The sequence below is a fragment of the Pyxidicoccus xibeiensis genome (genome assembly GCF_024198175.1).
GTDB classification, from domain to species: Bacteria; Myxococcota; Myxococcia; order Myxococcales; family Myxococcaceae; genus Myxococcus; species Myxococcus xibeiensis.
In genome coordinates this window covers 1-52924 of record NZ_JAJVKV010000030.1, presented here as the reverse complement: position 1 = coordinate 52924, position 52924 = coordinate 1, and the positions used below count along the sequence as shown (strand labels likewise).

Genomic DNA, 52924 nt, shown 5'->3' with positions numbered 1-52924 from the left:
CGACGGCTCCGGCCACGCGGCCGACCGCGGCGCCTCCGCCGCCCCCGCCCGCCCGGCCGGCCGGCAGGCCGCTGCCTCCGCCTCCGCCGCCGACCCGCGTCGAGGGTCGTCCGGCGCCCGCGCCGGCTGAGCAGGCGGGCGCCGCCGAGCCGCCAACACCGCAGGTCATGGGGGCTGGTGCGAAGAAGAAGGTCGTGGTGAAGAAGAAGGCCCGCTAGAGCGCATCGCCCGCGCCAGCCTGGTGCGGGTGTGAGCAGACCAGGGGTGCCGCCATGGACGCCGAGCACAGGGTTGACGGACAGGAAGGGGCGCAGGGGAACGCGCCCGAGGGGGGCTCGTCGTCTTCCGAGCCAGCCCAGGGGCAGCCGCACTCGGGTGAGGGCGGCCACGGCGAGGGTGCGTCCGGTGAGCACCGCGCCGAGGGTGCCCCGTCTGGCGAGCACCCGCACGGCGACCCTGGCGGCGAGCACCGCGCCGAGGGTGAGCACCGTCAGGGTGAGCACGGGCACGGCGAGCACGGCGGTGAGCACCGCCAGGGTGAGCACGGCGGCGAGCACGGCCACGGCGGCGAGCACCGTGCCGAAGGTGAGCAGCACGGTGGCGAGCACCGTGCCGAAGGTGAGCAGCACGGTGGCGAGCACCGCGCCGAGGGTGCCGGCGCTCCGGCGAACGGCGGGGCGGAGCAGGGCGGTGGTGGGCCCTCTCGCGACGCCGCGTCCCAGGGTGAGTCCCAGCAGAGCGAAACCGAGCAGGGTGGAGCCCAGGTGTCCGAATCGACGGAGGACGGAGCCGAGCAGGAGGGCTCCGAGGATGAAGAGTTCCCGGAGGGGCTGTCTGCTCCGGAGGAGCGCCTGGCGGGCCGCGTCTCGCTGGCGCTGATGCCGCTGGAGAAGCTCCAGGACGACACCGCGTTCCGCCTGCGTCCCGAAGGCGACGTGTCCGGGCTGGCCACGGACATCGCGCGGCTGGGGCAGCTGTTCCCGGTGGACGTGCGTCCGGCCGGCGAGGACCGCTACCAGCTCGTCTGCGGCTTCCGTCGCGTGGCGGCGCTGCGCTTCCTCAAGCGGGACGCGGTGCAGGCGCGCGTGCACGCGCACCTGTCGGACGAGGACGCGCTCCTCATGTCCCTGGCGGACGCCATCCACGCCACGCCGGTGGAGCCGGAGGTGCTGGAGGCCAAGCGGGACCAGTTGGAGTCGGAGGGCCGGCTGAGCGCGGCCGTGCGCGACATGCTGGAGAAGGCGCTCGCCACCGAGGACTCGCTCGCGCCCGAGGGCGTGGAAGAGGAGATCGACGCGGACGAGCTGGCGCAGGACGTGTCTCAGCGGCTCGGGGCCATCAACCAGGACCTCGCGCTCCTGGCGGACGTGTTCGCGGCGCTGGACGACTCGCGCAAGGCGGAGCTCCTGATGCAGCTGCGGTATTCGTCGGAGCTGGTGGCGTACCTGGAGGGGCTGTAGACCATGGTGGATTTGCTCGCGCGCGACCGGAACCGGCTGCTGGAGCTGCTCACGGAGCGCTCCTTCGAGCGGCGGCGCGTGGTGCTCTCGTCCGGCAAGGAGTCGGACTTCTATATCGACTGCAAGCGCACGGCGCTGCTGGCCGAGGGCCACTTCCTCATCGGCCGCCTGTTCCTGCAGGCCATCCGCCGCGAGGCCCTCGAAGCGGTGGGCGTGGGCGGGCTGACGCTGGGCGCGGATCCGCTGGCCTCGGCGGTGAGCCTCACCGGCTACCTGTCGGGCCATCCGCTCGCGGCCTTCATCGTCCGCAAGGAGCCCAAGGGCCACGGCACCGGCCAGTGGATCGAAGGGCTCAGCGGGCTGGGGCAGGGCGCGGCGGTGGCCATCGTCGAGGACGTCGTCACCACGGGCGCCTCCACACTCAAGGCGATTGAGCGGGCGCAGGCGGAAGGCCTCAAGGTGCTGGGCGCCTTCGCGCTGGTGGACCGGCTGGAGGGCGGGCGCGAGGCCGTGGAGGCCGCTGGCCACCGGCTCTTCACGCTGTTCACCCGCAAGGACTTCATCCCGTGAAGAAGCCGCTCGTCACCGTGGCGCTGCTGGGCCTGCTGGCCGGCTGCGTCAACACGCCGCCCTCCGTCGGAGAGCAGGCCCCCACGCTTCCGGATGAGCAGGCGGAGCAGGCGTACCGCAACCTCCTGGAGAAGTACTCGGGCCGCGAGGAGATCTACGACGGCTTCGACACCCGCGTCTTCGCGGGCGCCACGCTGCAGACGCTGGAGTTCCGCGAGGCGCGCGTGCGGCGTCAGGCGGCCTTCCAGGTGCTGCCGGCCAACAAGGTGGAGCAGCTGCTGGCCGAGGAGCGTGCCGAGGCCGCGCAGGTTCACGAGTTCTTCCTCGGCGTCCACGTCAACGACTACAAGTACGCGGACTTCGACCTGAAGAAGACCATCTGGCGCATCGCCCTGGTGACGCCGTCGGGCGAGGTGACGCCCACGCGCATCCGCCGCATCGGCCGGGCGGACCTCGAGATGCGGGCCTACTACCCCTACACGGGCGTGTTCTGGGTGGGCTACGAGGTGCAGTTCCCCACCGCCCTCTCCACGGGCGAGCCCGTCATTCCCCCGGGCACGGCGCAGGTGGTGTTCCGCATGGCCTCGTCGCTGGGGAAGACGGACCTGACGATGTCCGCGCAGTAGCCGTCACGTCTGGCTGGGGCGCCGGAGCCACTTCTCCACGGGCGGCAGGGTGGGGCCGGCCAGCAGCCGCTCCACCAGCTCCGCGGGCGACTCACTCACCGCGAAGGGCGCGGCCTGCTCCGCCGGGACGAAGCCCTCTTCGGCCAGGTGGCGCGCCATGGCCAGCAGCGGCTGGTAGAAGCCGCGCGTGTCCAGCAGCCCCATGGGCTTGCGGTGCAGGCCCAGCTGCGCCCAGGTGACGATTTCGAAGAGCTCGTCCAGCGTGCCGTAGCCACCGGGCAGGGCGATGACGGCGTCGGAGCGCTCCGCCATCAGCGCCTTGCGCTCGTGCATGGAGTCCACCCAGAGCAGCTCCGTCAGCCCCGGGTGGGCCAGCTCCTTCGGGCCCATGAAGCCCGGCAGCACGCCCACCACCTTGCCGCCCGCGGCCAGCGCGCCGTCCGCCACCGCGCCCATCATGCCGACGCTGGCCCCGCCGTAGACGAGCGTCAGGCCGCGCCGGGCCAGCTCGGTGCCCAGGCTCCGCGCCGCGTCCAGGTACTCCGGCCGGGTGCCGGGCCGCGAGCCGCAGAACACGCAGAGGCTCCGCACTTCCATGTCACATGCCCCCGCGCCGCTCGGGGTGGGCCGCGAAGAGCACCACCACCAGGGTGAGGAAGAGGATGATGGGCAGGGCGCGCGCGTAGACCTGGCGGCCCATCCGGAGGGCCACGCCGCACGGCAGCCCGAAGAGGAACCCGCCCAGGTGGCCCGCCCAGCTCACGAAGGGCAGCAGGCTGAGGACGGCCACCTGCGCCAGCCAGATGAACAGCTCCCGCCGGCCCTCGCGCGTGGAGATGGGGAGCATGGCGCCCGCCCACCCCAGAATCATCCCCGACGCGCCCACCGTGGTGACGTCGAAGTTGAAGATGAGCGAGAACGCGGACGAGCCCAGCGCGCTGACGACGGTGAGCCCCAGGAAGCGCGCGCTGCCGATGCCCCGCTCCAGCGTGAAGCCCAGCGTCACCACCACCGACATGTTGAAGACGAGGTGGAGGATGCCTCCGTGCTCGAGCACGGCCGTCAGCATCCGCCAGTACTGGCCCGCTTGAACGAGGGGGCCGTACAGCGCCAGCGGGCCGACCTGCTCGCTCAGCAGCGTCCCGTCCGGGGCCACGAGCCCCTTCGGGATGAGCCTGAACTCCTCCGCCAGGAACATGCCCACCGCGCCCACGAGGACGGCGTAGCCCACCCACGGGCGGGGCAGGGCGGGGGCCTTCACGGGCGGGGGCGGCCCACCCGCCTCGCCACCCGGTTGCGTGGGGCCAGGGGAGTCGGGCGCATCCAGGATGCGGCGCGGGCGTGACGACATGGGCGGCTACAGCTCCCTCGAGAGGACGGTGTCCCGCAGCCAGTGGTGGTCGTCCCCGTGCGGGTAGTCCAGGGTGAAGTGCAGGCCGCGGCTCTCCTTGCGGCGGCTCGCGCAGTCGACGATGAGGTAGGCCACCTCGGCGATGTTGCGCAGCTCGATGACGTCGCGGGTCACCTTGAAGCGCCAGTAGTAGTCGCGAATCTCCTCGCGCAGGAGCTCCAGCCGGCGCCGCGCGCGCATCAGCCGCTTGTCCGTGCGGACGATGCCGACGTAGTTCCACATCAGCCGGCGAATCTCGTCCCAGTTGTGGGTGACGACGACGCTCTCGTCCGACTCCACCGCGTGGCCCGCGTCCCACGCGGGCGGGTCCTCGCGCCGGGCGGACTGGCCGGGCAGCTCGTCGGTGGCCGCCTTCACCGCACGGTGGCCGAAGACGAGCCCCTCCAGTAGCGAGTTGGACGCCAGCCGGTTGGCGCCATGCAGGCCGGTGCAGGCCACCTCGCCGATGGCGTACAGGCCCGGCACGCTGGTGCGCCCGTCCAGGTCCGTCACCACGCCGCCGCACATGTAGTGGGCCGCGGGCACCACGGGGATGGGCTGCACGGCCATGTCGATGTTGAAGGCCTTGCAGGTGGCGTAGATGTTGGGGAAGCGCTCGGTGAGGAAGGCGCGCCCCAGGTGCGTCATATCCAGGTAGACGCACTCGTCGCCGGTGCGCTTGAGCTCCGCGTCGATGGCGCGCGCCACCACGTCACGCGGGGCCAGCGCACCCAGCGGGTGGTAGCGCTCCATGAAGGTGGCGCCGCCCTTGAGCCGCAGCTTGCCGCCCTCGCCACGCAGCGCCTCGCTGATGAGGAAGCTCTTGGCCTCCGGGTGGTACAGGCAGGTGGGGTGGAACTGGTAGAACTCCATGTTCGCCACCTTGGCGCCCGCGCGGTACGCCATGGCCACGCCGTCGCCCGTGGCCACGTCCGGGTTGGACGTGTACAGGTACACCTTGCCCGCGCCGCCGGTGGCCAGCACCGTCACCTTCGCCAGGAAGCGCTCGATGTCGCCGGTGTCCAGCAGCGCGTACACGCCCAGGCACCGGCTGGAGGCGGGGTTGGGCATCCGCCGGTCCAGGATGAGGTCGATGGCGGCGGTGTGCGGGAAGAAGGTGATGTTGGGCGACGCGTCGCACGCGGCCAGCAGCGCGCGCTGCACCTCGCGGCCGGTGATGTCCCCCGAGTGGATGATGCGCCGGGCGGAGTGGCCTCCCTCCCGCGTCAGGTCGAACTCGCCGGAGACGTGCCGGTTGAAGTCCGCGCCCAGGTCCACCAGCTCGCGCACGCGCCCGGGGCCCTCCTTCACCGTGACTTCCACCGCGTCCCGGTGGCACAGCCCCGCACCCGCCACGAGGGTGTCCTCGATGTGGGCGTCGAACGAGTCCGTGGGGGCCAGCACGCTGGCGATACCGCCCTGGGCATAGGCGGTATTGCTCTCGCCGCGCTCGCGCTTCGCGAGGACGGCCACCGTGCCATGCCGGGCCGCCTGGAGGGCGAACGAGAGACCCGCCACGCCGCTCCCGAGGACGAGAAAGTCGAACCGATGGGGCATGGTGGACAGCCTTAATGGCGGTAAGTGCCGGAAACAAGGCGTTTTCTTGAGGACTTTCCGGCGCTTGTCTAAGGTTCGAGGGCCGATATGCGTGCCCTCCCCGCGCTCCTTGCCTCCATCCTGATGGCCCTGCCGCTGACGGCGGGTGCCGCCGAGTCCATCTATCGCTACGTGGAGAAGGACGGGACCATCGTCTACACGAACGTGCCGCCGGCCGGCACGAAGCGGGCGAAGCAGATGAAGGGCGGGTTCGCCAAGGCACCGGCGACGAGCGCGCCGGTGGTGGGGCGCAAGCGCACGCCGCCGGAGCTGGACCCGCACATCGTGGCCGCGGCGCACCGCTACCGGATTCCCACGGCGCTGGTGCGCGCCATCATGCACACGGAGAGCAACTTCAACCCGAATGCGCTCAGCCACAAGGGCGCCAGCGGGCTGATGCAGCTCATGCCGGCCACCGCGTCGGACATGTACGTGAAGGACATCTTCAACGAGCGCGACAACATCGAGGGCGGGGTGCGCTACCTGCGCGTGCTCGCCAACATGTTCGAAGGCGACATGGTGAAGATGGTCGCCGCGTACAATGCCGGCCCGGAGGCCGTGAAGCGCTACGGCGGCAAGGTGCCCCCCTACGAAGAGACGCAGGGGTACGTGCGCAAGGTGCTCCAGCTCTACTACCACTACAAGGAGCGCGAGCGGACCGTCGAGAGCGGACCCCGCGAGCCCACATCCCAGAATGACGACGCGCGCGAAGGGGCGGGGGGAGAAGAGCCCCGCTGACGACGAGTTCATCCAGCAGATCTCCCGCGGTGGCGAGCTGCTGGCCGCCAACAAGGTCATCGAGGCGAAGGAGTTCCTGGAGCGCGCCCACCAGCTCCAGCCCCGCAACGAGAAGGCTCAGAACCTCCTGGGGCTCTGCTACTTCAAGCTCGGCCTGTTCGACCGGGCGGCGGAGCTCTACGAGATGCTGGTGCGCGACAACCCGGTGGACCCGACACTGCGGGTCAACCTGGGGCTCGTGTACCTCAAGACGAACGCGCTCCAGCGCGCCGCGCGCGAGTTCGAGACGGCCACCGACCTGGCCCCCGAGCACCAGAAGGCGCAGAACTACCTGGGCCTGACGCTGGCCCAGATGGGCGAGTACGGCCGCGCGCGCGAGCACTTCGTCCTGGCCGGCAGTGACGCCATGGCGGAGAAGATGACCCGCGCCATCGCCGGCGAGGGCTACTCCCGGTCCGCGCCCACGCCCGCCGCGCCCACCCGGGCCCGGGGCGGCGCGGAGCTGGAGGCTGGCGAACCGATGGCCACGGCCACGACTCCGCCCCCCGTGCCGCCGCGTGCGCAGGGGCGGTTCGGCGCGGCCTCCGAGGGCGACTGGGGGGCGCAGTTCGGCCTGGAGGGCGAGAAGCCGGCGTCCCCCGCCGCGGCTCCGGCTCCCGCGCCAGAAGAGGAGGAGATCCGCCTCGCCGAGGACGAGGGTCCCAGCTCCCTGTCCTCCGCGGAGGAGCTGCCGGTGCTCACGGCCACGCCCGAGGACGCGGAGGAGCTGGCCATGGAGGCCCAGCACGAGCCTCCTCCGGACTCCACCTTCGAGGAGACGTCCGCGGCGCTCGCGGCCAGCACGCCGCTGACGCCGGTGCCGGTGTCGCGGCTGAAGCTGGAGAAGGTCGCGGCGAAGTCCGGCGGAGGGGTGTACCGGACGGCGACCCCGGCCCCGGCGGAGGCTCCGGCCGAGCCGCCCGCGGTGGCCGAGGCGGCGGCGCCGCAGGCGGGGCAGGCGGGCACGGCGTGGGCTCCGGATGCCTCCGTCCCACCGCTGTCCGAGCTGGCGCCCGCGGTGGCACTGGCGGGCGCGGACCCGGCGCACCCGTTCCTCCTGGGGCATGGCAGCTTCTCGGTGGCGGTGGCGGGCGAGCTGCTCACGCGGCTGGACGGGATGGTGGCCTTCAGCGGCCAGCTCGCGTTCCAGCCGGAGATGAAGCGCTTCCGGGGCCGCGCCACGGACAAGGCCTTTGGCGAGGGCCCGGCGCGGATGGTGCGCGCGAAGGGCCGGGGCATCCTCTATATCGAACCGTCCGAGCGCCGCACCTTCCTGGCGGTGGACCTGGGCGAGGACTCCGCGTACTTCCGCGACGAGTGCGTCTTCGCCTTCGAGGAGCCGGTGATGTTCGAGAACGGACGCGTGCCGTCGGACATCGCCCCGGACCTGGACCTGGTCCACCTGCGAGGGCAGGGGCGGGTGCTGTTGAGCCTTCCCGGGCCGCTGCGCTCGGTGCCAGTGCGCATGGAGGAGCCCGTCACCGTCCCCCTGACACACCTGGTGGGCTGGCAGGGCAACCTCACGCCCCGCGTCGTGCCCCTGCTCAAGTCACCCACCGGTGAAGTCCTCCGGACGGCAGTGGAGCTGGGCGGTGAAGGTTTTGCCCTCATCGCCCTCGGTGTCCGCTAGAAGGTGCCCTCCATGGCCACGGACCGAGCGACCCGGAAGAGGCTGAAGCGGGAGGAGCGGGAGCGCCGCCGAGCGGAGCGCAAGCCCAGCATCCTGGTGCAGGAGTTCTGGAACCTCCCCAACATGCTCACGCTGGGGCGCATCCTCCTCATCCCCCTCTTCGTCTGGCTGACCTACGACGCCGACCCCCTCAACTCGCTGTGGGCGGGGCTGGTGTTCGCCGTGGCCTCCATCACCGACGTGATTGACGGCTACCTGGCGCGCAAGTGGAACCTCATCACCGTGGTCGGCAAGTTCATGGACCCGCTCGCCGACAAGCTCATCGCCATGGCCGCCCTGGTGATGATGGTCCGGCTGGGCCGCATCGCCGCGTGGGTCGTCATCGTCCTGCTCGCGCGCGAGTTCATCGTCAGCGGCCTGCGCACCATCGCCGCCAGCGAGGGCATGGTCATCGCCGCCGGCCAGGAGGGGAAGTGGAAGACGTCCCTCCAGCTCGTGGGCATCATTTCACTCTGCGTCCACTACGTGCACCCACTGGAGGTGGGCACCTTCTCCGTGCCCGTGGACTACAACCTCGTGGGCAAGGTGTTGGTCTACCTGTCGGGCGCCTTTTCGGTGTGGAGCGCGGTGGTCTACTTCCGTGCGTTCCTCGCCATGCTCGCGAAGCGGGGTGGCGAGCCGAGCGGTGCGAAAAGTGTTTGACGGGTCCGGAAGGGCTCTGTATATCCAGCCTCACTTTCGGCGCGGCGCTGAAGCGGCGGCGGAAACGAAGCAGCGGTACCTGATGCGGGAATAGCTCAGCGGTAGAGCATCGCCTTGCCAAGGCGAGGGTCGAGGGTTCAAATCCCTTTTCCCGCTCCAGACGAAAGGCCTCCTGGGAAACCAGGGGGCCTTTTTCTTTTTCCGGCCTCGCATCTCCCTGCTCGCGTGCGGCCCGGTCCGCGCCCGTCCGGCGGCTGCGAGTCGCTCGGGTGCCGGGCCCGCGCTGACGCCTGCTTCCAGGGCGGGCGCTCCTCTTGAAACATCATGAAGTGCGGCTCGGCAGAGGGGGCAGGTTGCTCCGAGGGCGGACGGTCATCCGTGCGCACTCGGGGATGCTCTCCGCCGCACCGGGCTGCCTCACATCCGGCGCAAGCCCTGCTATATGAAGGGCCCCCTCATGATTCGCCTCGTCCGTGAGCTGTACCAGTATCGGGGCCTGCTGCTCAGCCTCGTCCAGCGCGAGCTGAAGGCGCGCTACCGTGGCTCGTTCCTCGGGTTCCTCTGGACGTTCCTGAACCCGACCCTGCACATGCTGGTGTACGCGCTGCTCTTCACCGTGGTGATGCGGCAGAACACGCCCAACTACGCCTTCTTCATGTTCGTGGGCCTGCTGCCCTGGATGTGGTTCTCCAGCTCCGTCAGCGGCGGGGCGAGCGCCATCAGCGACCGGAGAGACCTCATGACCAAGGTCCGCTTCCCGGCCCAGGTGCTCCCCACCACGGTGGTGGTGACGAACCTCTGCAACTACATGCTGTCGCTGCCGCTGATGCTGGGGCTGGGCCTCATCTACGGGCAGTGGCCCACCTGGCACATCATCGTCTTCCCGCTGCTGGTCCTCATCCAGCTCACCTTCACGCTGGCGCTGACGTACATCCTGGCCGCCATCAACGTGACGTTCAGGGACCTGCAGCACATCGTCAACAACCTGCTGACGATGTGGTTCTTCGCCACCCCGGTGCTGTACCAGCTCACCACCTTCCAGGATGAGAAGGTCCGCTCGCTCATCATGCTCTTCAATCCCATGGCGAGCCTCATCACGTCGTACCAGGCCATCTTCTATGAGCACCGCCTCCCGGACGCAGGGCCGCTGCTGGCGCTGGGCGCCTTCTCGGCGGCGCTGCTGTGGGGCGCCTCGATGATCTTCGAAGCCCGCCGCGAGGAATTCGCGGAGTCCATCTGAGCCGACGCCATGCAGGAACCCATGGACGCCATTGTCATGCAGGACGTCGTGAAGAGCTTCCGGAAGCGGACCATCCGGGGCGAGTACACGACGTTCAAGTCCGAGCTGCTCCGCTGGCTGCGAGGCAAGCGTCAGGCCCGTGAGGCCGGGCTCATCACCGCGCTGCGTGGCATCACCCTCACCATCCCCAAGGGCAAGACGGTCGGCATCATCGGGCGGAACGGCTCGGGCAAGAGCACGCTGCTCAAGCTCATCACCGGCATCTACACGCCCACCTCCGGCCTGTTGCAGATCAACGGCCGCATCTCCGCGCTGCTGGACCTGGGCGCGGGCTTCCACCCGGACTTCTCCGGGCGGGAGAACATCCTCATCAACGGCATCATCCTCGGAATGTCGCGCGCGGAAGTGCGGGCCCGGATGGATGAAATCATCGCCTTCAGCGAGCTGGGCGAGTTCATCGACGAGCCGGTGCGCACCTACTCCAGCGGCATGTACATGCGCCTGGCCTTCGCGGTGGCCACGCACGTGGACCCGGACATCCTCATCATCGACGAGATTCTCGCCGTGGGCGACGAGCACTTCAGCAAGAAGAGCCTCGCCAAGATGATGGAGTTCAAGAACTCGGGGAAGACCATCGTCCTCGTGACGCATGACCTGAACGCGGTGGACCGCTGGTGTGACCTGGCGGCATGGATTGACGGCGGGTACATCCGCCGGGTGGGCCGTCCCGCGGACGTGACGGCCGAGTACCGGCAGGCCACGGCCCTGGCCGAGTCCCAGTCCCAGGCCTTCACCCCGCCGGCCCTCACCGAGGGTGGTGGCGCGCTGCCGCAGGTGCCCGGCCCGGCGGCGGAGCTGCCTTCGTCCACCTCGCCCGTGCGGCTGACCGGGCTGCGCCTGGTGTCGTCCACCGGGGCGGATGCTCCGCTGTCGCCGGAGACTCCGGTCGAGGTCTGCGTGGACTTCTCCTCGGAGGGGCAGTGCGAGGACGTGGAGTTCGAGGTCTCGCTCCAGGCCGCGGATGGCCGGCCGCTGTACGAGACGAGCACGCGCATGGAGGAGGTGGAGGTGCCCCGGCAGCTCCCTTCCGAGGGCCGCGTGCGCTTCGTCATGGATCGGCTGGGGCTGCTGTCGGGTGAATACGTGCTGCAGGTGAAGGCGCACTCGCCGGGAGGCGGCACCGCCACGGCGCGCCTCACCTTCCAGGTGTTCTCCTCCGTCGCGGAGCGGGGCGTGTTCCGCCCGGCACACCGCTGGGTGGTGGAGGCCTCGCCGGTGTCGCAGCCGGTGGTGGCGTCGCTGGCGAGCGGCGTCGCGAGCGGCCGGTAGCGGCCCCCGAGCCACCGGCGGCTCGGACGTTGCGGGCCGCTCGGACGGCCCGTCCCGCACGCGAAACAGAGAGGCGGTAGCGCTGTGAAGACAGGGCTGGGGAAGCTCGCCGGGGACGGGGTGGTGCCGGATGCGGCGCCGGGCGCGGGAGACCTGGCGCGGATGGTGGCCGTGGTGCGCGTGCTGCTGGACGAGCGGCGCCCCTACCTGCCCGAGCGGTGCGAAGAGGTGTCCGCGCTGGAGGCAACGCTCCAGTTGCTGACGGAGCAGCTCCACCGGGCCCGGCCCGAGGGCTCGCTCGCGCTCACGCCCCTGAAAGAGGCCGCGCGGCTGGCGGTGCCGTATGACTTCGAGGTGCCGGAGTCGCACCGCAGCGCCCTCAAGGGGCGGGTGGTGACGGCCACCAAGCGCGCCTTCATCGAGGGACTTCAGCCCTTCCACGAGGAGTCGCTGCGCCCGCAGGCGGAGTTCAACGCGGCGGTGGTGCGGGTGCTGGAGCAGCTCTCCGTGCACCGGAGCCTGGGCCTGCGCGAGGACCTCTCCGGCCAGGTGCGCTCGCAGCTCGAGTCGAAGGTAGACCCCACGCGCTGGAAGGCGCTCCGCTCGCGGGGGCAGGGGGCGCTGGGCGCGGTGGTGGATGCGGCGAAGCGCTCCTATCTCTCCGCCGTGGGGCCGGTGCTGGAGGCGCTGCTGCGCGGCCAGGCGGAGTGGAACGCGGCCATGGTGGAGGCACTCGTGGCCGCCGCCGCGCCTCGTCCTCCCTCAGAGGCCGAGGCCGCGAAGTCGGTGGCGGGCCTTGTCGGGCGCAATGACCCGCTGCGGGCGGACGCGCTGCCCCGGGCCCTGCGGGCGGGCTCGCCCTTCTGGACGGAGCTGCTGCGCCGGCAGACGCGCTTCAACGAGCAGGCGGTGCTGGCGCTGGCCGGCATCCTGGGCACGCGCACGCCGCCGCCCCGGCCGCCGGAGCTGGGGGACTTCGAGGCGTGGTGCGCGCGGCGCGAGCCCGGGGACCTCTCCGCCGCTCGTGAGGCGGTGGCGCGGCTGGAGTCGAGGCCGCTCGTGTCACTCGTCACGGCGGTTCGCGACTCGCCCGAGGCGTTGCTGCGGGCGAGCCTCGCCTCCGTGGAGGCCCAGGTGTATCCCGCGTGGGAGTGGCTGCTGGAGCTGGACGCCAGCACCGCCCCGCCCGTGGCCGCCCTGCTGCGCGCAGCCGCCGCGCGCGACCCGCGCATCCGTCTGGAGAGTCCCGCCGCCGCGCGCGGTGAGTGGGTGGGCTTCCTGGCCGCCGGAGACACGCTGGCCTCGCATGCGGTGGCGGAGGTGGTGCTCGCGGCGGAGCCGTCGCTGGATGTCCTCTACAGCGACGAGGACCGGCTGGACGCACAGGGCCGCCGCACCGCGCCCTTCTTCAAGCCGGACTGGTCTCCGGACCTGCTGCGCTCGGTCGACTACGTCGGCGGCTTCCTGGTGGCGCGGCGCCGCGTGCTGGAGGCCACGGGGGGCCTGCGCGCGCGGGACTACGAGCTGGTGCTGCGGCTGAGCGAGGCCACGCGCGGCATCGGCCATGTGCCGAAGCTGCTGTACCACGGGCGTAGCACCCCGCTTGCGACCGATGGCGTGCGCGCCCTGCGCGAGCACCTGGCGCGCACCGGCGAGTCCGCCGAGGTGACGAGCCCCGCGCCCGGTGAGTACCGCGTGCGCTACCCGGTGAAGGGGACGCCGAAGGTCTCCATCATCGTCCCGTTCAAGGACCGGCCCGACCTGCTGGAGCTGCTGCTGCCCGGCCTGCTGGAGCGGACGACGTACCGGAACTTCGAGGTGCTGCTGGTCTCCAACAACAGCACGAAGCCGGAGACCTTCGCCCTGCTGGAGCGGCTGACGGACCCGCGGCTGGTGAAGCTGACGTGGGACTTCCCCTTCAACTACCCGGCCATCAACAACTGGGCGGCGAAGCAGGCCACGGGCGAGCTGCTGCTCTTCCTCAACAACGACATGGAGGTGGTGGACCCGGGCTGGCTGGAGGAGCTGGTGTCGCAGGCCCAGCGGCCCGAGGTGGGCGCCGTGGGCTGCAAGCTGCTCTTCCCCGAGGGCACCGTGCAGCACGCGGGCGTCGTGGTGGGTATCACCGGCATGGCGGGCCACCCGTTCTGGCGCCTGCCGGAAGGGCCCATCTCCACGCCCTTCGGTCACGCGGAGTGGACGCGCAACTGGCTGTCCGTCACCAGCGCGTGCGTCATCTTCCGCCGCGACGTCTTCGAGGCGCTGAAGGGCTTCGACGAGCGCTTCCAGGTGTGCGGCAGCGACATCGACATCGGCCTGCGGCTGCGCCAGCGCGGCCTGCGCGTGGTGTACACGCCGCACGCGCGCCTCATCCACCACGAGTCCGCCAGCCGCCGCGCCGACGCCGTCCCCGAGGCCGACTACTGGTGGTCCTACGTGGCCTACCGCCCCTGGCTGGGGGCGAAGGGCGACCCCTTCTACAACCCCAACCTCACCCTCCTGGGCACCGACTGCGCCCTGCGCCACCACGCCGAGGACGGGGAGACGCTGGCCGTGCGCACGCTGTCCCGCGACGTGCCCAGCGCGCAGGACCCGGTGATGGAGGCGCGCGCCCGGGCGCAGCGCCACCTCGTGGAGCACCTGGACGCGCTGGACTTCACGCCGGAGCAGGCGAGGGCGGCGCGCGAGTCGGCCCCGGCCGCGCTGGCGGCCCTGCGCTCGCGAGGGAAGGTGGAGACGGCCACGTGGCTGGTGCCCGCCTTCACCCACGTCTCCGAGGCGCTGCGCATCGTCTTCCACCTCGCGGACCTGCTGCACCGGCGCCACGGCGTGCGCAGCGACTTCGTCGTCCTCGACGGAGCCGGCGCCAGCGCCCGCGACTTCGAGTCACGCGCGGCCACGGTGTTCCCGGAAGCGACGGGTAGGTTTCGCGTGCTGTCCGGGCCCCAGGCGGTGGCGGAGCTGCCCGCGTGTGACCTGGCCATCGCCACGGACTGGACGTCCGCGTACGCGGTGGCGCGCCACCCGGGGGCCACGGTGCGCGCGTGGTTCGTCACGGACGACGCGCCGCTGTCCCTCGCGGCGGGCACCCGGCGGACCCTGGCGGAGCAGGCGTATGCGCTGGGCCTCCACGGCCTCTTCCTCACCCCGGGCTTGCGGGACGCGGTGAAGGCGCGGCACGGCATGGACGGGTTCGCCTTCGAGCCCGTGGTGGACGAGGCGCTCTTCCATGCGCGGCGGCCGGAGCGGAAGGGGCCGGTGCGCGTCTTCTTCCACGGGCGGCCGGACGACGAGCGCAGCGGCTTCGAGCTGGGCCTGGCGACGCTCACGCGGCTGAAGCGCGAGCTGGGGCCCGCGGTGGAAGTCCTCACCGCCGGCGCCGAGTGGAACCCCGAGTCGTACGGCGTGCGCGGCCTGGTGACGAACCTGGGCGTGCTGCCCGCGGAGCGCGCCGCCGCGCTGTACCGCGAGTGCGACGTGGCGCTGTGCCTCACGTTCCCTGGCAGCTCCGTCTTCCATCCGCTGGAGCTGATGGCCAGCGGGGTGGCGGTGGTGGCGCACGAGGACGCGGCGACCCGCTGGCTCTTCCGGGACGGGGAGAACTGCCTGGTGGCGGCGCCGACGCCAGGGGCCCTGGTTGCGCAGCTTCGTCGCGCGGTGGGCGACGCAGCCCTGCGCACACGCCTGGGCGCGGCTTCCGCCACGCATGCGCGGCGCACTCCCTGGGACGCGCAGGTGGATCGGATGATGCAAGGCCTGCTGGGCCGCGCCGCATCAACCTCCGGCGCGGCCTGAGACCAGTCGGGGACGGCTCTTGGAGTGCCAGCCCCTTGTGCAACGGAATGCACATGAAGTCGGGGACGGTCCTTGGCGTGTCAGCCCCTTGCGCAACGGAATACACATGAACGTAGGACATGGACTGCGATCGCTCTGGAGCGCCACGCTCGTGGCGTGCCTGGGCACCGGCTGTAGCGAGCAGAAGACACCGGAGGCCGCTCGGATAGAGGACTCCCGCGGGGAGACCTCCGCTCCGCTCCTGGGCACGCCGTCCCAGGTGAAGGACCTGAACCCCGGCTCGCAGCCCGACAACTTCCTGCACCCCGCGGGGTTCTTCATCGAGCTGGGCAACACGGTCCTCTTCGCGGCCACCGACAAGGTCCACGGCCGGGAGCTGTGGCGGACGGACGGCACCGCGGCGGGCACCTCGCTGGTGCTCGACCTGTTTCCGGGGCCGACAGGCTCGGACCCGTCCAACGCGGTAGTCATGAACGGGCGCGTGTACTTCCTCGCGGGCGCCACGGGGAACGGTGTCTATCAGGACGGCCTGTGGAGCACCGACGGCACGACCCAGGGGACGCGGCTGGTGAAGCCACTCCATGCCGACGGGACCTTCCTGACGCAGCGCAATGGCGCGCTGTTCCTCGGAACGACCGACCCGGCGCGCACCAGCGCGGGCTTCGCCCTGTGGCGCAGCGACGGCACTCCGGACGGCACGGTGCTGCTGCACTCGGAGCAGGTCGAGACAGGAGTCGTCGGTGGCCATTCCGCCGCGTGGGTCGGGGACACGCTCGTCTTCACCTCGGCGGGAGCCACCCAGGGCCTGTCCCTCTGGAAGACCGACGGCACCACGGAGGGCACCGTGTTGCTGAGCGACCCCGTGCCGGGCTTCGACTTCAACTTCGTGGGAGGACTCATCGAGTGTGGCGGGAAGGCCCTGTACACGGCGCAGCTCGGTGAGAACGTCCACGCGCTGTGAAGGACGGACGGCACCTCGGCAGGGACCTTCCAGCTGCGTGAACTCCGGGCGCTGACGCGGCCTGCCTGCCTGGACGGTAACGTCTACTTCGGGGCTTCGGACGCCGAGGCCGGGCAGGAGCTGTGGAGGAGCGACGGCACGGTGGCGGGCACCGCGCGCCTGGCCGACCTCTACCCGGGCACCGAGGGCTCCTGGCCCCATGGCTTCACGCTCCATGGCAACGCGCTCTACTTCGCGGCACATGACGCCCAGGCCGGCAACGAGCTGTGGAAGACGGATGGCACGGCACAGGGCACCACCCGCGTCGCGGATGTGGCCCCGGGGACGGCCTCGCCGTTCGACTCGCTGGAGCAGGTGGCGTTCATCTCCGCTCCCGGTGCGCTCTACTTCCTGGCCGATGACGGCACCCACGGAGTCGAGCTGTGGAAGACGGATGGCACGCCCCAGGGCACGGTGCGGCTGTCGAACAACACGTCCACCCGGCACGGCTTCCGCGAGCTGCTGGGCACCTGGTCACAGGGGGCGCTGCTCTTCTGGTCGACCGACGACGAGCTCTGGCGGAGCACGGGCACGGCCTCCGGGACGGGCCGGCTCGCCACGCTCGCGAAGTACCTCCGGAGCGGCGTCCCGCAGTGGCGTGGCGCGGGCGTGGACCTGGGCGGGGCGCTCTTCTTTACCGGGACGGACGGGGAGTTCGAGCGCCTGTGGCGGAGTGACGGCACCTCCGGCGGGACGACCGCCGTGGGCGGGGACACCACGGTCCTCTACACCCCCACGTCGTACACCCGGCTGGGCGAGCGGCTGCTCTTCGCGGCCTTTGACGCCGGGGCGCGGGCCCTGTGGAGCGTGGACGCGACGGGACAGGCGCTCCAGAGGCTGGCGTCCGTGGACTTCGTCGAAGAGCCGTATCGGACGCCCGTGGCGGCGGGTGGACGGGTCTTCTTCACGCAGTGGAACTTCGACGGCGACAGCCTGTCGATGACCGATGGGACGCCCGGGGGAACCCGGCTCGTCAAGGCCTTTCCCCCGCAGTTCCCCGAGGTGCATCCCCGGCTGCTGACCGCGGTGGGCTCGCGGGTCTTCTTCGCCCGCACCGCCGGCTGGAACCGCGACGAGCTGTGGATGAGCGATGGCACCGAGGCGGGCACGGTGCGGGTGAAGGAGCTGTATGACGCCACGCAGCCCGTCACCCTCCACCACATGGTGGCCGTGAACGGCCGGCTCTACTTCTGGCTCTCCCTGCCGGGGACGAGCCCGGCAAGGAAGGAGCTGTGGACGAGTGATGGAACGGAGGCGGGCACGCGCGCCGTGGGGCCGGTGGCCTCTCCGAGCTGGAAGGTGCCGAGCCTGTCGAACACGGCCGTGGTGGGTGGGACGCTCTTCTTCACCGTCGAGTCGGAGGACGGTCCGCCCGAGCTCTGGAAGTGCGAAGGCACGACGATGGTGAAGATCCGGACGTTCGGCGCGTCCGCGACGACGCCTCCGCCGCTCCGCCTCACGCCCTTCGGGAGCGGGCTGCTGTTCTGGGCGGATGACGGCGCGACGGGCTACCAGCCCTGGCGCACGGACGGCACCGAGGCGGGCACGGTGAAGGTGAAGGACGTCCGGGCCGATGGCGCCACGGCGATGGGGCTCACGGGCTTCCTCCGGCTGGGAGCGAAGGGGCCGTTCGTGTTCGCCGCGTCGGATGGGGCCTCGGGCCTGGAGCTGTGGAGGACGAACGGCACGGCGGAGGGCACGGTGCGTGTGGCGGATATCGCCCCGGGAGTGGCCTCGTCGTCGCCGGCCTGGCTGGTGAGCTCCGGGCAGCGCATCTTCTTCCCGGCCTGGCACCCCACGTCGGGCATGGAGCTGTGGGCCATGAGCTGGACGGAGGAGGACGCCGAGCCTCCGACGGTGACGTGCCCGGAGGCGCAGGTGGCGGAGGCGACGAGCGGTGCGGGCGCTGCCGTGACGTATCCGCCGGCCACGGCCACGGATGGGGACGGGAGCCCCACGGTGACGTACAGCCATGCGTCGGGCAGCGGCTTCGCGCTGGGGGCCACCGAGGTGCGCGCCACCGCGACGGACGGAGCGGGCAACGTGGCGACGTGTAGGTTCACCGTCACGGTGCGGGACACGGTGGCACCGGCCCTGGAGTGCCTGCCCGCGCAGTCCGCGGTGGCCGAGTCGGAGGCGGGCGTCGCGGTGACGTGGCCAGAGGTGCAGGCCACGGATGCGGTGTCCACGCCGACGGTGACGTATGCGCCCGAGCGCGGGAGCGTCTTCACCCCGGGCACCACCGAGGTGGAGGTGACGGCCACGGACGCGAGCGGCAACCGCCGGACCTGCACCTTCGAGGTGCGGGTGACGGTGGGCGCGGAGGGAGGCTCGGACGCGGGGACGCCGGACGGTGGCAGCACGGACGCCGGGACGAGCCCGCCGCCGCCGCCCGAGGAGTCGAGCGGCTGCGGCTGCACGCAGTCTGGCGGCGCCGCGACGTGGCTGCTCGGGCTCGCGCTGCTGGGGCTGCTGTCCACGCAGCGGGCAGGGCCGCGCGGTTCAGCGGCCCGCGCCGGTAGGCCGGTGGGAGGTGCTCACCCTCGCGTCAGCGGGTGGGCGGATGCCGGCAGGTCGTCGGCGTCAGGGGCGCTTCGCGAAGCCTGAGTACGACCTGCCCCAGACCGGCTGTCGTCTCATGCCCGAATGGGGCTCGCTCAGGGGGGCGGGGATGAGGGCGTAGTGCGAGCGGGTGGGGAGCCCTCGAGCCCGCGTCGCTGGAGCGGGTTCGCGACGCGTCGTTCCGACAGTCAGATGCCCGGAGGGGCCTTCTTCCGGCGCTGGCCCCGAGCAGGTTGCTCACGAGGCAGGGGCTCGGAGGGGGTGGCCGCGTCGGCGGGCCCCGAGGGGCCTGTCCCCGCCGCCGACTCGAGGCGGGCCAGCCGGTGCTCCAGCTCCTGCCGCCACGCGGCCTGGGTGCGCGCGTGCTCGCGCTGCACGTCGTGGATGGTGGCGAGCGCGTCGAGGATGGACTCGTTGAACTCGACCTGCTTCCTCAGCGCCTCGTTGATGAAGGGCTGGAACACGAGCCGGAAGGCGCGCTTGGCCAGCACCAGCGCCGGACCCGCGACGCCGCCGCGGTGGGACGTCGCCGGCTCGGCGTAGCGGCTGTCCATCTTCCCGCGCGCTTCCTGGAGCAGCGCCGGCCAGGGTGCGGGCGTCGGCGGGCGGGCGGCGGCCTCCAGTGCGCGGCGCAGCGTCTCGTTCGCTTCCTCCGACGGGCGGGGCAGCTTCCGCGTCTCACGCGCCACGGCATCCGCCGAGGGCGCGCGGGTGAGCAGGTCTTCAGGTCGCACGAGAGACTCCGGCAAGAGAGGAGGGCAGGGCGCTCAATAGCGCACGCACGGCCTGCTCGGGACGCGAGGGCTCCAGCTTCACCAGCCGTCTGTCCAGGTGCTGGCGCGCCGGCTCCAGGAGGGACGCGGGGAGCGAGGCCTCGTGAACTCCCCAGGCGCGTGGCTTCACGTGCTGCAGCACCGCCTGGGCGCTCACCGTCTCCGCTCCGAGCAGCACCACCGGCGCGGAGGACACACGTACCGCGGTCTCCAGCGAAGAAGCCCCCGGCAGTGGCTCGCTCCCACGCCCAGGCGGCTGGTCCGGCGTGAAGTGCCACACGGGCACTCCATCCATGGCCTCGGGGCCGAGCTCCAGCGATGGCTCCGCGCCACGAGGCCTCAGCGCGAGGATGCGCGCACCGGGCAGCCGCTCAGCGAGCTGCCGGGCCAGCCGTGACATGGGGGCCTCCGGCCGCACGGTGAAGCCGGGGCAGACCAGCTCTACCGAGGCGGCCGGAGTCGAAGGCGCCGGAGACGAAATCTGCCCGGAGAGCACGCCCTGGAATGCCACGCGCACCTGCTCGGCCACGGCCTCCTGCGAGAGGGAGTCCAGCCGCTCGCGCTGGGCGGCGACGACCTGGCCTCGCAGCGAGGAGCTCCGCTCCAGCACGGCGAGTAGCTCCGCCACGTCGCGCGGGTCATCCGACAGCGTGGCGAGCCCCGCGCCGCCCATCGTCTCCGGCACGGCCGCGGCGCCGTAGGCCACCACGGGCACGCCCCGGTACATGGCCTCCAGCAGCGGCACGCCGAAGCCCTCGTGCCGGCTCATGGACAGGTACGCGGATGCGGTGGCGAAGCACGCGGAGAGCTGCGCCGCGCTGACCCGGCCGACGAAGCGGACGCGCTCCGCGCCGAGCACGTCCTTAAGTCCATGCAGGTACGCGCCATACGCGCCGTCGCGGTGCAGGTACCCGGCGACCACGAGCCGGCTGCGCGGCTGGTACAGCCGCTGGTACGCGGTGAAGACGCGCAGCACGTCATCCACCTTCTTGCTCGGCACCGCGCGGCCCACGAAGAGCACGTTGGCGCAGCCGTCGCTCAGCTCCGCCTGGAGCACCGGGTCCGGCGCCGTGTCGAACGCACTCCAGTCGATGGCGAACGGCAGCACGGAGACGTTGGGATACCCCGCCGCTACCAGCTCCTCCGCGCTGAAGCGCGAGTAGGCGAACGCGCATTCCACGTGAGGCCGCAGGGCCAGCAGCTCGTCCCTCGCGGCGTCACACGCGGCGGCCACCTTGCGCTCGAAGCCCTCGAACAGCCGGGCGGGCGTCACGTTGTGGTAGACGAGCACCTTCCGCCCGGGGGCCCGTGCAATGAGTGGCACCAGGCGCGACTCGAAGCTGTGGTGCACCACGAGCACCGCGTCCCGGCTGGCCGAGCGCGTGTACTCGCGCACCGGCCGCACCTGGTCCTTGCAGGCGTCGTCCCACGCCTCGGCGTAGATGTCGGAGGCGTAGCCCCAGCGGCGCAGCAGGCCCTGGAGGTAGCGCACCTGGTTGCCCACCGCGTCGCCCCAGGCGAGCCGCGGGAGGAGCTGGTGGATTTCCCGGGGCCCGTCGCCCGGAGGGCTGCGTCGCTGTGCATTCACGCCCGGCTCCCTTACCGCCGCGAGGGGCGAGCACACAAGCCCGAGCCCCTCGGCGCCTTGACGGTGGGAGACCCCTCCGATACGCAGCGGACACCCTCCTTTCCGAGCACTCGAGGCCCACGGGACATGAACGTACTGGTGACAGGTGGCTGTGGCTTCATCGGCTCCAACCTCGTGAAGTACCTGCGGCGCGAGCGGCCGGACTGGACGGTGGTCAACCTCGACAAGCTCACGTACGCGGGCAACCTCGAGAACCTCTCCGAGCTGGAGGGTGACCCGAAGCACGTCTTCGTCCGGGGCGACATCGGCAACCGCGAGCTGATGGAGCACTTGATGACGGTGCACTCCATTGACGCGGTGATGCACCTGGCCGCCGAGAGCCACGTGGACCGCTCCATCCTCGGCCCCGAGGTCTTCATCACCACCAACGTGCTGGGCACCCAGCAGCTGCTGGAGGCGTCCCGTGCGCGCGGCATCAAGCGCTTCCTGATGGTCTCCACCGACGAGGTGTACGGCTCGCTGGGGCCCACGGGCGCCTTCACGGAGACCTCGCCGCTGCAGCCCTCCAGTCCGTACTCGGCCAGCAAGACGAGCTCTGACCTCATCGCCCTGGCGTACCACCACACGTTCAAGATGGACGTGGTGGTGACGCGTTGCTCGAACAACTACGGGCGCTACCAGTTCCCCGAGAAGCTGATTCCCCTGATGGTGGTCAATGCGCTGCACGACAAGCCGCTGCCCGTCTACGGCGACGGGGCCAACGTGCGCGACTGGCTCCATGTGGAGGACCACTGCCAGGCGCTGCTGCGCGCGCTGGAGAAGGGCAAGGCCGGCGAGGTCTACAACATCGGCGGTGGCGCGGAGCGGAAGAACATCGAGATCGTCAAGGCCATCCTCGGGCTGGTGGGCAAGCCGGAGTCCCTCATCCAGTACGTGAAGGACCGCCCCGGGCATGACCGGCGCTACGCCATCGACCCGACGAAGATGCGCACGGAGCTGGGCTGGACGCCCGCGCACACCTTCGAGCAGGGCCTCGCGGACACGGTGAAGTGGTACGTCGAGCACCGCGCCTGGTGGGAGCGGGTCACGAGCGGCGCGTATCGCCAGTACTTCGACACCCAGTACAAGACCCGGCTGCAGGGCAAGGCCTGAGCGCCCATGTCGGGCCGGGCGCGTCGTGTATTGGAAGGGCCTCCGAAGGCCCTCAGCGGCCGAACTGTCGCCGGCTGGCCTCGAGGATTTCGTCGGAGAGGGCGGGATTGGCATCGGCCACTGCCCGGGCCAGCACCACGGCACCGACCATCTCGCTCAACGTCCTGAGGGCCTGCTCGCGGGCGACGGCGGGCTCGGCCGCCTTCTTGCCGGACTTCAGCCTCGGCAGGTGGTTGACGAGGATGCCCAGCAGCGCCTCGATTCCGGCCGAATAGGACGCCTGGACCGACTCACCCTGTCTTCCGACATCTACTGCGAGCGCGGCCGTCGGGCAGCCGCCGCTCGGGTCGTCCCGGTGCGCGGGCGAGAGGTAGTGGTCCAGGTATCGCGCCACCGCCAAGCCGTCACGGCTCGGGTCCTGCTCTATCTCCGACACCAGCGTCGCCAGCGCCCTGTCGAACGCCGAGCCACACGCCTCGGCGGCCAGCGCTTCCTTGGAAGCGAAGTGGTTGTAGAAGCCCCCGTGCGTGAAGCCCGCCTCCTTCATGAGGTCCGCCACGCCCACTCCATCGATGCCGCGCTCGCGAAACAGCCGGGCCGCCGTGTCGAGGATGGTCTGCCGGTTCCGTGCTGCCTGCTCCTTCGAAAGTCGCATCGCGCTCCGCCTCCCCGCAGGTTCTCTTGACTTCAATAATGACGGTCGTCATTTAAAAACAATGTCGCCCATCATCATTATCCCAGAGCGACCTGCCGCTCGCCAGTCAGGCGGGCGGCCCGAGCCAGCACCCGGGGAGAAGGTCATGAAGAAGCTGAGTGGAAAGGTCGCGGTCATCACCGGTGGCACCAGCGGTATCGGCCTGGCGACGGCGAAGCGGTTCGTCGCGGAGGGTGCGCAGGTCTTCATCACCGGCAGGCGCCAGGCGGAGCTGGATGCAGCCGTGAAGGCGATTGGGGACAACGTCACCGGTGTCCAGGGAGACGTCGCCAACCTCGCGGACCTGGACCGGCTGTACGCGGTGGTCAAGCAGCAGAAGGGCCGCATCGACATCCTCTTCGCGAATGCCGGAGGGGGTGAGTTCGCGCCGCTGGGCGCCATCACCGAGGAGCACTTCGACAAGACGTTCGGCTCGAACGTGAAGGGCCTGCTCTTCACGGTGCAGAAGGCGCTGCCGCTCCTGGTCGACGGCGCGTCCGTCATCCTCAATGCCTCCACCGCGGCTTCGAAGGGAGCGCCAGCGTTCAGCGTCTACAGCGCGACGAAGGCCGCTGTCCGCTCGTTCGCGCGGACGTGGACGCTCGACCTCAGGGAGCGCCGCATCCGCGTCAACGCCCTGAGCCCCGGAGGCACGGAGACTCCCGGCATCAACGGCCTCGCGAGCAACGCGCAGGAGCTTCAGCAGTTCAAGTCCATCCTCACCGCCTCCATCCCGATGGGGCGCATGGCGGACCCGGATGAGGTGGCGAAGGCCGCCACCTTCCTCGCCTCGGACGACAGCAGCTTCGTGACCGGCATCGAGCTGTTCGTCGATGGCGGCATGGCGCAGATCTGATTGTCGCCTCCGCCCGGGTGTTGAGCGGTGCCGGTTGCAGCCCGTTCTTTCTGGATAAACCAGTAAACATGAGGGCTCATCCCTCCGTGTTCCGGCCGCGTCCTGGCGGCCAGAGAGGCGGACGGAGAGATGGGCCACATCAAGCGGTGGGAGCGGTCGTTGCTGGTTCAGGCCGTGCTGGTGCTCGCCTTCGCGGGCAGCGCGGGCGCGGTGACTCCGACGGGCGTGACGAAGGTCTCCCGCGTGACGGGCGCGACGCCCGCCGGAGAGCTGCTGCCGAACCCGAACCAGACGCACACGAACTATGAGGTGTACGGGACGGACCTCGGCATCGTCTGGGACAAGGGCGGCGGCGAGGTCTTCGTCTTGTTCGGCGACACCTTTGGCGTGGGGTGGTGCGGCAACGGCGGCTGCGGCGGTGGATGGCGCAGCAACGTGCTCGCACGCTCCTCCGACACCACCCTGTCGAACGGGCTCACCTTCTCCACGATGATCCAGGACTCCGCGCGCCACGCGAAGGAGGTCCTGCCGTCGAGGAAGATCAACAACGACGAAATCACCGTCATCCCCACGGCGGGCATCACCGTGGGCTCGCGGCACTACATCCACTACATGTCCGTCCACCACTGGGGCGACCCGGGCATGTGGTTCACGAACTACGCGGGCATCGCGTACTCGGACGACAACGGCCAGAACTGGGTGAAGCACCCGAGCGCGCGGTGGCAGAACAACGCCTCCTGGTCGCACCCCTTCCAGATGGGGGCCATGGTCCGCAACGGCGGCTTCGTCTACCTGTACGGCACGCCGAATGGCCGCTTCGGCAACGTGCACCTGGCTCGTGTGCCGGAGAACGCGCTCCTCGATATCAACGCGTACCGCTACTGGGACGGCAATGGCTGGTCCACGTCCCAGGCCGCAGCCCGCCCCGTGGCCATCGGCATCGCCGGAGAGCTGTCCGTCTCCTACAACGCCACGTTCGGCCGCTTCCTGATGACGTAGACGTCAGCCTCGTGCGCGGCGCCAACCTGGTCGCTCAGCCGGGCTTCGAGCAGCAGTCCTCCGCGACGGCGACCTCGCCCTGGTATGTCGACGGCACCGCGGGCATCGACCGTGGGCTCGGCTTCGCGCGGACGGGCGCGAACAACGCCTGGGTCCGGAACAGCAGCGGGTGGAACGCCATCAAGCAGGAGGTCGGCGTGACGCCCAACACGAGCTACACGCTGACGGGGTGGGTCAAGACGTCCGGAAACCACGACGATGGCTACTTCGGCGCGCGGCTGCTGAAGGGCGGCCCCATCCTGGGCGAGACACACTTCACCCAGCCACTGGGCAGCTACACGCAGCTCAGCGTCACCTTCAACTCCGGCGCCAACCACAGCGTGGAGCTGTTCGTGGGGATGTGGGCGAACAACGGTGACACGTGGATCCAGGTGGATGACCTGCGCCTCACCCGGAACTGAGCGACGTGGAGCGCGTCAGCGGGCTCCGCTCCTTCGCTGGCTGCGGCGGAGCGAGAGGTCCGCCAGCCCCGCGAGCAGGAAGATGGGGGCCAGCAGCACCGCGCTGAACCAGCTCAGCGCGTAGGCGACGCCGAAGCCCAGCCCGAAGAGGCCGCCGTCCCGGGTACCCGAGAGGATGCCCACGTACTGGCGGCCTCCGAGCAGGTGCAGCAGCAGGAAGAGCGCGGCCATCAGCAGCGCGGCTCGAATCAGGGGACCGGGTTTCATTGGAGCGCCTCCAGCGGGCGGACTTCCAGCGCCTTGCGCCAGAGGGGTCCTTCGACGAGTGAGTACAGCAGCACGGCATCCGCGAGCGTATTGCCCGCGGCGAAGCGGAGGCCTGTGTCGTCCCTGATGGGGAACGCGGCGAAGCGGAGGCTGGTGACGAGCCCGGACAGCAGCGGAGCGTCGTCGAAGGCCGCCGCGCCCACGAGCGCCAGTCCGCTGGAGCCCGCATTCGCATTCACCAGGGGAATGGTGGGGCCGGAGTCCACGTCCTGTGCGTTGCGAGCGCCTTCCGGCCACTCCGCCGCCCAGGCGAAGCCGAGCGCCTGGCCAATGAGCGCGCGGCGCGCCCGCTGGTACTGGTCCTTCGCGAAGTCCGTGTCGACCAGCTGGAGCAGATGGGCCGAGAGCCACAGGGACGAGCCCTCCGGGCCGTCGAGCGTGGCGCCATCGAAGGTGAAGCTGGAGACGAGCAGCCCGGTCTTCGCGTCGACCAGGTGCTGGCGCGCCGAGGCCACCCAGCGGCGGCTCAGGCTGGAGTGGTTCCTCCCGTCGACGGTGTCGGAGAGGCGGAGCGCCGCCAGCGCCAGGGTGTTGCAGAACGTCCACCCCTCGTCGGGGTAGCTCTCGGCGGCGAGCATGGGCGCGCGCTCGAGCTGGCCGGCGACGGTGTCGATGCGCTCACGCAGCAGGGGCGCGAGGTCCGCGCGTGGCTCCACCAGCTGGCGCGCGGCGAGCATGAGCGCGATTTCTCCGTCGACGAAGAGGCTGCGCCCCCGGGCGTCTCGGAACGGCGCGTGGTGGACGTAGGGCAGGAGGAACGTGTCGCTCCTGCCGCGCTCGTCGCGGAGCGTGCGGTCGAGCACGGCGTCGATGACGGCCAGGTGCTCCGCCTTGCGGTCCGGCTCCTCCAGCGCGAGGTTCGCGAAGGCGAGCACCGAGAAGGTGCGGACCATCAGGTCCCACTCGGGGTTGTTCTGCCGGAGCAGCTCCCGCTCGGGGCTGTCGTCCCTCAGGGCGAGCGCGCGCTGCCGGGCGGCGAGGGCGGGCACCAGCTCGCGGGAGTCTTCCGGCCGGAAGCAGAGCTGGAGCGCCGGGAGCCAGACCGCCGTGGCGATGAGCAGCAGCAGGAGGGTGCGTCGCATGCCGCGAATATCGGACGTCGCGTGCCCGACAAGGATGGGAAGGCAGCGACCGGTCGCGGACCGCCGATGAGCGGTCGCCCGCCGCGGCTCGACGTCACCGGGCGGGGACCTGTCACCTCGGGCTCACGTCACGCCGGGCCTCAGCGCGCGCACTCAGCCAGCACGGTGTACTCGGTCCGGTTCGTCTGCTTCCCGTAACGCATCAGGACGCCGCACGTGCACTCGTGCCGGCCCACCTCGAGGCCATTCGGGTCGTAGAAGCGCCACACCCACGAAGGGCTCACGCTGTTGCAGCTCGGAGGCCAGACCTGCGCGGAGGTGTCGAATCCGTCAGGAGGCGGAGGGACCTGCTCCACGGCCTCTTCACCACCGCAGCCGCCCAGCACGAGGGCGGCGACACAGGCAACGACGGCACGCTTCAAGAACATGCTCGGCTCCTTGCTGACCCGTGGATCGAGTCAGGCTCCTGGAGCGTGACATCCCAGGCTGATAGCCGTCACATGAAATCCAGTTACATTCCCAACCGGCGAATCAGCTCCGGCGGCACGGGATAGACGCGCTCGGGAGGACACAGCCGTGCCGCCGCGTCCGCCTTCCCCTCGTCCAGCAGGCGGCGGATCTTCTGGACGCGTGGCGTGAGGTCCTCGATGGAGACGGTCCACGACTCCACGTAGCGGGAGATGACCGCGCGGCCCAGGCCCACCTGGATGCTGTCATGCGGGAGCCCGGCGCCGCGCAGGGAGCGCTCCGGGTCCCACTGCACGTGGACCTGCGCGGCGTCGAACTCTCGTCGCCACTGCTCGGGCGAGCCGTGGGCTCCGGGCTCGAAGGAGGTGAGGACCGCGAGGCTCAGCGCCTCATGCCAGCCCTCGCGCCGGATGCGCACCGCGAGCGTCCGCTCCTGCCCGCTCTTGCGGCCCCAGTTGGAGCGGTGCATCAGCCACAGGAAGCTCGGCTTGATCCACGTCATCCGGCCCACCGAGAAGGGCGGGCCGAACTTCTGCTGCTTCACGGCCACGTCCGCGATGGCGTCCGGATAGGCCTGGTACATGACGATGGAGGCGCGGTCGTAATCGGCGCGAACCTCCCGGGAGCCGGGCATGGACGTGCCCTCCGGGGCGTGGGGCCCTAGTCAATCGTCTCGGGCAGGCTCTCCCGCTCGCAGCGCGTGATGCCATGCCGGGCATCGCTGAGCTTCGGGTAGTCCTTGAGCAGTGCCCGATACACCCGGAGCGCCGCCTCGCAGTCCCCGTCCTCCCGGAGGCGGTGGGCCTTGCCCAGTCGCTTCGAGGCGTCTTCCAGCTTCTGTCCCAGGGACGCCAGCTCGGGCTCCACGGACTCCAGCCCGAGGGAGCGGGCCTGCTCCAGCCGTTGCAGGGCGCTGTCCAGCTTGCCGTCGTTGAAGTCGTTGCCGATGTCGATGACCTGGCCCTTCGCCAGGACCTGGAGCTGCTTCGTCGCCACGTCCTGCGCGGCGGCGGGCGCCACCGCCTGGACCTCCGGGGCGGGGGTAGGGGCCTCCACCGGCGTCGGGGCCTCAGGCGCCTTCGCCTGGACCTCGGGCTGGGCAGGGGCCGCGGGCGCCACGACGGCCGGCGCGCTCGGCGCCGGAGGCATCACGGCCTGTCCGTTCCCTCCGCCCGTGCTCCGGATGGCCACCACGCCCGCGCCACCCAGCAGCAGCGCGCCCGCGATGCCCAGGGCCATGACCATGCCCGTGGAGCGCTTGGGCGGCGCGTAGGGCGACACCGCGTGCGCCGTCTTGTCGAAGCCGTCCGGGCCCACGCGAAGCGCGGCGCCCTGCATGGCTCCCACGCCCCCCGTGCCCTGCGGCGGCGCGGGCTGCGTCAGGGGGATGGGCGTCATCCGGCCCGTGCCATGCTGGCCCGCGGTGTCCTGCCGTGGGACGGCCTCGCCGCGCACCAGCGTCGCCTCGGAGCCGTCGCCGAAGAGCAGGGTGTTCGGGGTGCTCTCCTCGGCGATGGCGCCCTTCACCGTCGGGTTGACGCCGCTGATGGCGCGCTTGCCCGTGAGCGTGGGCAGCGCGTTGTTCAGGTCCGTGGCGAACGCCTCCATGGTGGCGTAGCGCTCCACGCGCTTCTTCGCGGTGGCCTTCTGGATGACCGCGTCGATGCCGGGCAGGTCCAGGTCCGCCACCACGTCCTTCAGGTGCGGCATGGGGTGGTGCACCTGCTTCTGCATGATCTCCCCGACGCTCGCGCCGTCGAAGGGCTGGTGCCCGGTGAGCAGCTCGAACAGCACCACGCCCACCGCGTAGATGTCCGCGCGCGCGTCCACGTCCAGGCCCATGGCCTGCTCGGGAGACATGTACCGCGGCGTGCCCGCCACCGCGCCCTGCAGGGTGAGCCGGGTGGCCCCGTCGGTGATGCGGGCGATGCCGAAGTCCAGCACCTTCACGTGCCAGCCACGCATGCCCTGCCGGACCATGACGTTCTCCGGCTTGAGGTCGCGGTGGATGACCTGGCGCGCGTGCGCGTACGCGAGCACGTCCGCCACCTGGAGGATGATGTCCGCCGCCTCGTGCACCGGCAGCCGGCCCGTGGCGGCCAGCACGCGCTTGAGGTCGTCACCCTCCACGTACTCCATGGAGATGTAGAGCGTGCCCTCGTCGTCCTGCCCGAAGTCGTGCAGCGTCACCGCGTTGGGGTGCGCCACCCGCGCGTAGCTCTTCGCCTCGTTGAGGAAGCGCCGCGCCACGTCCGGGTCCAGGGACAGGCCGTGGTTGAGGAACTTCATCGCGACCTGCTGGCCGATGCCCACCTGCTCCGCCAGGTACACGGAGCCCATGCCGCCCTGGCCCAGCCGGCGGAGGATGCGGTAGCGGTTGGCGATGGTGCGGCCCACCATCCGGTCCACCGGTGCCGCCAGCGTCAGCAGGTCGGTGCCCCCGCATGCGGGACAGGCCCCGCCCCAGGTCTCGTACTGCGCTTCGCACCGCTGACAGATGAAGGTGGCCATCGACTTTGCTTCCCGTGCCTGGAAGAGGAGCGGCGGCGTCAGCGCGACGCCGTGGGGTAGCGCTGGAAGAGGATGCGCTCCAGCTCACGCGCCCCCGCCTCCGGGGACTTCTTGCGAGCCACCTCGGCCCGCAGCACGTCCGTGCGCGAGTCGTCCGGCAGGTCCGCCTCCATCGCCGCCAGCGCGCCGTTCAGGTCGCCCGCGCGCTGGAGGGCCGCCGCGCGCCACAGCCGGTACTCGGTGCGTCCCGGCGCCGCCGTGGCGGCCTGGGCGAACAGCCCCTGTGCCCGGCCGGCGTCTCCGCCCTGCAGCGCGGCCAGGCCTTCCAGGAAGGGCAGCTGGGCGGAGGCGGCCTCGGACGGGGCGCCCGTGTCGCGCGCCAGGTCGAACAGCGGGCGCGCGTCGCGCAGGCGCTCGGCGGGCAGCGCCTCGCCGGCCAGGGCGCGGCGGTGCAGGTCCTCCGTGGCGGCGCGGCTGGCGGCGCTGAGCCGGTTGCCCATCTCCGCCAGGTCCGTGCCCAGGTAGCCCTCCGTCACCAGCGTGCGCAGCATCTCCCCCGCGGAGTCGGGGCCCACCAGCGAGCCCTGCTCCAGCGCGGCGAAGAAGCCGGCCTTCAGCTCCACGTGGCGCGCCGTCAGGTCCGCGGGCACCTTGTTCTTCTTCTTCTTGCGCGCGGCCTTGAGCTGGCGCTCACACAGGTCCAGCTCGCGCTGTGCCTTCGTGCGGTCCTGGATGTCCGGCGCGCTGCGCACGTAGGCCTTGTACGCGGTGCAGGCCCCGTGGACCTCCTTGGCGCCCATGCGCGAGCGCGCCAGGCCCAGGTAGGCCGGCAGCAGCGTGGGGTTGGCGCGCGTGGCCTTGAGGAACAGGCCCGACGCGTCGCCGTAGCGGCGCTTGTTGTACAGGCGCGTGCCCTCGGCCACCAGCGCCTCGGCATTGCCCACCGACGGGCCCACCAGCGGCTCGGCCATGGCCAGGCCCGACATCAGCAGCGCGCACGTCACCACCCACCGGCGCAGGTCAGAACGCATAGCCCAGCCCTCCACGGATGTTGCTCGTCCCGGCGATCTTCTTGAGCAGCGTGAAGCCGTGCTGGTACGCCACCGACGCGTACAGCCCCTCGTAGACGAAGATGCGCGCGGTGGCCTGCCCCGTCGCATGCAGGTCCACCGCGTAGAGCCCGTCCTCGAAGAGGGCGTTCTCCCGCTCCTTCAGCATCAGCCCCTTCAGCTCCAGGCCCGCCTGCACCGCGAAGGAGACGGGGCCCAGCACGTAGCGCAGCTGCGGCTGCAGCGCGCGCACCGACAGCATCTGCGCCTTGGTGTCCAGCGTCGCCGGGGCCTCCACTCCGTCCGGGGGCCGCACGCCCAGCGTCCACGTGTCGCCGGTGCTGTAGTAGGTGGCGCCCACCAGCATGACGCCGAAGAACTGCCCGTAGCGGCCGTACTCGATGCCCAGGCCCATCATCTTCCGGGAGCCCGGCGCCTGGATGTTCGACGTGCGCAGCGGGCTGAGGGCCGTCGTCGACTTCACCGGCTGCGTCTCGAGCGCGTCACCGGTGAGGCTGAGCATCTCGTAGGACGCCTCCAGGTAGCTCTGCCGCGCCATGGTGGCCTCCTTGCGCCGGCGCATGGCCAGCTTGAAGGCCTGCATGGAGGTGGGCTTCAGCGTGTGCTCCAGCGTGTACGTCGCGCCGGGCGCAATCTCCGCCTTCACCTCGTGGGGCTCGTAGCCCTCCAGCAGCAGCGACAGGGTGCGCGTGCCGGGCTGGATGCCCTGGTCCACCGCGTCCTTGCCCACCGCCTTGCCGTCCACCAGGATTTCCGTGCCCTCCGGCAGGGCCTTCACCACCAGCCGCGCGGGCACCTTCTCCAGGGCGGCCTCCAGCTTCACCTTCTGCAGCGAGCCCAGCACCCGCGTCTCCTCCTTCGGCAGGTGCGAGGCCAGCTCGAAGCGGAACGTGTGCTCCCCCGGCAGCACCTCGGTGGACAGCGGGGTGGTGCCTACCTTCACGCCGTCCAGGAAGACGGTGGCGCCCGGCGGCGTGGTCAGCGCGTCCACCACCGCGTTGATGGACAGGAACTTCACCAGCGCGCCGGCCAGGCCCTTCTCGAAGGCGGGGTTGGCCGTCTCCGCCTGCGCGCGGGCACCGGTCTCCGGGCGCACGCTGACGGCGCGGAAGCGGTAGCCCGCGTCATCCTGCCCCACCTGCACCAGCACCACGCGCTCCAGGCCCAGCGAGCCGAGGTACGCCTCCAGCGGCTCACGGCACTTCGCCTCGCCGGAGACACAGCCCAGGTCGCCGTTGCGGCCCTGGAGGAAGCTCCCCAGCGCCTCGCGCCCGATGACCTGCTGCGGCTTCACCTCCTGGGGCACCAGCGCGGCGATGCCCTCCTCGGTGCGCTTCACCAGCGCGTCCTGCCCCGGGTACAGCGGCTGGATCAGCCAGAGCGTGTGGGGGGAGGCCTCCGCCCGGGTGCCAGCGGGCGCCGCGGGGGTGGCGCCGGCGGTCAGTGCCAGGCCGACACTCAGCAGACATGCGACAAACATGACGTCCTCTGGGGAGGGGGCGCTCATCGGGCCGCGTGGGCCGCCCCTCACACGGTGTACGTCAATGAACGCTCTGCTGCCTAGGGGGGGCAGGGGGGAGCTTGCTGGGTTTTCCAGGACTGTGGCGTTTTCCCGGGCATGTGCCTGGCTGCCCCACGGGCACCCGAGCGGTGGCCCGGCCTGGGGGAGGGGCCTCCGGGTGTGGGGAATGCGCATCGTTCCCCAGGTCACAACACCTGTGAGGAGGCGTGGATGGTGCTCCCTGGCAAGGGCATGGGCTGGATGGAGTTCTTCAAGGCCCTCAAGGCGGAATGGACGCGTGACGACGTGGGAGACGTCGCGGGAGCGCTGACGTTCCGGGTGATTCTGGCGCTCTTCCCGTTCCTGCTGTTCCTGGTGTCGCTGGCGGGCGTCATCATCGACCCGGCCCAGGCGAAGGTGCTCATCGAGGAGCTCTCCAAGGTCGCGCCGCAGGAGGTGACGAACATCCTGGGCGAGCGCATCAACTCGCTGGCGGAGAGCAACCCGGTGGGGCTCCTGACGGTGGGCGGCGTGGGCGCCGTCTGGGCGTCGGCGGGCGGGGTGGTGGCGCTGATGGAGGCGCTGAACAAGGTCTACGGGGTGGAGGAGACGCGGCCCTTCTACAAGGTGCGCGGCATTGCCCTGGTGGTGACGCTGGGCGGGGCGGCGGTGGCCATCCTCGCGGCGCTGGCGGTGGTGGTGACGCCGGCCATCGCCGACAAGCTCGGGCCCCTGGGGACGGTGCTCACCTGGCTGCGCATCCCGGTGGCCGGCCTCATCATGATGTTCCTGCTGGCGGTGCTGTTCTACCTGCTGCCGAACGTGAAGCAGCGGTTCCGGTTCATCACCCCCGGCTCCGTGGTGGCCGTCATCATCTGGGTGCTGGCCTCGTGGGGGTTCTCCAAGTACGTGGCCAACTTCGGCAAGTACGACGTGAACTACGGCGCCATCGGCGGCGTCATCGTCCTGCTGCTGTGGATGTGGATCTCCGCGCAGGTCATCCTGCTGGGCGCGGAGATCAACGCCATCCTCGAGCACCGCTCGCCGGAGGGGAAGGCGCCGGGCCAGCGGGCTCCGGAAGAGGGCAAGGCGGTGGCGGCCACCAAGTCGGAGCTGGAGGAGGGTGGGGCGAAGCTGCCCGGCGCGCCCGCCTTCCGCCCCGTGGTGGACCCCGTGACGGGCCAGGCGACGGGCTCCCGGGCTCCGCCGCCGAGGCTGGCGCAGACGCCGCTGGCCGCGGCGGCCAAGTGGGCCGCGGGCCTGGGCCTGGGCCTGTTCATGGTGCGCCGCAACACCGCGCGCTGACGACGGAGTGGAAGCACCTCTCGGGAGCCCACGGGCCCCGGTTTCCTCGCGCCCCCGGGCGTGAAGGGGCCGGGGCCTCGTCGCGTCCGGGCTCGCCTGGGTGGCTCATGACCCCTCGGGGGTGAGCAGGGGGCCCGGGCTTGCGCCCGGTGCGGGCCCGGTGTCACTCTGCGCGGCTGTCAGATGGACGACGTTTGATTCCGTTGTCCCTCCGTCCCCCTGGACATGCCTTTCTTGAACGCAATCCCCGATGCGGGGCGGCCGACTCGCATCCTGGAGAAACAATGTCGTTGAAAACTTCCTGGTCGCTTCGCTGTGCCGCGCTGTTGCTGACCGCGCAGGTGGTGAGCGCCTGTACCGGTGGTGGGGAGCCCAATCCCCCGCCGGGGCAGGACACCACCGCGCCCACGACGCGGGCCACGCCCGCCGGCGGCAGCTTCTCCGCGCTGGTGGCGGTGGCGCTGGCATGTGACGACGGCGCGGGCAGCGGCTGCGCGGCCACGTACTTCACGGTGGATGGCTCCGAGCCCGGCACCAGCTCGCCTCAGTACCGCGAGCCCTTCACGCTGGCCGCCAACACCACGGTGCGCTTCTTCTCCGTGGACAAGGCGGGCAACACCGAAGGGGCGAAGAGCGAGCAGTACACCTTCACCAGTGGCCAGGACACGCAGGCGCCCACCACCGTGGCCAACCCGGCGGGCGGCTCCTTCAACAGCCCCCGCAGCGTGGCGCTGACGTGCGACGACGGCACGGGCACCGGCTGCGCGGCCACGTACTTCACGCTCGACGGCAGCATTCCCTCGGAGTCCTCCACGCGCTACACGGCGGCGCTGGCCATCTCCGCCACCACCACGCTGCGCTTCTTCTCAGTGGACCGCGCGGGCAATGCGGAGGGCGTGCGCCGCGAGCGCTACGTGCTGGACACCGAGCCGCCCACGGTGGCCGCCTCGCCGCGGGGTGGCACGTACGGGGCCACGCGCGTCGTCACGCTGACGTGTGACGACGGGGACGGCGCCGGCTGTGCCGCCATCCACTACACCCTCGACGGCTCCATCCCCTCGGCGTCCTCGCCCGTGTACACCGCGCCCTTCACGCTGCAGGCCACCACCCGCGTGCGCTTCCTCGCGGTGGACCTGGCGGGCAACGCGTCCGACGCGGTGACGGAGCTGTACACGCTGGACGGCACGGGCCCCGTCACCACGGCGACGCCCCGGGGGGGCACCTTCCACGCCGCCTTCACCGTGTCGCTGGCCTGCGATGACGGCACCGGCACCGGCTGCGCGGCCACGTACTTCACCACCAACGGTGCCGCGCCCACGCGCAGCTCCGAGCGCTTCGCCGGCCCCATCACCATCTCCGGCAACACCACGCTGCGCTTCTTCTCCGTGGACGCGGCGGACAACGACGGTCCGGTGGTGACGGAGACGTACGTGCTGGACCAGGCCGCGCCCGTCACCCGGGCCACGCCGCCGGGCCGCTCGTATGCCGGCGAGCAGCTGGTGACGCTCACGTGCGAGGACGCCGCCGGCACCGGGTGCGTGGCCACCTACTACACGCTGGACGGCTCGGCTCCCACCACCACGTCGCCGCTGTACGTGGCGCCGGTGCGCGTCGCCTCCAGCCTCACGCTGCGCTTCTTCTCCGTGGACCAGGCGGGCAACGTGGAGACGCCGCGCACCGAGCCGTACGTCATCGACAGGGTGCCGCCCACGGCCGCGGCGACTCCTCCGGGTGGCACCTACGCCACCGTGCAGCAGGTGACGCTCACCTGCGCGGATGGCACGGGCAGCGGGTGCGCCAGCATCCACTACACCCTGGACGGGTCCACGCCCACGGTGGGCTCGGCCGCGTACCAGGCGCCGCTGCAGCTCGCGTCCAACGTCACGCTGCGCTTCTTCGCGGTGGACGCCGTGGGCAACCGGGGCGAAGTGCAGACCCAGCAGTACTCCATCGACACCTCGGCGCCGCTGACGACGGCCAGCCCGGCGGGCGGCACGTTCGGCGGAGACACGCAGGTGACGCTCACGTGCGACGACGGGCAGGGCGGCACGGGCTGTGCGGTGACGCGCTACACGGATGACGGCACGGCGCCCACGGACACCTCGCCGCGCTACACGGGCCCCATCGCCGTGACGTCCACGCGCACGCTGCGCTTCTTCTCCGTGGACACCGCGGGCAACCGCGAGCCGACCCGGGTGGCGACCTTCACCGTCGACAGGGTGGCCCCCACCACCACGCCGAGCCTGCGCGGCGGCAACTACACGACTCCGGTGACGGTGTCGCTGTCCTGCCTGGACGCCGGAGGCAGCACCTGCGCCGCCACGCACCTCACCCTGGATGGCTCCACGCCCACGACGGCCTCCCCGCGCTACACGGGGCCCATCACCTTCCAGGCCAACACCACCACCACGCTGCGCTTCTTCTCCGTGGATGCGCTGGGCAACGCCGAGGCCGTGAAGACGGAGAGCTTCCTCGTCGACACGGCGCCGCCACTCACCACGGCCGCGCCCCGGGGCGGGACCTACCGCGCCGCGCAGGACGTGGTGCTCACCTGCAACGACGGCGCGGGCGTGGGCTGCGGCGCCGTCTTCCACACCACGGACCCCGCCGCGCCCAAGGGCTCCTTCTTCCTCTACAGCGGGCCCATCCGTGTCTCGGCCAACACCACGCTGCGCTTCTATTCCGAGGACGCGCTGGGCAACTCCGAGCCCGTGAGGTCGGAGACCTACGTCATCGACACGGTGGCGCCCACCGTCTCCGCCAGCCCTCGGGGGGGCGCGTACCCCAACGGGCAGCAGGTGACGTTCACCTGCGGCGATGCGGGCAGCGGGTGCGCCGCCATCCACTACACGACGAACGGCGGCACGCCTGACACCAGCTCTCCCCGGTACGAGGGCCTGCTGTTCATCAACACCAATACGACGCTGCGCTTCATCGCCGTGGACGCCGCGGGCAACAGCAGCGCCGTGGTGACGGAGACGTACACCTTCACCAATGACATCACGCCGCCGGTGACGACGGCCTCGCCTCCGGGCGGCGCCTTCACGGGCGCCTTCACGGTGGCGCTGAGCTGCGCGGACAACGTCGGTGGCACCGGCTGCGCAGGGTCGTACTACACGCTCGACGGCACCGCGCCGACGACGGGCAGCACGCGCTACACCGGGGCCATCACCATCTCCTCCAACACCACCCTCCGCTTCCGGTCTGCGGACGCGGCGGGCAACCTGGAGGCGGCGAAGACCGAGACGTACACGCTCGACACCACGCGGCCGCAGACGGTGGCCACGCCCGCGGGCGGCTCGTACCAGGGCCCGGTCACCGTGACGCTGTCGTGCTCGGACACGGGCAGCGGCTGCCGCGAGACGCGCTACACCACGGACGGCTCGCCGGTGAACGGCGCCTCGCCCCTGTACACGGCGCCGCTCACGCTCACCCAGACGACGACGCTGCGGTTCTTCTCCGTGGACCAGGCGGGCAACATGGAGACGCCGCGGGTCGAGCAGTACGAGCTGCCCGCGGGCAATGCCTCCGCCCAGATTGCCGCCGTGCGCAGCACGGTGGACGGCCCGGCGAGCCTGCCGGTGGAGGGCGCCATCATCACCTACGTGAAGCCCGGCGTCGGCAACCTCACCAATGACCCCGCGGGCTTCTTCCTCCAGGCCGAGCGCACGGGCCCGGCCCTCTTCGTGGAGGTGGACCCCACGCAGCTCTTCCCGCCGCCCCAGGCGGGCATGCGCGTGAATGTCATCGTCAGCAGCAAGTGGATCTCCGGCGGCATGGTGCGCACGAACATCTCGTCGTACAGCGTGCAGTCCAGCGGCTTCCCGTTGAGCACCTTCATCCAGGACGTGAGCAACGTGGACCTGCCCTCGGTGGTGTGGGGCTACGAGGCCGAGCTCATCACCCTCAACGGCACCGTCACCGGGGCCTTCTTCTCGGCCGGTACCGGCCACTCCCAGGCGTCCCTTGCCACGGCCGGCGTGCCCGAGGGCTCCACGAGCGCCATCTCGTTCCGGCTGCGCATGGTGGAGACCGTCCGGGAGCAGCTCGACGTGACGCAGGGCTGCACGGTGAGCATCGTCTCGCCGCTGTGGGTCTTCGTGAACCTCACGTCGATGGCCACCCAGCCCTCCGTGTGGGAGGCCTCGCAGGTCACCTCGCTGACGTGCCCGGGCCCGAAGGTGACGAGCGCCCAGGCCACGGGCCAGGGCACGGTCGCCGTTCGCTTCGACCGGAAGCTCGACCCCGCCAGCATCCTGGCGAGCGGGAGCCAGTTCTCCATCCCCGGCCTGCCGGTGACCGGGGCCACCCTCATCAACAGCCGGGAGGTCTGGGTGAGCACGGGCGCCCAGGTGCCGCGCCAGGCGTACACGGTGACCGTCGCCGCGACGGTGCGGGACACGCGGGGCATCGGGGTGTCGTCCATGGGCAATGCCTCCACCTTCAGGGGCTGGGTGACTCCGGCCGTGCTGCGCATCACCGAGGTGGCGCCCGGCGTGACCTTCGGCCGCGACCTGGTGGAGTTCTTCGTGCTGCAGGGCGGCACCACGGAAGGGATGACGCTGGTGGACCTGAGCACCTCCAGCACGCCGCTGGCCACCCTGCCGGATGTCACCGTGGCCACGGGCGACCTCATCGTCATGCACCTCAACCCGGACCGGACGCCGGGGGTGGATGCTCCGGCCTCGGAGACCTTCAGCAAGACCGAGTTCCCGCAGTTCACCTATGCCTCGAACTACGACTCGGCCTGGGACTTCCAGGGGGGGACCTCCGGCGTCAGCCAGGGCAACCGCGTGCTGCGCATCCGGGACTCGCTGGGCAACACCCAGGACGCGCTCGCCGCGGTCGCGACCGGCAACGTCACCGCGGCCTACCTTCCGTTCCTCCAGGGGCTCCAGGCGGAGGGGCTGTGGCTCCCGTCCGACTGCGCCGGCGCGCTGTGCACGTACAGCACGTTCCCGTCGGCCCATGACGTCTCCTTCAACTGGACCGGCGCCTTCCCCAGCGGTGGCCGGACGACCACGGTGGGCCGCATCATTGCCGGTGACAGCAACCAGGCTTCCGACTGGGCGGTGGGGCCGGGCACGCTGGGCGTCCTCAATCCGTAGCGGCCCCTGAGGGCCCGCGCCAGCCGTGCGCGGGTCCGCAGGCTCCAGGCATTGAACAAGCGAATCGCCGCCACGGCTCCGGGAGTGACTTCCCCGGTCCGGGCGGCGATTCGTGCTTCAGGGCTTCGGAGTTCTGGCGCTACCGGCGGCGGGCCGCGACGTCCGCGTGCTTCTCCAGGAACTCCGAGTAGGGGCCGTTGAAGTCCATCACCTCCTGGCCCTGCTGGAGCGACCAGATGCGGGTGGCCACCTCGGAGATGAGCTCCTGGTCGTGCGTCACGACGATGACCGTGCCCTCGTACTTCTGGAGGCCTTCGGCCAGCGCGGCGATGGACTCGAGGTCCAGGTGGTTGGTGGGCTCGTCCAGCACCAGCACGTTGTCCTGCATGATCATCAGCTTGGACAGGAGCAGGCGCACCGTCTCACCACCGGAGAGGGTGTCCGTGTTCTTCATCCGCTCCTCACCGGAGAAGAGCATCCGGCCCAGCACGCCGGAGATCTCCTCGTTGGTGAGCTTGTCGTGCAAGTCCCGCAGCCAGCCGAAGCAGGTGGTGCCCTTGCGGACGACGCCGTGGTGGTCCTGCGGCAGGTAGCCCACCGAGGCCTGATGGCCCCAGCCAATCTTCCCGCCATCCGGCTCCAGCTGTCCGGCAATCATCCTCACCAGCGTGGACTTGCCCACGCCGTTGCGGCCGATGACGCAGACCTTCTCGCCCTTGCACACCAGGGCGTTGAACGGCTTGATGACCTTCTGGCCGTCGAAGGACTTGTGGATGCCTTCAATCATCAGCGTCTGCTTGCCGCTGGGGACCTTCTGGTCGAAGCGGATGAACGGGCGCGCGATGTTGGAGCGCTTCAGGTCCTCCGTCTTCAGCTTCTCGATCTGCTTGATGCGGCTCTGCACCTGCGAGGCGCGGGTGCCGGCGTGGAAGCGCGCCACGAAGTCCTGGAGCTGGAGGATCTTCTTCTTCTTCTCCTCCGTCTCCGACTCCACGCGGGTGCGCAGCTGCGACTTCTGGCGCACCATGTCGTCGTAGCCACCGTTGTACTGGATGATGGCTTCGTAATCGATGTCAGCGATGTGCGTGCAGATGGAGTTGAGGAAGTGCCGGTCGTGGCTGATGGTGATGAGCACGCCCTCGTACTCGTGCAGGAAGTTCTCCAGCCAGCGGATGGAGTCGATGTCGAGGTTGTTCGTGGGCTCGTCGAGCAGCAGCCCCTCGGGCTTGCCGAACAGCGCCTGCGCGAGCAGCACGCGCAGCTTCAGGCCGCCGGTGAGCTGCCGCATCGGGCCCTCGTGGAAGGCCTGGTCGATGCCGAGGCCCGCCAGCAGGGTGGCCGCGTCGCTCTCCGCGGAGTAGCCGTCCTCCTCGGCGATGACGCCCTCCAGCTCGCCCAGCCGGTTGCCGTCCTCCTCGGTGATGTCCGACTTGGCCAGCAGCGCGTTCTTCTCCGACATGGCCGCCCACAGGGGCTTGTTGCCCATGAGCACCACGTCGAGGACGCGGTCGTTCTCGTAGCGGAAGTGGTCCTGGCGGAGGATGCCCAGCTTGCGAGGCCGGACGATGTTGCCCATGTCCGCTTCCTCGTCTCCGGCGAGGATCTTCATGAACGTGGACTTCCCGGCCCCGTTGGGACCGGTCAGGCCGTAGCGACGGCCCGGCGAGAAGGTGACGTTGACCTCCTCGAAGAGCTTCTTGGGCCCGTAGGCCTTGGAGACGTTGATGACGTTGAACATGGCGGCGGCGTTGTAGCGGAAATGGCGCGGTGGGCCAAAGAAGCGTGGTGATTCGCGCTCCCTCCCCGATTGCGGTGACCCAATGTAACCGCCGGGTGGGGGCGGAAAATGCCGCTCACCTGCCCGGCGACGCGCCCGCTCCAGACGGCGTAGGGAGTTCTCCTACCTCTTGCTCCAGCTCCCTGGGGACTGCGGGCGGAGGGCCGGTCCGCCCGGCTGGAGGGGGAGGGCGGGGCACCGGGGTGGCCGGAGGGGGAGCGGGCGGGCCAGATGGATGCGGTGCCCACCGGGAGTGACGGGTATAAGGGCCGACCCATGGCCGTACGCTTCGAGCTGCTCACCACCGACCCCACCGGCGCCCGTGCAGGCGTGCTGCACACCCGCCGCGGCTCCTTCGCCACCCCGATGTTCATGCCGGTGGCCACGCACGCCGCCTTCCGGCACCTGGGCATGGAAGAGGTGAAGGAGACGGGCGCCAGCATCCTGCTGGCCAACACCTACCACCTGATGCTCCGGCCCGGCGCCGACGTGTTCCGCCGCTTCGGGGGCATCCACCCCTTCATGCAGTGGGACGGCGGCGTCCTCACGGACTCGGGCGGGTTCCAGATCTTCTCCCTGCCCGAGGACCGGCTGATTACGGAGAAGGGCGCCCACTTCCGCAGCTTCCATGACAACAGCCGTCAGCTGTTGAGCCCCGAGTCGAGCATCGCCATGCAGCAGGCGATCAACTCGGAAATCATGATGGTGCTGGACGTGTGCATCGACTCGCGCACGGACGAGGCGGGCACGCGCGAGGCCATGGAGCGCACCCACCGCTGGGCGGTGCGCAGCCTGGAGGCGAAGACGAAGCACGACACCGGACAGGCGATGTTCGGCATCGTCCAGGGTGGCGTGTTCCCGAACCTGCGGGACGAGAGCTCGGCGTTCCTGACGAAGCTGCCCTTCGACGGCTTCGCCATCGGCGGGCTGGCGGTGGGCGAGACGAAGGCGGAGCGCGAGACGATGACGGCGCGCGCCACCGCGTCGCTGCCCGTGGACAAGCCGCGCTACCTGATGGGCGTGGGCACCCCCACGGACCTGGTGGAGGCGGTGCTGCGCGGCGTGGACATGTTCGACTGCATCATCCCCACGAAGATGGCGCAGCAGGGCTACGCCTATACCTTCCAGGGGCTGGTGCGGATTACGCGCAGCGTGTTCCAGCTGGATGACGCGCCGCTGGACGCGGAGTGCGACTGCTACGTGTGCAAGCGCTACACGCGCGGCTACCTGCAGCACCTGATGCGCGGCAAGCACGCGCTGGGCTCGCGCATGCTGTCGGTGCACAACGTGCGGCACTACCAGAAGCTGATGGGCCGCATCCGCGAGGGCATCCTGAAGGGCTCGTACGACCAGGTGGCCCGCGAGCTGAAGGCCGCCATCGCCACGCCCAAGGACCTGAAGGAAGAGGCGAGCGCCCGCGAGGTGACGCTGAAGGAGGTCGGGTGAGCGCCGGGCCCGAGGCGCCCGTCGTCAATCCGCGCGACGGAGACTTCGAGGTCGTCACCCTGCGCAACGGCGCGCGCGCTGTGCGGCACCTGGGCCATGGCGAGGTGATGCACCCGTCGGTGGGGCCGTGGCAGGAGGCGCTGCGCCTCTATGTGGAGCAGGCGCGGCTGGCCGAGCGGCTGCGCCAGCCGGGCCCGCCGCTGGTCATCCACGACGTGGGCCTGGGGGCCGCCACCAACGCGGTGGCCGCGCTCACCTGCGCGCGCTCGCTGGGCGCGGAGCAGCGGCGCGTGCTGGAGGTGGTGAGCTTCGAGGTGGACCTGGCGCCGCTGCGGCTGGCGCTGGCGGATGCCGCGGGCTTCCCGTTCCTCCAGCCCTTCCGCGAGGCGGCCGAGGCGCTGATGCGCGACGGCCTGTGGGAAGGGGAGGGCATGCGCTGGCGGCTGCTGCTCGGGGACGCGGTGCCCTTCCTGGATGGGGCGCTGCCGGTGGCGGACCTGGTGTACTTCGACCCGTTCTCCCCGGCGTCCAACCCGGACATGTGGACCGAGGCCGTGCTGGCGCGCGTGCGGCGGCACTGCCGCGAGGATGGGGAGGGGACGCTGCTGCTCACGTACAGCGCGGCCACTCCGACGCGGGTGACGCTGCTGCTGGCGGGGTTCTACGTGGGGGCTGGCGTGTCCACGGGGACGAAGGGCGAGACGACGGTGGCGTGTACGCGGCGGGAGTCGCTGGAGCTGCCGCTGGGGGCGCGCTGGCTGGAGCGGTGGAAGCGCTCGTCGTCGCGGGCGCCGCATGGCGCGCAGCTCACGCCCGAGGTCGAGGCGCGCGTGCTGGCACATCCGCAGTGGCGGTGAGGCGCTCGCTTCGGTAATCAAGTGACTTCGCTGCCGGGGGCTGCCCGTGTCAGCCCCGAGGTGTCGGACGGCAACCACAGGTTTCATGTAGTCATGCGGTTCTTCCAATTGGAGCGAGTGGCTCCGTCGCGCGTCGATTACGACATTCGGACAGAGCCCAAGTGGGGCTTGCCCGGTCTCCACTGCCCGACCTGTGATGAAACCTGGAGTGGCGTCGGGGAAGCGTATCCGGCAGTAGACCTGTCGGACCTCGATGACCGGAGGAAGTTCAAGGCGCGAGTCGAAGAGGACTTCGCGGAGTTCACCCGGCTGCGCGAGCGGGTGAGGCCGCTGGTGCCGGAAGGTGTGCCGCTCGAGCCAGGAACGACCTTTGGCCCCCTTGCTGGCAGTGGGCGGGGGCACTTCCCCGAACTCGTCTTTCCCACGCTGTGGACGCTGCTCGTTCGCCGAGAGTCGCTTGAGCAACTCCAGGCGGAGGGCCTGCATGGATTGATGGGCTGCCGTACCGAGCTGCGCATCCGGGGCAGCAACCCCCCGGAGCTACTGGAGCTTCAGCTCGAGCCGCGAGGGCTGCTGCATCCGGATTGCCTTCCCCGGAACCTGCCTGCCCCATGCGCGACCTGCGGGCAGCTCGCGTTTACGTTTCCTCAAGCTCCCATCCTGGATGCTGCATCCCTGCCCACCGACCGAGACGTCTTCCGGCTCGGCAGCTATTCGACCATCCTCGTCGGTACGGAGCGGTTCGCGGAGACCGTGCGGCGGCTCGGCTTCGAGGGAGTGGAATTCCAGGAGCTACCAACGCGCTGACGGCGCCAGGGCGCGATTCCAGTGGGCGGGCGCCCTGCAGCTCACGCCCGAAGTCGAAGCGCGCGTGCTGGCACATCCGCAGTGGCGGTGAGCCGGCCATCCCGGTTATGCGAAGGGCGATGAGCGACGCCCTGCAACTGGAGGATTGGGGTGGCACCGGTCCGGTGCTGCACCTGGCCCATGCCAATGGCTTCCCGCCGGGCACCTACCGCAAGCTCATCGAGCAGCTGAAGCCGCGCTACCACGTCTTCACGCTCCGGAGCCGCTGCCTCGTTCCGGGCGCCAACCCGCTGGAGATGGCGGGCTGGGATGACATGGCGGACGACTTGTCCCGGGCGCTGCGAGCGCGCGGGCTTTCAGGCGTGCTGGGCGTGGGGCACAGCATGGGCGGCGTGGCCACGCTGCTCGCGTCCGCGAAGGAGCCGGACCTGTTCCGGGCCGTGGTGGCGTTGGACCCGGTGCTGGTGACGGGGGCGCGGCTCGCGGCGCTGCGCGTGCTGACGCTGCTCGGGTTGCGGAGCCGGGTGCCTCCCGCGAGCCTGGCGCGCCGCCGCCGGGAGGTCTGGAACTCCCGCGACCTGGCGTGGCTGACGTACCGCAAGAAGCCCCTCTTCGCGCGGGTCGACTCGGAGACCCTGCGGGACTACGTCGCGCACGGACTCGTCGAGCAGCCGGAGGGGGGCTTCCGCCTGGCCATCCCCCGGGAGTGGGAGGCTCGTGTCTTCGAGACCTATGCGCGAGACGTGTGGGGCGAGCTGCGCTCGGTGAAGGTGCCGACGCTCGTGATTCGCGGAAGCGTGTCGGGCACGCTCACCCGCTCGGCCCTGGCGCGGGTCCGGCGCACGCTGCCGGGAGCCCTCACCGAGGAGCTTCCGGAGGGCACCCACCTGTTCCCGCTGGAGAAACCCGAGGCCTGCGGCAAGCGCATCCTCGCGTTCCTCGACACGGTGGATGGAGCTTCGGTTTCCTCGGGAGGTTCAGCGCATGAACGTTGAAGAGTCGGTGCGTATCGAGGTTCCGGGGATGCGGCACCGCATCCTGCGTGGCCGCTCTTCGGGCGCGGCCCAGGTGCTCGTGTACCTGCATGGGCTCGGCTGCGCGGGGAGCCGGGACTGGCCTCCCGTGGCTCACAGCGCCGCGCTGTCACACCATGCCAGCATTTGGTTCGACCTGCTCGGCTTCGGCCAGAGCGACCGCCCCCAGGACTTCAGCTACGAGCTGGCGGAGCAGGCTCGGCTGCTCGCAGCGCTGCTCGCCTCGCGTGCCGGCCCGGTGGCACTGGTGGGACACAGCATGGGTGGCACGCTCGGCATCCTTGTCGCGGAAGAGCTGACTCGCGCCGGCCGGCCTCCGGCGGCCCTGCTGGTCGCCGAGCCGAACTTGCGTCCCGAGGACGCGACCGGGAGCGCCGTGGCGGCCGCGACGCCGCTCGACGTCTTCGTGGCGAAATGGGACCAGTTCGTCGAGTCGATGTCCGCGCCGTCCTACCGCGAGAGCCTGCGCATGGCGGACCCCGTGGCCTTCCACCGGAGCGCGACGTCACTGGTCCGGCTGGGGCAGGGCGGCCTCATTCCCCGACTGGCCGCGCTGCCCGTTCCGGTGAAGGGCTACATCCTCGGCGCGCTCAGTGACGAGACGACGCACGAGACGGCCCGTCAGGTGGCCGCCGCCGGCATCCCCGTGGCCACCGTCGAGGCATCGGGGCATGGCTTCTCCGAGGACAACCCCGAGGGCCTCGGAAGCGCCATTGCCCTGCTGCTCACCGGCGCTTGAACACCACCCGAGCTTCCCTGGGAGGGCACCATGGATGTTTCACACCAGAGCGTCCTCGAAGACCTCGGACGACGGCTGGAGGCGCGAGGTTTCAAGTTCAGGGCCGCCCCATACTTCGCCTCCTCGGGAATCATTGCGTTCACTCGCCCCGTCAGGATTGACGACGACCTCTCCGTGATTGAGCACGGGGTCTGCCTCCATCCCGTGGAAGGCGGCTGGGAGGCACGCGTGACGCGCCACGGAGGTCCGCACTGGACGCGGCGGGCGGACACGCTCGACAGGCTGGAAGCGATTGCGCTCGAAGCCCTGAACACCTCCGAGCTGCCTCCTGGCCCGGATTGGAAGGTCGACGGGTAGGGGACCGCGAGCGCGGTGACACTTCGCGCCCGGGTCGGTGTTTTCCGTGGCGACGCCCAGAAGCGGGCGCCATCACGGGGGATGTCTCATGCGTGTGTGTCTGGCTCTCGTCGCCGCTGGAGTCCTCTCCGGGTGCAGCGACTTCGAGGTCTGTGAGCCGGTGGCGACCTCCTCCCTCTCCGCCATGCCCGAGCGCCTCTCCGGCACGGGGCTGTTCACCGACTCCTCGATGACGGTGCTTGCCGACGACGTGCGGGCCTTCGCTCCCCAGTTCCCGCTGTGGACAGATGGCGCCACCAAGCGCCGCTGGATTCGCCTCCCGCCGGGCGGCCGCATCGACACGCGCGACATGGACTCGTGGCAGTTCCCCGAGGGGACGCAGCTGTGGAAGGAGTTCACCCGGGACGGGGTGCGCGTGGAGACGCGGCTGCTGGAGAAGTTCGGGCCCCGCCCCGAGGACTGGCGCGCCCTGGCCTATGTCTGGCTGCCCGACCAGCGCGACGCGGTGGCCGCCCCCGACGGACAGGACAACGCGGTCGGCACCCCGCACGACGTGCCCTCCGCGGCGAACTGCTTCGGCTGCCACGGCGGACGGGAGAGCCGGGTGCTGGGTTTCTCCGCCATCCAGCTGTCCTACGATGCGCCTCCGGACTTGCTGGACCTGGAAGATCTGAGGGTGGCCGGGACGCTGAGCCGGCCGCCCGCCATCGGCTTCACCGTGCCCGGCAACGATGTGGAGCGCGCGGCCCTGGGCTACCTGCACGCCAACTGCGCCCACTGCCACAACCAGAAGCGCCCGGACTCGGACGGCGAGCGGTGCTTCGACCCCCAGAACTCGCTCGACTTCTGGCTCCCGGTGGACCGGCTGGGCTCGCCACGAGACACGCCCACCTACGGCGCCGGCACCCTCGCCTTCAAGCCGGGCAAGCCGGACAAGAGCAACATGATTGAGCGCGTCTCGAAGCGGGAGTCCGGCTGGAGCATGCCGCCGCTGGGGACCGAGCAGGTGGATGCGGAGGCCGTGGCCCTGCTGCGACGGTGGATTGCGGAGATGGACGACTAGGTCCACCGTCCGAGTGTGGGCCTCGGGGGCGGAGCGCTTCAGGCGCCCCTGGCCTCCCGGGCCCCACGAGTCAATTCCTACACCCGGGGCCGCGACGCGCCCGAGCCGTCCCCGGCGGCGCTCAGCGCGGCCTCGACGGGAACTTCCGACCAGCGGATGTGGAACGTGGCCGAGGTGCCGTCGAACTCCTCCGGCACGGCCACCGCCCGCCACCCGCCGCACAGCTCCACCGCCCGGGCCAGCAGCCCGGACGCGAAGGTGGGCAGGTCCGCCAGGACATCATTCATCCGCAGCTCCAACATCGTCGGGCTACGCTCGACGATTTCGACCTCACTGAAGTTGTTGCCGGCGCGAAAGCCCATGTCCGTGCGCAGGAGCATGCGGCGCGGGCCGGCCAGCCGGACGACGCCCAGGAGGGCCCGGCCGAAAAACGTCCCGAAGTAGGCATCCATGAAGCGCTCGCCCAGCGAGTAGTACGCGGCCTCGGCGGGGACGCCGCCATAGACGTGACCCGCGGCGATGCGCAGGAACTCCTTCCACTGCTCCAGGGTGTAGGTCCGCTCCAGCTTCTGGTCGAGGTCCAACCCTGCCCGGCGCAGGTGCTCTCGGCACGCCGGGGTGAGACGGTTTTCGAGGGCACGCACGAAAAGTGCCTCGACCGTTTGAGTGAAAACCAGCTTCTCGGAAGAAGTCATAGAGGACCACCCTACAACGGCCGGCCCGTGGGATGCTCGCCCACCCTTGAATCTGCGTTCAGTGTCTCTGTCCGGGAGTGTCAGGAAGGTTGCTTCCCGCGCACTCCGGGTGAGAACCCGCCGGGTTGACACGGGGGGCACCAGGCTGCCCGGGCCACCATGCCCCGCAGCCAGCGGTGGGCTGGGTCACTGTCGAACCGCTCGTGCCAGAACTGGAGGACGTCGAAGGACCTGAGGGCGATGGGGGGCGGGAGGAGCTGGAGGGGCCAGGTCCCGGCGAAGGGCTCCACCAGGCGGCGGGGGGCGGTGAGGATGTAGTCCGAGCGGGTCAGCGCCAGGGGGGCGGTGAGGAAGTAGGGCAGCCGCAGGCCGATGCGCCGCGAGCGCCCCAGCTTCGCCAGCGCCGTGTCCACCGCCCCGGCGCCCTCGCCCCGGGGGCTGATGAGGACGTGGGGCAGGCGCAGGTAGGTCTCCAGGTCCAGCCCCTTCCGCGCGGCGGGGTGGCCCTTGCGGACGACGCAGACGAAGTCCTCGGTGAAGAGCTTCTGCTGGCGCAGGGAGAGGTGGGAGTCGGGGAAGGCCCCCACGGCGAGCTCCGCCTCGCCGCTCTCCAGCAGGGAGGTCACCGCGTCGGGGATGAGGTGGCGGATGACCAGGTCCACCCCGGGGGCCTCGTTGCCCAGCAGGCCGAGCAGCTCCGGCAGCAGCGCGGCGGCGAAGTAGTCCCCCGTCGCCAGGGTGAAGCGGCGGGTGGCGGTGCGGGGCTCGAAGGTGGGCTCGCTGCGCAGCGCCCGCTGGAGCTCCAGCAGCCCCCGGTGGAGGGGCGCGGCGAGCTGCTCCGCCCGGGGCGTGCGCATCATTCCGCCCCGGCCGCGGATGAGCAGCGCATCCCCGAGCAGCTCGCGAAGCTGCCGCAGGGAGTGGCTCATGGCCGACTGGGTGACGCCCAGGCGCTGCGCGGCCCGGGTGACGTTGGCCTCGGTGAGCAGCGCGTCCAGCGCCACCACCAGGTTGAGGTTGATGCCGGCGAGGTCCGCGGCGGCGGGCGGCGCGGGGGCGGCGGCCACGGCGAGGGCCGGGGCGGGCCGCCGGGGGCGACGGGCATGAAGGGCGCTCATGAGCACATGAGTAACATGCAGTGGCCTCATGCGCCGCGGGGGAGCACCTTGAGCCCATCCCGAAGTCACCGGAGGCACTCATGTCCATCGTCATCAACACCCCCAATGGAAACATCGGCCGTCCCCTCGTGCTGCGCCTGCTGGAGGCGGGCCGCTCCGTCACCGTCATCAGCCGGAGCGCCGACAAGGTGGCGGACCTGGTGAAGCGCGGCGCGAAGCTGGTGGAGGGCAGCACCGACGACGCGGCGGTGCTGGACCGCGCGCTGGCGGGGGCGGAGGCGCTGTTCTGGCTGTCGCCTCCGGCGGTGCGGCCGGACTTCCTGGCCTGGACGCAGGAGTCGGCGCGCACGGCCGCGAAGGCGGTGAAGGCGCACGGCGTGAAGCGCGTGGTGGTGCTGTCCAGCATCGGCGCGCACAACGGCCCGGGCACCGGCCCGGTGGGGGCGCTGCTGGGCGTCGAGGAGGCCTTCAAGGCGGTGTGCCCGGACGTCACCTCCCTGCGGCCGGGCTTCTTCATGGAGAACCTGCTGCGCGACGCGGGCACGGTGGCGAAGACGGGCTCGCTGTTCATGCCGCTGCCGCGCGACAAGGCGCTGCCCTTCGTGGCGGTGAGGGACATCGCGGCCAAGGCGGCCGAGGTGCTGCTGGACGCGGGCTGGAAGGGGCACCGCTACGTCGGCGTGCATGGCCCGGCGGACATCACGTACGGGCAGCTGGGGCCCATCCTCACGGAGGCGCTGGGCCGTCCCGTGCGCTACGTGCAGGTGACGCTGGACGACGCGCGCAAGGCCATGCTGGACGTGGGCATGCCCGCGTTCGCGGTGGACCTGTACATCGAGATGTATGGCGCGGCCATCAAGGGCGGCCTGGACCCCGCCGAGCCCCGCTCCGCGCAGACCACCACGCCCACCACGCTGGCGCAGTGGGCGCGCGAGGTGCTCAAGCCCGCGGTGGAGCAGGCCGCCTCCGCCGCGGCTTGAGTGCGCGAGCAGGGCGTCCCACGCCCTGCCCACCACGCCGCGCCTCAGAGTGACTTGAGGTACTCGACGAGCTCCCACTTCTGCGTGTCGTTCAGCTCCTGGGTACCGTACGTGTGGCCCTGGTTGGAGTTGCCCTCGAGCGTGGTGTCGAAGCGGTAGAGGCCGTCGGCAGCCGCGGTGACGAAGCCCACGTGCTTCGGGTCGAACTCACGGCTGCCGACGTGGAACACCTTGACCCGCTGCTCCTGCGGGACGAGCAGCTGCCACAGGTTTGGCACCGAGCCGTTGTGGAGGTAGGGCGCCGTCGCCCAGATGCCGTTGAGGGGCCGGGCCTTGTAGGCCCGGAGCGCATCCAGGGGACCCACTCCCGGCTGTGGGGGGACACTGCGCACCTTCAGGTACTCCGTGAAGCTGGCCTTGATGGACTCGAACGGGTGCTCGAGGACGGCACCGGCCACCGCGTTGAGGAGGACCTTGAGCGCGGGCTCCTCCGCGCCCAGCGGCTCGCCCGCGATGATGTATTCCTTGATGCCCATCAGCCGGCCCGTCTTCGCCGTCCGGCCCGCGAAGTTCTCGGCCATCAGCGTGTCGGTTCCAATCTCCGCCAGGGGCGTCATGACGGCATTGATGCGCCGGTCCTTGTTCGTCCGGTCGATATGGGCATGGCACTTCACGCAGTGCGCTTTGTAGTGCTCCTCGCCCCGGAGGAACATGCCGGGGTCGATGGCCGGGAACACCTCCCTGGGCCACTCTGGGGACCAGAGGGACTCCAGGGACTTCTCCAGCAGGCCCAGGTTCTCCAGCTCGATGGAGGTCTTGTACCCATGGAGGAGCGGGCTGGGGGTGAGCTGGACGGCCGCGAAGACGCCCAGCATCTCCCCTGCGTTGCGCAGCAGCGGCCCTGGCGTCTTGTTCGCGGCGGAGCCATTCCACTGGACGACATCATGATGGGGCGTGTCCCAGAGGAACGGGTAGGAGACAGGAGCGTTGGCCTCACGCTTGTTCTCCGGGATGCCGAGGTTCGAGGCCAGCACCATGTTCAGGATGTCCCCGAAGGCATCCAGGCGGGCATGGCCATAGGGCACGCGTGAGGCATTGAGCTCGCGGCGGGCCTCCAGGCGCACCGTCTGGTCGAACAGCGCCCGGCGCAGGTCGTTGGCAGTCCCCGGGTTGTAGGCCTTGTCGAGGACGGCCTTCGCGAAGCGCTCGAACTTCGCATCGTCCTTGTCCGTCGCAGCCAGGGCGGCAACCAGTTCGTCATAGAACGTGGAGAAGTCCGCGAGCGTGGGGGCGCCGTCGATGACCATCTCCACGCCGTTGAAGTTGATCTGGTTGGTGTGGCAGGCCGCGCAGGTCAGCCCCATCCAGTGATGGCCGTTGTCGTCGATGTCCTTGACGAAGCCCACCGGCAGCCCGTCCGGGTTCAGCTTGCTGGGCTTGACGTTGAGGTACTTGAACCGCTCGAAGTTGGCGGGGGCGCGGAACAGCTGGGAGCTGGTGGCCTGCTCCAAAACGAGGAACCAATCGTAGGGAAGGATTTGCGAGCCCTGGGTGGTGAACCAGAACCACTCCTGCTGCTCCACGGTCCACCCCTGGGACAGGCTCACGACGTTGCCGATGCCATTGGGGACCGGCTCCAGGTTCTTGATGGTGGGCGTGGTGGCGCAGCTCCATAGCGAGGACGCAAGACACGTCAGGGCGACCGCCCTGGGGAAACGCTTCTGCATGACCAGACCTTTCCTCCCCCCAGGGACGGCATGGACTGCGAGGCTGGCGAGGATGGATTTGTTGTAAATCATTAAGCCATGTCTTTGAAAGCCCCCCTCCCTGGAGGGGGCTGTGTGCCATTGCCTGGGTCAGGGTTGCACCACAATTGACAGACATGAAAAGACACGCAGTGGAGGGGCGCCAGCGTTCTTTACGCTTCTTCACGCACATGCGCCTGGCCTTCGCCCATGCTCCGGCCCGTGACGCGGTGGGGTCGTTGCACCCCGTGGAGAGGCACGAATGACGTCAGGCAAGGCGATTATCGGCGGCATGCTGGGACGGTTCCTGTTCCGCGACGCGCGCGTCGAGCAGGTGCGTGAGGTGTCCCCGCACTTCCGCTGGATGGAACTGGCGGGCGAGGCGCTACGGGACGTGGCCTGGCATGCCGGGGACAAGGTGCAGGTCTTCCTGCCGCAGGTGGGCATGCGGACGTACACGCCCCTGGCCTGGGACGCGGCTCGCGGAGCGACGCAGTTCCTGCTCTACCTGCACGGGGACACTCCCGGCGCGAAGTGGGGCCGCGAGGTCCGGGTGGGAGACCGGTGTCGGTTCTTCGGGCCCCGGGGCTCGCTCGCGCTCGCGGCGCTCGAGGGCCCCGTGGTGCTCTTCGGCGACGAGACGTCCTTCGCGTTGGCGCACACGCTGCGCAACCTGCGGGCGGGCACGGGCGGCGTGGAGCAGGTGTTCGAGGTCTCCTCGCGCGCGGAGTCTGAGGCGGTGCTGGGGGAGTTCCGGGTGGAGGGAAGCACCCTGGTCGAGCGGGCTCCCGGGGACAGGCATCTGTCCACCGCGGCTGCGGCACTCCAGGCCGCGGTGGCGAGGCGGCCTGGAGCTCACCTGGTGATGACGGGCCGGGCCCAGGCCATCCAGGCGCTGCGCGGTCAGCTCCGGTCGGCCGGGGTGAGGGCGGAGCAGAAGGTGAAGGCGTACTGGTCGCTGGGGAAGGCCGGGCTGGACTGATTCATGACGCGGAAGAGGCCTGCGGCATCCGGGAGGCTCCGAGCGCTCCCGGAGCCATGGCATGCAGGAACGTGGCGAGCACCATCGCCTCCAGCGCGTTGCTTGCCGCGTCGCCCGGCAGGGCGCTCCCGAGTGGGGCGTCCTCGTCCCGGTAGGGCCGCATCGAAGAATGCGACAGGGGCTGGCGTGCATCGAGCGCCCTGATGCCAGGGCCTCGTGAGTTGCCGCCAGGGCCTCTCCAGCCGTCATGGCTTCGGACCGCGCCGCTCCTGCCCCCGCAGGTGAATCACTCAACGCGCCCAGCCCTGGGTCTTCGGGCGCGGCAGTTGCCGGAGTACCGCCCTCCGCCATGGCGTGGGGACGCCTCGTTTCCACGGGCGGAGCGCCCGGCCGAGGCACCGCCGCGCCATCATCCATTGCCGCCGCCGCGTCACCGTCTGGCGCTTCGCCCGAGGCCTTCTTGCCCTCCGGCGGCCGAGGCGTCGCCGCGCCATCAGCCATTGCGGCCGCCGCGGCACTGTCGGGTGCCTCATCCGGGGCCTTCTCGCCGCCTGGAGGAGGCATGCCTCCGGGCCCACTGGGCGTCGACTTCTCCCTGGGGCCCAGCGCTCGCCAGAGCGCCTCCGCTGACGCGAGCACGTCCTCCTCCGTGACTGCACCTTCCCACCTCGCCGCCACCCGCCCCAGCTCCGCCAGCGCGCCCCACACCAGGCACGTCCTCGCCATCGCGGACCCCGGCTCCAGCACTCCGT

44 protein-coding genes, 1 tRNA gene and 1 pseudogene are annotated in these 52924 nt (G+C 70.7%); 29 read left to right on the top strand and 17 right to left on the bottom strand.

Translation table 11 applies throughout. The features are described 5' to 3' along the window. The 4 genes and pseudogenes from LXT23_RS48800 to LXT23_RS48785 form a co-directional block, all read left to right on the top strand. Nucleotides 1-218 (top strand): annotated as a pseudogene (locus LXT23_RS48800) (polymer-forming cytoskeletal protein); the annotation flags it as partial. Nucleotides 219-272: 54 nt separating this feature from the next. Beyond that, entirely contained in the window at nucleotides 273-1460 is a 1188-nt protein-coding gene (locus tag LXT23_RS48795) for a ParB/RepB/Spo0J family partition protein (RefSeq protein WP_253987427.1), read from the top strand. A 3-nt stretch (nucleotides 1461-1463) separates the two neighbouring features. Further along, nucleotides 1464-2030: an orotate phosphoribosyltransferase gene (gene pyrE, locus LXT23_RS48790; protein ID WP_253987426.1), complete on the top strand. Its 567-nt coding sequence runs from the start codon at nucleotides 1464-1466 to the stop codon at nucleotides 2028-2030. Beyond that, on the top strand, nucleotides 2027-2656 hold the full coding sequence (locus LXT23_RS48785; RefSeq protein ID WP_253987425.1) for a hypothetical protein: 630 nt from the start codon (nucleotides 2027-2029) through the stop codon (nucleotides 2654-2656). The genes pyrE and LXT23_RS48785 overlap by 4 nt, the downstream gene beginning before the upstream one ends. Nucleotides 2657-2659: 3 nt before the next feature. Here the strand turns inward: LXT23_RS48785 and LXT23_RS48780 are convergent, their stop codons facing one another. Genes LXT23_RS48780 through nadB form a run of 3 tightly spaced genes read right to left on the bottom strand, consistent with a single transcriptional unit; the run spans nucleotide 2660 to nucleotide 5603 of the window. Continuing rightward, nucleotides 2660-3253 (bottom strand): LOG family protein, encoded by a 594-nt coding sequence (locus tag LXT23_RS48780; RefSeq protein WP_253987424.1) that lies wholly within the window; start codon nucleotides 3251-3253, stop codon nucleotides 2660-2662. Between the two features lies 1 nt (nucleotide 3254). Next, nucleotides 3255-4007, bottom strand: coding sequence for a rhomboid family intramembrane serine protease (locus LXT23_RS48775; protein WP_253987423.1), 753 nt, complete (start codon nucleotides 4005-4007; stop codon nucleotides 3255-3257). A gap of 6 nt (nucleotides 4008-4013) precedes the next feature. Beyond that, on the bottom strand, nucleotides 4014-5603 hold the full coding sequence (nadB, locus tag LXT23_RS48770) for an L-aspartate oxidase (RefSeq protein ID WP_253987422.1): 1590 nt from the start codon (nucleotides 5601-5603) through the stop codon (nucleotides 4014-4016). Nucleotides 5604-5690: 87 nt separating this feature from the next. Between nadB and LXT23_RS48765 the strand changes: the two genes are divergently transcribed. The 9 genes from LXT23_RS48765 to LXT23_RS48725 all read left to right on the top strand — a co-directional run bounded on the left by LXT23_RS48765 (nucleotide 5691) and on the right by LXT23_RS48725 (nucleotide 18722). Continuing rightward, complete coding sequence (locus tag LXT23_RS48765) at nucleotides 5691-6380, top strand: lytic transglycosylase domain-containing protein (protein ID WP_253987421.1); 690 nt, start codon at nucleotides 5691-5693, stop codon at nucleotides 6378-6380. Then, entirely contained in the window at nucleotides 6337-8049 is a 1713-nt protein-coding gene (locus tag LXT23_RS48760; RefSeq protein WP_253987420.1) for a tetratricopeptide repeat protein, read from the top strand. The genes LXT23_RS48765 and LXT23_RS48760 overlap by 44 nt, the downstream gene beginning before the upstream one ends. A gap of 12 nt (nucleotides 8050-8061) precedes the next feature. Further along, nucleotides 8062-8751: a CDP-diacylglycerol--glycerol-3-phosphate 3-phosphatidyltransferase gene (pgsA, locus tag LXT23_RS48755; RefSeq protein WP_253987419.1), complete on the top strand. Its 690-nt coding sequence runs from the start codon at nucleotides 8062-8064 to the stop codon at nucleotides 8749-8751. A gap of 84 nt (nucleotides 8752-8835) precedes the next feature. Beyond that, nucleotides 8836-8910 (top strand) — tRNA-Gly (locus LXT23_RS48750). 298 nt (nucleotides 8911-9208) lie between these two features. Continuing rightward, nucleotides 9209-9991, top strand: coding sequence for an ABC transporter permease (locus LXT23_RS48745; RefSeq protein WP_253987418.1), 783 nt, complete (start codon nucleotides 9209-9211; stop codon nucleotides 9989-9991). A 9-nt stretch (nucleotides 9992-10000) separates the two neighbouring features. Then, on the top strand, nucleotides 10001-11320 hold the full coding sequence (locus LXT23_RS48740; RefSeq protein ID WP_253987417.1) for an ABC transporter ATP-binding protein: 1320 nt from the start codon (nucleotides 10001-10003) through the stop codon (nucleotides 11318-11320). An 84-nt stretch (nucleotides 11321-11404) separates the two neighbouring features. Further along, complete coding sequence (locus tag LXT23_RS48735) at nucleotides 11405-15115, top strand: rhamnosyltransferase WsaF family glycosyltransferase (protein WP_323379176.1); 3711 nt, start codon at nucleotides 11405-11407, stop codon at nucleotides 15113-15115. Nucleotides 15116-15221: 106 nt separating this feature from the next. Further along, nucleotides 15222-16076, top strand: a complete 855-nt coding sequence (locus LXT23_RS48730; RefSeq protein ID WP_253987416.1) for an ELWxxDGT repeat protein — start codon at nucleotides 15222-15224, stop codon at nucleotides 16074-16076. Nucleotides 16077-16217: 141 nt separating this feature from the next. Beyond that, a complete protein-coding gene (locus LXT23_RS48725; protein ID WP_323379175.1) occupies nucleotides 16218-18722 on the top strand; it encodes an HYR domain-containing protein in 2505 nt (834 codons plus the stop codon). A gap of 143 nt (nucleotides 18723-18865) precedes the next feature. Here the strand turns inward: LXT23_RS48725 and LXT23_RS48720 are convergent, their stop codons facing one another. Both LXT23_RS48720 and LXT23_RS48715 read right to left on the bottom strand, forming a co-directional pair. After that, nucleotides 18866-19411 carry a hypothetical protein gene (locus LXT23_RS48720; RefSeq protein ID WP_253987415.1) on the bottom strand — a complete coding sequence of 182 codons (546 nt, stop codon included), beginning with the start codon at nucleotides 19409-19411 and terminating at the stop codon, nucleotides 18866-18868. Further along, a complete protein-coding gene (locus tag LXT23_RS48715; RefSeq protein ID WP_253987414.1) occupies nucleotides 19401-21038 on the bottom strand; it encodes a glycosyltransferase in 1638 nt (545 codons plus the stop codon). Before LXT23_RS48715 ends, LXT23_RS48720 begins: the two co-directional genes overlap by 11 nt. A 126-nt stretch (nucleotides 21039-21164) precedes the next feature. Between LXT23_RS48715 and rfbB the strand changes: the two genes are divergently transcribed. Then, nucleotides 21165-22190, top strand: a complete 1026-nt coding sequence (gene rfbB, locus LXT23_RS48710) for a dTDP-glucose 4,6-dehydratase (RefSeq protein ID WP_253987413.1) — start codon at nucleotides 21165-21167, stop codon at nucleotides 22188-22190. Between the two features lie 52 nt (nucleotides 22191-22242). On the opposite strand, the gene LXT23_RS48705 is transcribed toward rfbB, so the two are convergent. Further along, nucleotides 22243-22845, bottom strand: a complete 603-nt coding sequence (locus tag LXT23_RS48705; protein WP_253987412.1) for a TetR/AcrR family transcriptional regulator — start codon at nucleotides 22843-22845, stop codon at nucleotides 22243-22245. Nucleotides 22846-22990: 145 nt separating this feature from the next. On the opposite strand from LXT23_RS48705, the gene LXT23_RS48700 reads away from it, so the two are divergent. From LXT23_RS48700 to LXT23_RS48690, 3 genes are all read left to right on the top strand, one after another. Further along, nucleotides 22991-23740 (top strand): SDR family oxidoreductase, encoded by a 750-nt coding sequence (locus LXT23_RS48700; RefSeq protein ID WP_253987411.1) that lies wholly within the window; start codon nucleotides 22991-22993, stop codon nucleotides 23738-23740. Between the two features lie 129 nt (nucleotides 23741-23869). Further along, nucleotides 23870-24739: a DUF4185 domain-containing protein gene (locus LXT23_RS48695; RefSeq protein ID WP_253987410.1), complete on the top strand. Its 870-nt coding sequence runs from the start codon at nucleotides 23870-23872 to the stop codon at nucleotides 24737-24739. Between the two features lie 11 nt (nucleotides 24740-24750). Further along, on the top strand, nucleotides 24751-25200 hold the full coding sequence (locus LXT23_RS48690; protein WP_253987409.1) for a hypothetical protein: 450 nt from the start codon (nucleotides 24751-24753) through the stop codon (nucleotides 25198-25200). Nucleotides 25201-25215: 15 nt separating this feature from the next. On the opposite strand, the gene LXT23_RS48685 is transcribed toward LXT23_RS48690, so the two are convergent. The 7 genes from LXT23_RS48685 to LXT23_RS48655 all read right to left on the bottom strand — a co-directional run bounded on the left by LXT23_RS48685 (nucleotide 25216) and on the right by LXT23_RS48655 (nucleotide 32138). After that, nucleotides 25216-25467, bottom strand: a complete 252-nt coding sequence (locus tag LXT23_RS48685) for a hypothetical protein (protein WP_253987408.1) — start codon at nucleotides 25465-25467, stop codon at nucleotides 25216-25218. Next, nucleotides 25464-26609, bottom strand: coding sequence for a hypothetical protein (locus tag LXT23_RS48680; RefSeq protein ID WP_253987407.1), 1146 nt, complete (start codon nucleotides 26607-26609; stop codon nucleotides 25464-25466). The genes LXT23_RS48685 and LXT23_RS48680 overlap by 4 nt, the downstream gene beginning before the upstream one ends. A 140-nt stretch (nucleotides 26610-26749) precedes the next feature. Next, nucleotides 26750-27037, bottom strand: a complete 288-nt coding sequence (locus tag LXT23_RS48675; protein ID WP_253987406.1) for a hypothetical protein — start codon at nucleotides 27035-27037, stop codon at nucleotides 26750-26752. Between the two features lie 83 nt (nucleotides 27038-27120). Next, the gene (locus LXT23_RS48670) at nucleotides 27121-27711 is read right to left on the bottom strand and encodes a DUF4291 domain-containing protein (protein WP_253987405.1); all 591 of its coding nucleotides are present in this window, start codon (nucleotides 27709-27711) and stop codon (nucleotides 27121-27123) included. A 26-nt stretch (nucleotides 27712-27737) separates the two neighbouring features. Then, the gene (locus LXT23_RS48665; RefSeq protein ID WP_253987404.1) at nucleotides 27738-29588 is read right to left on the bottom strand and encodes a serine/threonine-protein kinase; all 1851 of its coding nucleotides are present in this window, start codon (nucleotides 29586-29588) and stop codon (nucleotides 27738-27740) included. A 38-nt stretch (nucleotides 29589-29626) separates the two neighbouring features. Further along, entirely contained in the window at nucleotides 29627-30619 is a 993-nt protein-coding gene (locus tag LXT23_RS48660) for a hypothetical protein (protein ID WP_253987403.1), read from the bottom strand. Continuing rightward, entirely contained in the window at nucleotides 30609-32138 is a 1530-nt protein-coding gene (locus LXT23_RS48655; protein WP_253987402.1) for a PEGA domain-containing protein, read from the bottom strand. The genes LXT23_RS48660 and LXT23_RS48655 overlap by 11 nt, the downstream gene beginning before the upstream one ends. A gap of 252 nt (nucleotides 32139-32390) precedes the next feature. Here LXT23_RS48655 and LXT23_RS48650 point away from each other — a divergent pair, with 252 nt between their 5' ends. Beyond that, nucleotides 32391-33464: a YihY/virulence factor BrkB family protein gene (locus tag LXT23_RS48650; RefSeq protein WP_253987401.1), complete on the top strand. Its 1074-nt coding sequence runs from the start codon at nucleotides 32391-32393 to the stop codon at nucleotides 33462-33464. Nucleotides 33465-33748: 284 nt separating this feature from the next. Next, complete coding sequence (locus LXT23_RS48645; RefSeq protein ID WP_253987400.1) at nucleotides 33749-38572, top strand: chitobiase/beta-hexosaminidase C-terminal domain-containing protein; 4824 nt, start codon at nucleotides 33749-33751, stop codon at nucleotides 38570-38572. 139 nt (nucleotides 38573-38711) lie between these two features. Here the strand turns inward: LXT23_RS48645 and LXT23_RS48640 are convergent, their stop codons facing one another. Beyond that, nucleotides 38712-40310 (bottom strand): ABC-F family ATP-binding cassette domain-containing protein, encoded by a 1599-nt coding sequence (locus LXT23_RS48640; RefSeq protein WP_253987399.1) that lies wholly within the window; start codon nucleotides 40308-40310, stop codon nucleotides 38712-38714. A gap of 315 nt (nucleotides 40311-40625) precedes the next feature. Here LXT23_RS48640 and tgt point away from each other — a divergent pair, with 315 nt between their 5' ends. From tgt to LXT23_RS48610, 7 genes are all read left to right on the top strand, one after another. Further along, the gene (gene tgt, locus LXT23_RS48635) at nucleotides 40626-41795 is read left to right on the top strand and encodes a tRNA guanosine(34) transglycosylase Tgt (RefSeq protein ID WP_253987398.1); all 1170 of its coding nucleotides are present in this window, start codon (nucleotides 40626-40628) and stop codon (nucleotides 41793-41795) included. Beyond that, a complete protein-coding gene (locus tag LXT23_RS48630) occupies nucleotides 41792-42652 on the top strand; it encodes a tRNA (5-methylaminomethyl-2-thiouridine)(34)-methyltransferase MnmD (RefSeq protein ID WP_253987397.1) in 861 nt (286 codons plus the stop codon). The genes tgt and LXT23_RS48630 overlap by 4 nt, the downstream gene beginning before the upstream one ends. Before the next feature lie 93 nt (nucleotides 42653-42745). Beyond that, complete coding sequence (gene sitI6 / locus LXT23_RS48625) at nucleotides 42746-43459, top strand: SitI6 family double-CXXCG motif immunity protein (RefSeq protein WP_253987396.1); 714 nt, start codon at nucleotides 42746-42748, stop codon at nucleotides 43457-43459. Nucleotides 43460-43578: 119 nt separating this feature from the next. After that, nucleotides 43579-44454 carry an alpha/beta fold hydrolase gene (locus tag LXT23_RS48620; RefSeq protein WP_253987395.1) on the top strand — a complete coding sequence of 292 codons (876 nt, stop codon included), beginning with the start codon at nucleotides 43579-43581 and terminating at the stop codon, nucleotides 44452-44454. After that, nucleotides 44444-45232, top strand: coding sequence for an alpha/beta fold hydrolase (locus tag LXT23_RS48615; protein WP_253987394.1), 789 nt, complete (start codon nucleotides 44444-44446; stop codon nucleotides 45230-45232). Before LXT23_RS48620 ends, LXT23_RS48615 begins: the two co-directional genes overlap by 11 nt. 228 nt (nucleotides 45233-45460) lie before the next feature. Then, on the top strand, nucleotides 45461-45589 hold the full coding sequence (locus tag LXT23_RS49985) for a hypothetical protein (protein ID WP_256561922.1): 129 nt from the start codon (nucleotides 45461-45463) through the stop codon (nucleotides 45587-45589). Nucleotides 45590-45677: 88 nt separating this feature from the next. Next, nucleotides 45678-46652, top strand: coding sequence for a hypothetical protein (locus LXT23_RS48610; protein ID WP_253987393.1), 975 nt, complete (start codon nucleotides 45678-45680; stop codon nucleotides 46650-46652). A 77-nt stretch (nucleotides 46653-46729) separates the two neighbouring features. Here LXT23_RS48610 and LXT23_RS48605 read toward each other — a convergent pair whose 3' ends face one another. Continuing rightward, entirely contained in the window at nucleotides 46730-47347 is a 618-nt protein-coding gene (locus tag LXT23_RS48605) for a DUF2378 family protein (RefSeq protein WP_253987392.1), read from the bottom strand. 80 nt (nucleotides 47348-47427) lie between these two features. Then, nucleotides 47428-48465: a LysR family transcriptional regulator gene (locus LXT23_RS48600; RefSeq protein ID WP_256561920.1), complete on the bottom strand. Its 1038-nt coding sequence runs from the start codon at nucleotides 48463-48465 to the stop codon at nucleotides 47428-47430. A gap of 80 nt (nucleotides 48466-48545) precedes the next feature. Here LXT23_RS48600 and LXT23_RS48595 point away from each other — a divergent pair, with 80 nt between their 5' ends. After that, nucleotides 48546-49445: an NmrA family NAD(P)-binding protein gene (locus LXT23_RS48595; protein ID WP_253987391.1), complete on the top strand. Its 900-nt coding sequence runs from the start codon at nucleotides 48546-48548 to the stop codon at nucleotides 49443-49445. A gap of 44 nt (nucleotides 49446-49489) precedes the next feature. Here LXT23_RS48595 and LXT23_RS48590 read toward each other — a convergent pair whose 3' ends face one another. After that, entirely contained in the window at nucleotides 49490-51172 is a 1683-nt protein-coding gene (locus tag LXT23_RS48590; RefSeq protein ID WP_253987390.1) for a di-heme-cytochrome C peroxidase, read from the bottom strand. 280 nt (nucleotides 51173-51452) lie between these two features. Between LXT23_RS48590 and LXT23_RS48585 the strand changes: the two genes are divergently transcribed. Continuing rightward, nucleotides 51453-52172, top strand: a complete 720-nt coding sequence (locus LXT23_RS48585; protein WP_253987389.1) for a siderophore-interacting protein — start codon at nucleotides 51453-51455, stop codon at nucleotides 52170-52172. Between the two features lie 562 nt (nucleotides 52173-52734). After that, a partial coding sequence (locus LXT23_RS48580; RefSeq protein ID WP_253987388.1) for a hypothetical protein occupies nucleotides 52735-52924 on the top strand: 190 nt, incomplete at its 3' end.

Excerpts from the sequence above, each read along its gene's own strand:
- LXT23_RS48795 (WP_253987427.1), top strand. The coding sequence starts at position 273 with ATGGACGCCGAGCACAGGGTTGACGGACAGGAAGGGGCGCAGGGGAAC.
- pyrE (WP_253987426.1), top strand. The coding sequence starts at position 1,464 with ATGGTGGATTTGCTCGCGCGCGACCGGAACCGGCTGCTGGAGCTGCTC.
- LXT23_RS48780 (WP_253987424.1), bottom strand. The coding sequence starts at position 3,253 with ATGGAAGTGCGGAGCCTCTGCGTGTTCTGCGGCTCGCGGCCCGGCACC.
- LXT23_RS48775 (WP_253987423.1), bottom strand. The coding sequence starts at position 4,007 with ATGTCGTCACGCCCGCGCCGCATCCTGGATGCGCCCGACTCCCCTGGC.
- nadB (WP_253987422.1), bottom strand. The coding sequence starts at position 5,603 with ATGCCCCATCGGTTCGACTTTCTCGTCCTCGGGAGCGGCGTGGCGGGT.
- LXT23_RS48765 (WP_253987421.1), top strand. The coding sequence starts at position 5,691 with ATGCGTGCCCTCCCCGCGCTCCTTGCCTCCATCCTGATGGCCCTGCCG.
- LXT23_RS48760 (WP_253987420.1), top strand. The coding sequence starts at position 6,337 with ATGACGACGCGCGCGAAGGGGCGGGGGGAGAAGAGCCCCGCTGACGAC.
- pgsA (WP_253987419.1), top strand. The coding sequence starts at position 8,062 with ATGGCCACGGACCGAGCGACCCGGAAGAGGCTGAAGCGGGAGGAGCGG.
- LXT23_RS48745 (WP_253987418.1), top strand. The coding sequence starts at position 9,209 with ATGATTCGCCTCGTCCGTGAGCTGTACCAGTATCGGGGCCTGCTGCTC.
- LXT23_RS48740 (WP_253987417.1), top strand. The coding sequence starts at position 10,001 with ATGCAGGAACCCATGGACGCCATTGTCATGCAGGACGTCGTGAAGAGC.
- LXT23_RS48730 (WP_253987416.1), top strand. The coding sequence starts at position 15,222 with ATGAACGTAGGACATGGACTGCGATCGCTCTGGAGCGCCACGCTCGTG.
- rfbB (WP_253987413.1), top strand. The coding sequence starts at position 21,165 with ATGAACGTACTGGTGACAGGTGGCTGTGGCTTCATCGGCTCCAACCTC.
- LXT23_RS48705 (WP_253987412.1), bottom strand. The coding sequence starts at position 22,845 with ATGCGACTTTCGAAGGAGCAGGCAGCACGGAACCGGCAGACCATCCTC.
- LXT23_RS48700 (WP_253987411.1), top strand. The coding sequence starts at position 22,991 with ATGAAGAAGCTGAGTGGAAAGGTCGCGGTCATCACCGGTGGCACCAGC.
- LXT23_RS48695 (WP_253987410.1), top strand. The coding sequence starts at position 23,870 with ATGGGCCACATCAAGCGGTGGGAGCGGTCGTTGCTGGTTCAGGCCGTG.
- LXT23_RS48685 (WP_253987408.1), bottom strand. The coding sequence starts at position 25,467 with ATGAAACCCGGTCCCCTGATTCGAGCCGCGCTGCTGATGGCCGCGCTC.
- LXT23_RS48680 (WP_253987407.1), bottom strand. The coding sequence starts at position 26,609 with ATGCGACGCACCCTCCTGCTGCTGCTCATCGCCACGGCGGTCTGGCTC.
- LXT23_RS48675 (WP_253987406.1), bottom strand. The coding sequence starts at position 27,037 with ATGTTCTTGAAGCGTGCCGTCGTTGCCTGTGTCGCCGCCCTCGTGCTG.
- LXT23_RS48670 (WP_253987405.1), bottom strand. The coding sequence starts at position 27,711 with ATGCCCGGCTCCCGGGAGGTTCGCGCCGATTACGACCGCGCCTCCATC.
- LXT23_RS48665 (WP_253987404.1), bottom strand. The coding sequence starts at position 29,588 with ATGGCCACCTTCATCTGTCAGCGGTGCGAAGCGCAGTACGAGACCTGG.
- LXT23_RS48660 (WP_253987403.1), bottom strand. The coding sequence starts at position 30,619 with ATGCGTTCTGACCTGCGCCGGTGGGTGGTGACGTGCGCGCTGCTGATG.
- LXT23_RS48655 (WP_253987402.1), bottom strand. The coding sequence starts at position 32,138 with ATGTTTGTCGCATGTCTGCTGAGTGTCGGCCTGGCACTGACCGCCGGC.
- LXT23_RS48650 (WP_253987401.1), top strand. The coding sequence starts at position 32,391 with ATGGTGCTCCCTGGCAAGGGCATGGGCTGGATGGAGTTCTTCAAGGCC.
- LXT23_RS48645 (WP_253987400.1), top strand. The coding sequence starts at position 33,749 with ATGTCGTTGAAAACTTCCTGGTCGCTTCGCTGTGCCGCGCTGTTGCTG.
- LXT23_RS48640 (WP_253987399.1), bottom strand. The coding sequence starts at position 40,310 with ATGTTCAACGTCATCAACGTCTCCAAGGCCTACGGGCCCAAGAAGCTC.
- tgt (WP_253987398.1), top strand. The coding sequence starts at position 40,626 with ATGGCCGTACGCTTCGAGCTGCTCACCACCGACCCCACCGGCGCCCGT.
- sitI6 (WP_253987396.1), top strand. The coding sequence starts at position 42,746 with ATGCGGTTCTTCCAATTGGAGCGAGTGGCTCCGTCGCGCGTCGATTAC.
- LXT23_RS48620 (WP_253987395.1), top strand. The coding sequence starts at position 43,579 with ATGAGCGACGCCCTGCAACTGGAGGATTGGGGTGGCACCGGTCCGGTG.
- LXT23_RS48615 (WP_253987394.1), top strand. The coding sequence starts at position 44,444 with ATGAACGTTGAAGAGTCGGTGCGTATCGAGGTTCCGGGGATGCGGCAC.
- LXT23_RS48610 (WP_253987393.1), top strand. The coding sequence starts at position 45,678 with ATGCGTGTGTGTCTGGCTCTCGTCGCCGCTGGAGTCCTCTCCGGGTGC.
- LXT23_RS48605 (WP_253987392.1), bottom strand. The coding sequence starts at position 47,347 with ATGACTTCTTCCGAGAAGCTGGTTTTCACTCAAACGGTCGAGGCACTT.
- LXT23_RS48600 (WP_256561920.1), bottom strand. The coding sequence starts at position 48,465 with ATGAGCGCCCTTCATGCCCGTCGCCCCCGGCGGCCCGCCCCGGCCCTC.
- LXT23_RS48595 (WP_253987391.1), top strand. The coding sequence starts at position 48,546 with ATGTCCATCGTCATCAACACCCCCAATGGAAACATCGGCCGTCCCCTC.
- LXT23_RS48590 (WP_253987390.1), bottom strand. The coding sequence starts at position 51,172 with ATGCAGAAGCGTTTCCCCAGGGCGGTCGCCCTGACGTGTCTTGCGTCC.
- LXT23_RS48585 (WP_253987389.1), top strand. The coding sequence starts at position 51,453 with ATGACGTCAGGCAAGGCGATTATCGGCGGCATGCTGGGACGGTTCCTG.